The organism is Thermolongibacillus altinsuensis, assembly GCF_004341205.1.
Taxonomy (GTDB): domain Bacteria; phylum Bacillota; class Bacilli; order Bacillales; family Anoxybacillaceae; genus Thermolongibacillus; species Thermolongibacillus altinsuensis.
In genome coordinates, this window is record NZ_SLUL01000005.1 from 113,700 (window position 1) to 170,750 (window position 57,051).

At 41.5% G+C, this 57,051-nt stretch carries 66 protein-coding genes (2 of these 66 running past the window's edge); 65 read left to right on the plus strand and 1 reads right to left on the minus strand.

The features are described from left to right. From rsmB to spoVM, 8 genes are all read left to right on the plus strand, one after another. Positions 1 to 723, plus strand: the 3' portion of a protein-coding gene (gene rsmB / locus EDD69_RS06200; protein ID WP_132948093.1) for a 16S rRNA (cytosine(967)-C(5))-methyltransferase RsmB. It extends 621 nt beyond the left edge of the window; the window shows 723 of its 1,344 coding nt (coding positions 622-1,344); its start codon lies off the left edge, out of view; its stop codon occupies positions 721 to 723. 1 nt (position 724) lies between these two features. Next, complete coding sequence (rlmN, locus tag EDD69_RS06205) at positions 725 to 1,771, plus strand: dual-specificity RNA methyltransferase RlmN (RefSeq protein WP_132948094.1); 1,047 nt, start codon at positions 725 to 727, stop codon at positions 1,769 to 1,771. 4 nt (positions 1,772 to 1,775) lie between these two features. Beyond that, entirely contained in the window at positions 1,776 to 2,525 is a 750-nt protein-coding gene (locus EDD69_RS06210; protein WP_132948095.1) for a Stp1/IreP family PP2C-type Ser/Thr phosphatase, read from the plus strand. 6 nt (positions 2,526 to 2,531) lie between these two features. Then, the gene (gene pknB / locus EDD69_RS06215) at positions 2,532 to 4,451 is read left to right on the plus strand and encodes a Stk1 family PASTA domain-containing Ser/Thr kinase (protein ID WP_132948096.1); all 1,920 of its coding nucleotides are present in this window, start codon (positions 2,532 to 2,534) and stop codon (positions 4,449 to 4,451) included. A gap of 32 nt (positions 4,452 to 4,483) precedes the next feature. Then, positions 4,484 to 5,365, plus strand: a complete 882-nt coding sequence (gene rsgA / locus EDD69_RS06220) for a ribosome small subunit-dependent GTPase A (RefSeq protein ID WP_132948097.1) — start codon at positions 4,484 to 4,486, stop codon at positions 5,363 to 5,365. A 3-nt stretch (positions 5,366 to 5,368) separates the two neighbouring features. Beyond that, entirely contained in the window at positions 5,369 to 6,028 is a 660-nt protein-coding gene (gene rpe, locus EDD69_RS06225; RefSeq protein ID WP_132948098.1) for a ribulose-phosphate 3-epimerase, read from the plus strand. 50 nt (positions 6,029 to 6,078) lie between these two features. Continuing rightward, positions 6,079 to 6,726 carry a thiamine diphosphokinase gene (locus tag EDD69_RS06230; RefSeq protein WP_132948099.1) on the plus strand — a complete coding sequence of 216 codons (648 nt, stop codon included), beginning with the start codon at positions 6,079 to 6,081 and terminating at the stop codon, positions 6,724 to 6,726. A gap of 66 nt (positions 6,727 to 6,792) precedes the next feature. Beyond that, positions 6,793 to 6,873 carry a stage V sporulation protein SpoVM gene (spoVM, locus tag EDD69_RS06235; protein ID WP_003394991.1) on the plus strand — a complete coding sequence of 27 codons (81 nt, stop codon included), beginning with the start codon at positions 6,793 to 6,795 and terminating at the stop codon, positions 6,871 to 6,873. A 30-nt stretch (positions 6,874 to 6,903) separates the two neighbouring features. On the opposite strand, the gene rpmB is transcribed toward spoVM, so the two are convergent. Then, entirely contained in the window at positions 6,904 to 7,089 is a 186-nt protein-coding gene (gene rpmB / locus EDD69_RS06240; protein ID WP_132948100.1) for a 50S ribosomal protein L28, read from the minus strand. 229 nt (positions 7,090 to 7,318) lie between these two features. On the opposite strand from rpmB, the gene EDD69_RS06245 reads away from it, so the two are divergent. The 57 genes from EDD69_RS06245 to fliR all read left to right on the plus strand — a co-directional run. Then, positions 7,319 to 7,681 (plus strand): Asp23/Gls24 family envelope stress response protein, encoded by a 363-nt coding sequence (locus EDD69_RS06245; protein ID WP_132948101.1) that lies wholly within the window; start codon positions 7,319 to 7,321, stop codon positions 7,679 to 7,681. Positions 7,682 to 7,698: 17 nt separating this feature from the next. Continuing rightward, complete coding sequence (locus EDD69_RS06250; protein WP_132948102.1) at positions 7,699 to 9,363, plus strand: DAK2 domain-containing protein; 1,665 nt, start codon at positions 7,699 to 7,701, stop codon at positions 9,361 to 9,363. Between the two features lie 74 nt (positions 9,364 to 9,437). After that, positions 9,438 to 10,100 carry an L-serine ammonia-lyase, iron-sulfur-dependent subunit beta gene (gene sdaAB, locus EDD69_RS06255; protein WP_132948103.1) on the plus strand — a complete coding sequence of 221 codons (663 nt, stop codon included), beginning with the start codon at positions 9,438 to 9,440 and terminating at the stop codon, positions 10,098 to 10,100. A gap of 35 nt (positions 10,101 to 10,135) precedes the next feature. Then, on the plus strand, positions 10,136 to 11,023 hold the full coding sequence (sdaAA, locus tag EDD69_RS06260) for an L-serine ammonia-lyase, iron-sulfur-dependent, subunit alpha (RefSeq protein ID WP_132948104.1): 888 nt from the start codon (positions 10,136 to 10,138) through the stop codon (positions 11,021 to 11,023). After that, positions 11,016 to 13,064 (plus strand): ATP-dependent DNA helicase RecG, encoded by a 2,049-nt coding sequence (recG, locus tag EDD69_RS06265; RefSeq protein WP_132948105.1) that lies wholly within the window; start codon positions 11,016 to 11,018, stop codon positions 13,062 to 13,064. The genes sdaAA and recG overlap by 8 nt, the downstream gene beginning before the upstream one ends. 84 nt (positions 13,065 to 13,148) lie before the next feature. Further along, on the plus strand, positions 13,149 to 13,745 hold the full coding sequence (gene fapR, locus EDD69_RS06270; protein ID WP_132948106.1) for a transcription factor FapR: 597 nt from the start codon (positions 13,149 to 13,151) through the stop codon (positions 13,743 to 13,745). Then, positions 13,729 to 14,721: a phosphate acyltransferase PlsX gene (plsX, locus tag EDD69_RS06275; RefSeq protein WP_132948107.1), complete on the plus strand. Its 993-nt coding sequence runs from the start codon at positions 13,729 to 13,731 to the stop codon at positions 14,719 to 14,721. Before fapR ends, plsX begins: the two co-directional genes overlap by 17 nt. 14 nt (positions 14,722 to 14,735) lie before the next feature. Continuing rightward, positions 14,736 to 15,677 carry an ACP S-malonyltransferase gene (gene fabD / locus EDD69_RS06280; RefSeq protein WP_132948108.1) on the plus strand — a complete coding sequence of 314 codons (942 nt, stop codon included), beginning with the start codon at positions 14,736 to 14,738 and terminating at the stop codon, positions 15,675 to 15,677. A gap of 2 nt (positions 15,678 to 15,679) precedes the next feature. Then, positions 15,680 to 16,417: a 3-oxoacyl-[acyl-carrier-protein] reductase gene (gene fabG / locus EDD69_RS06285; protein ID WP_132948109.1), complete on the plus strand. Its 738-nt coding sequence runs from the start codon at positions 15,680 to 15,682 to the stop codon at positions 16,415 to 16,417. 58 nt (positions 16,418 to 16,475) lie between these two features. After that, positions 16,476 to 16,712 (plus strand): acyl carrier protein, encoded by a 237-nt coding sequence (acpP, locus tag EDD69_RS06290; protein WP_003394967.1) that lies wholly within the window; start codon positions 16,476 to 16,478, stop codon positions 16,710 to 16,712. Positions 16,713 to 16,785: 73 nt separating this feature from the next. Then, a complete protein-coding gene (rnc, locus tag EDD69_RS06295) occupies positions 16,786 to 17,517 on the plus strand; it encodes a ribonuclease III (RefSeq protein WP_132948110.1) in 732 nt (243 codons plus the stop codon). Positions 17,518 to 17,783: 266 nt separating this feature from the next. Continuing rightward, positions 17,784 to 21,353, plus strand: coding sequence for a chromosome segregation protein SMC (gene smc, locus EDD69_RS06300; protein WP_132948111.1), 3,570 nt, complete (start codon positions 17,784 to 17,786; stop codon positions 21,351 to 21,353). Beyond that, positions 21,350 to 22,342: a signal recognition particle-docking protein FtsY gene (gene ftsY, locus EDD69_RS06305; RefSeq protein WP_132948112.1), complete on the plus strand. Its 993-nt coding sequence runs from the start codon at positions 21,350 to 21,352 to the stop codon at positions 22,340 to 22,342. Before smc ends, ftsY begins: the two co-directional genes overlap by 4 nt. A gap of 86 nt (positions 22,343 to 22,428) precedes the next feature. After that, on the plus strand, positions 22,429 to 22,761 hold the full coding sequence (locus EDD69_RS06310; protein ID WP_132948113.1) for a putative DNA-binding protein: 333 nt from the start codon (positions 22,429 to 22,431) through the stop codon (positions 22,759 to 22,761). A gap of 13 nt (positions 22,762 to 22,774) precedes the next feature. Then, the gene (gene ffh, locus EDD69_RS06315) at positions 22,775 to 24,115 is read left to right on the plus strand and encodes a signal recognition particle protein (RefSeq protein WP_132948114.1); all 1,341 of its coding nucleotides are present in this window, start codon (positions 22,775 to 22,777) and stop codon (positions 24,113 to 24,115) included. 102 nt (positions 24,116 to 24,217) lie between these two features. Next, positions 24,218 to 24,490 carry a 30S ribosomal protein S16 gene (gene rpsP / locus EDD69_RS06320; RefSeq protein WP_132948115.1) on the plus strand — a complete coding sequence of 91 codons (273 nt, stop codon included), beginning with the start codon at positions 24,218 to 24,220 and terminating at the stop codon, positions 24,488 to 24,490. 13 nt (positions 24,491 to 24,503) lie between these two features. Beyond that, positions 24,504 to 24,731, plus strand: a complete 228-nt coding sequence (locus EDD69_RS06325) for a KH domain-containing protein (RefSeq protein WP_132948116.1) — start codon at positions 24,504 to 24,506, stop codon at positions 24,729 to 24,731. A gap of 48 nt (positions 24,732 to 24,779) precedes the next feature. Next, positions 24,780 to 25,157 (plus strand): YlqD family protein, encoded by a 378-nt coding sequence (locus tag EDD69_RS06330; RefSeq protein ID WP_132948117.1) that lies wholly within the window; start codon positions 24,780 to 24,782, stop codon positions 25,155 to 25,157. 15 nt (positions 25,158 to 25,172) lie between these two features. Continuing rightward, positions 25,173 to 25,691, plus strand: coding sequence for a ribosome maturation factor RimM (rimM, locus tag EDD69_RS06335; RefSeq protein ID WP_132948118.1), 519 nt, complete (start codon positions 25,173 to 25,175; stop codon positions 25,689 to 25,691). Next, positions 25,691 to 26,428 (plus strand): tRNA (guanosine(37)-N1)-methyltransferase TrmD, encoded by a 738-nt coding sequence (trmD, locus tag EDD69_RS06340; protein WP_132948119.1) that lies wholly within the window; start codon positions 25,691 to 25,693, stop codon positions 26,426 to 26,428. The genes rimM and trmD overlap by 1 nt, the downstream gene beginning before the upstream one ends. A gap of 136 nt (positions 26,429 to 26,564) precedes the next feature. Continuing rightward, complete coding sequence (gene rplS, locus EDD69_RS06345; protein WP_132948120.1) at positions 26,565 to 26,909, plus strand: 50S ribosomal protein L19; 345 nt, start codon at positions 26,565 to 26,567, stop codon at positions 26,907 to 26,909. Positions 26,910 to 27,026: 117 nt separating this feature from the next. Further along, complete coding sequence (lepB, locus tag EDD69_RS06350) at positions 27,027 to 27,581, plus strand: signal peptidase I (RefSeq protein WP_132948121.1); 555 nt, start codon at positions 27,027 to 27,029, stop codon at positions 27,579 to 27,581. Between the two features lie 13 nt (positions 27,582 to 27,594). Then, complete coding sequence (gene ylqF, locus EDD69_RS06355) at positions 27,595 to 28,449, plus strand: ribosome biogenesis GTPase YlqF (RefSeq protein ID WP_207893257.1); 855 nt, start codon at positions 27,595 to 27,597, stop codon at positions 28,447 to 28,449. Between the two features lie 77 nt (positions 28,450 to 28,526). After that, complete coding sequence (locus EDD69_RS06360) at positions 28,527 to 29,294, plus strand: ribonuclease HII (protein ID WP_132948123.1); 768 nt, start codon at positions 28,527 to 28,529, stop codon at positions 29,292 to 29,294. 20 nt (positions 29,295 to 29,314) lie between these two features. After that, positions 29,315 to 30,562, plus strand: a complete 1,248-nt coding sequence (locus EDD69_RS06365) for a hypothetical protein (protein ID WP_132948124.1) — start codon at positions 29,315 to 29,317, stop codon at positions 30,560 to 30,562. Then, positions 30,559 to 30,825 (plus strand): EscU/YscU/HrcU family type III secretion system export apparatus switch protein, encoded by a 267-nt coding sequence (locus EDD69_RS06370; RefSeq protein WP_132948125.1) that lies wholly within the window; start codon positions 30,559 to 30,561, stop codon positions 30,823 to 30,825. The genes EDD69_RS06365 and EDD69_RS06370 overlap by 4 nt, the downstream gene beginning before the upstream one ends. Before the next feature lie 116 nt (positions 30,826 to 30,941). Next, positions 30,942 to 32,102 (plus strand): ADP-forming succinate--CoA ligase subunit beta, encoded by a 1,161-nt coding sequence (gene sucC / locus EDD69_RS06375; protein WP_132948126.1) that lies wholly within the window; start codon positions 30,942 to 30,944, stop codon positions 32,100 to 32,102. Positions 32,103 to 32,121: 19 nt separating this feature from the next. Continuing rightward, positions 32,122 to 33,024: a succinate--CoA ligase subunit alpha gene (sucD, locus tag EDD69_RS06380; protein ID WP_132948127.1), complete on the plus strand. Its 903-nt coding sequence runs from the start codon at positions 32,122 to 32,124 to the stop codon at positions 33,022 to 33,024. Positions 33,025 to 33,087: 63 nt separating this feature from the next. Further along, complete coding sequence (dprA, locus tag EDD69_RS06385) at positions 33,088 to 33,975, plus strand: DNA-processing protein DprA (RefSeq protein ID WP_132948128.1); 888 nt, start codon at positions 33,088 to 33,090, stop codon at positions 33,973 to 33,975. Between the two features lie 104 nt (positions 33,976 to 34,079). Continuing rightward, complete coding sequence (gene topA, locus EDD69_RS06390) at positions 34,080 to 36,152, plus strand: type I DNA topoisomerase (RefSeq protein ID WP_132948129.1); 2,073 nt, start codon at positions 34,080 to 34,082, stop codon at positions 36,150 to 36,152. A gap of 47 nt (positions 36,153 to 36,199) precedes the next feature. Continuing rightward, positions 36,200 to 37,501 (plus strand): FADH(2)-oxidizing methylenetetrahydrofolate--tRNA-(uracil(54)-C(5))-methyltransferase TrmFO, encoded by a 1,302-nt coding sequence (gene trmFO / locus EDD69_RS06395; protein WP_132948130.1) that lies wholly within the window; start codon positions 36,200 to 36,202, stop codon positions 37,499 to 37,501. A gap of 61 nt (positions 37,502 to 37,562) precedes the next feature. Next, complete coding sequence (xerC, locus tag EDD69_RS06400) at positions 37,563 to 38,465, plus strand: tyrosine recombinase XerC (protein ID WP_132948131.1); 903 nt, start codon at positions 37,563 to 37,565, stop codon at positions 38,463 to 38,465. A gap of 37 nt (positions 38,466 to 38,502) precedes the next feature. After that, positions 38,503 to 39,045 (plus strand): ATP-dependent protease subunit HslV, encoded by a 543-nt coding sequence (gene hslV, locus EDD69_RS06405; protein WP_132948132.1) that lies wholly within the window; start codon positions 38,503 to 38,505, stop codon positions 39,043 to 39,045. A gap of 16 nt (positions 39,046 to 39,061) precedes the next feature. After that, complete coding sequence (gene hslU / locus EDD69_RS06410) at positions 39,062 to 40,447, plus strand: HslU--HslV peptidase ATPase subunit (RefSeq protein ID WP_132948133.1); 1,386 nt, start codon at positions 39,062 to 39,064, stop codon at positions 40,445 to 40,447. 11 nt (positions 40,448 to 40,458) lie between these two features. After that, complete coding sequence (gene codY, locus EDD69_RS06415; protein WP_132948134.1) at positions 40,459 to 41,238, plus strand: GTP-sensing pleiotropic transcriptional regulator CodY; 780 nt, start codon at positions 40,459 to 40,461, stop codon at positions 41,236 to 41,238. Between the two features lie 234 nt (positions 41,239 to 41,472). After that, positions 41,473 to 41,853 carry a flagellar basal body rod protein FlgB gene (gene flgB, locus EDD69_RS06420; protein WP_132948135.1) on the plus strand — a complete coding sequence of 127 codons (381 nt, stop codon included), beginning with the start codon at positions 41,473 to 41,475 and terminating at the stop codon, positions 41,851 to 41,853. 3 nt (positions 41,854 to 41,856) lie between these two features. Beyond that, a complete protein-coding gene (gene flgC, locus EDD69_RS06425) occupies positions 41,857 to 42,303 on the plus strand; it encodes a flagellar basal body rod protein FlgC (RefSeq protein WP_132948136.1) in 447 nt (148 codons plus the stop codon). Between the two features lie 14 nt (positions 42,304 to 42,317). Beyond that, positions 42,318 to 42,611 (plus strand): flagellar hook-basal body complex protein FliE, encoded by a 294-nt coding sequence (gene fliE / locus EDD69_RS06430; protein ID WP_132948137.1) that lies wholly within the window; start codon positions 42,318 to 42,320, stop codon positions 42,609 to 42,611. 73 nt (positions 42,612 to 42,684) lie between these two features. Continuing rightward, positions 42,685 to 44,280 carry a flagellar basal-body MS-ring/collar protein FliF gene (gene fliF / locus EDD69_RS06435; protein ID WP_132948138.1) on the plus strand — a complete coding sequence of 532 codons (1,596 nt, stop codon included), beginning with the start codon at positions 42,685 to 42,687 and terminating at the stop codon, positions 44,278 to 44,280. 12 nt (positions 44,281 to 44,292) lie between these two features. Continuing rightward, on the plus strand, positions 44,293 to 45,303 hold the full coding sequence (gene fliG, locus EDD69_RS06440; protein WP_132948139.1) for a flagellar motor switch protein FliG: 1,011 nt from the start codon (positions 44,293 to 44,295) through the stop codon (positions 45,301 to 45,303). Further along, positions 45,287 to 46,060, plus strand: a complete 774-nt coding sequence (fliH, locus tag EDD69_RS06445) for a flagellar assembly protein FliH (protein ID WP_132948140.1) — start codon at positions 45,287 to 45,289, stop codon at positions 46,058 to 46,060. Before fliG ends, fliH begins: the two co-directional genes overlap by 17 nt. A 1-nt stretch (position 46,061) precedes the next feature. Beyond that, positions 46,062 to 47,375 carry a flagellar protein export ATPase FliI gene (gene fliI / locus EDD69_RS06450; RefSeq protein ID WP_132948141.1) on the plus strand — a complete coding sequence of 438 codons (1,314 nt, stop codon included), beginning with the start codon at positions 46,062 to 46,064 and terminating at the stop codon, positions 47,373 to 47,375. A 7-nt stretch (positions 47,376 to 47,382) separates the two neighbouring features. Further along, on the plus strand, positions 47,383 to 47,829 hold the full coding sequence (gene fliJ / locus EDD69_RS06455; RefSeq protein WP_132948142.1) for a flagellar export protein FliJ: 447 nt from the start codon (positions 47,383 to 47,385) through the stop codon (positions 47,827 to 47,829). A gap of 5 nt (positions 47,830 to 47,834) precedes the next feature. Then, positions 47,835 to 48,500: a MotE family protein gene (locus EDD69_RS06460; RefSeq protein WP_132948143.1), complete on the plus strand. Its 666-nt coding sequence runs from the start codon at positions 47,835 to 47,837 to the stop codon at positions 48,498 to 48,500. A 14-nt stretch (positions 48,501 to 48,514) separates the two neighbouring features. Then, positions 48,515 to 49,765 carry a flagellar hook-length control protein FliK gene (locus EDD69_RS06465; protein ID WP_132948144.1) on the plus strand — a complete coding sequence of 417 codons (1,251 nt, stop codon included), beginning with the start codon at positions 48,515 to 48,517 and terminating at the stop codon, positions 49,763 to 49,765. A gap of 12 nt (positions 49,766 to 49,777) precedes the next feature. After that, entirely contained in the window at positions 49,778 to 50,242 is a 465-nt protein-coding gene (gene flgD, locus EDD69_RS06470) for a flagellar hook assembly protein FlgD (protein ID WP_132948145.1), read from the plus strand. 5 nt (positions 50,243 to 50,247) lie between these two features. Then, complete coding sequence (locus EDD69_RS06475; protein ID WP_243643050.1) at positions 50,248 to 50,622, plus strand: TIGR02530 family flagellar biosynthesis protein; 375 nt, start codon at positions 50,248 to 50,250, stop codon at positions 50,620 to 50,622. 79 nt (positions 50,623 to 50,701) lie between these two features. Beyond that, positions 50,702 to 51,718, plus strand: coding sequence for a flagellar basal-body rod protein FlgG (locus EDD69_RS06480; RefSeq protein ID WP_132948146.1), 1,017 nt, complete (start codon positions 50,702 to 50,704; stop codon positions 51,716 to 51,718). 52 nt (positions 51,719 to 51,770) lie between these two features. Continuing rightward, positions 51,771 to 51,995 (plus strand): flagellar FlbD family protein, encoded by a 225-nt coding sequence (locus EDD69_RS06485; RefSeq protein ID WP_132948147.1) that lies wholly within the window; start codon positions 51,771 to 51,773, stop codon positions 51,993 to 51,995. Between the two features lie 4 nt (positions 51,996 to 51,999). Continuing rightward, a complete protein-coding gene (gene fliL, locus EDD69_RS06490; RefSeq protein ID WP_132948208.1) occupies positions 52,000 to 52,413 on the plus strand; it encodes a flagellar basal body-associated protein FliL in 414 nt (137 codons plus the stop codon). 33 nt (positions 52,414 to 52,446) lie between these two features. Beyond that, complete coding sequence (gene fliM / locus EDD69_RS06495; protein ID WP_132948148.1) at positions 52,447 to 53,445, plus strand: flagellar motor switch protein FliM; 999 nt, start codon at positions 52,447 to 52,449, stop codon at positions 53,443 to 53,445. Further along, on the plus strand, positions 53,435 to 54,706 hold the full coding sequence (fliY, locus tag EDD69_RS06500) for a flagellar motor switch phosphatase FliY (RefSeq protein ID WP_132948149.1): 1,272 nt from the start codon (positions 53,435 to 53,437) through the stop codon (positions 54,704 to 54,706). The genes fliM and fliY overlap by 11 nt, the downstream gene beginning before the upstream one ends. Positions 54,707 to 54,731: 25 nt before the next feature. Further along, complete coding sequence (locus EDD69_RS06505; RefSeq protein WP_132948150.1) at positions 54,732 to 55,091, plus strand: response regulator; 360 nt, start codon at positions 54,732 to 54,734, stop codon at positions 55,089 to 55,091. 22 nt (positions 55,092 to 55,113) lie between these two features. Next, on the plus strand, positions 55,114 to 55,779 hold the full coding sequence (gene fliZ, locus EDD69_RS06510) for a flagella biosynthesis regulatory protein FliZ (protein ID WP_243643051.1): 666 nt from the start codon (positions 55,114 to 55,116) through the stop codon (positions 55,777 to 55,779). Continuing rightward, positions 55,772 to 56,437 (plus strand): flagellar type III secretion system pore protein FliP, encoded by a 666-nt coding sequence (fliP, locus tag EDD69_RS06515; RefSeq protein WP_132948152.1) that lies wholly within the window; start codon positions 55,772 to 55,774, stop codon positions 56,435 to 56,437. Before fliZ ends, fliP begins: the two co-directional genes overlap by 8 nt. A gap of 15 nt (positions 56,438 to 56,452) precedes the next feature. After that, complete coding sequence (fliQ, locus tag EDD69_RS06520; protein ID WP_132948153.1) at positions 56,453 to 56,722, plus strand: flagellar biosynthesis protein FliQ; 270 nt, start codon at positions 56,453 to 56,455, stop codon at positions 56,720 to 56,722. Positions 56,723 to 56,726: 4 nt separating this feature from the next. Beyond that, positions 56,727 to 57,051 carry the start of a flagellar biosynthetic protein FliR gene (fliR, locus tag EDD69_RS06525; protein WP_132948154.1) on the plus strand. Its footprint extends 452 nt past the window's final position, so the window shows 325 of its 777 coding nt (coding positions 1-325); its start codon is at positions 56,727 to 56,729; the stop codon falls past the right edge of the window.

A 57,051-nucleotide genomic window follows, 5' to 3' on the forward strand; every position in this document is an offset into this window, starting at 1 on the left:
AACGTGGTCGATGCGGGAATTAAGATTTTAAAAGGGAATGCGGCACGGACAAAAGCATTTCGTGAAGGATTGCTCACCATTCAAGATGAAAGCTCGATGCTTGTTGGGTATGCGCTAGGCGTTCATGAAGGAGATCGCGTTCTAGATAGCTGTGCGGCTCCAGGCGGAAAGACGACGCATATTGCCGAATTGTTGCGAAATACAGGGCAAGTGATTGCCCTTGATCTTCACGAACATAAAGTCAAACTGATCAAAGAGCAAGCGGAGCGCTTAAATCTTTCCAATGTGGAAGCGATGCAAATGGATAGTCGCGACGTTGGCGCTCGTTTTTCTGAAGAAAGTTTTGATAAAATTTTAGTGGATGCTCCTTGTTCTGGATTGGGTGTGATCCGCCGCAAGCCGGAAATTAAATATAATAAAAAAGAAGAAGATATTGAGCAGCTCGCGTCCATTCAACTTGACATTTTAAGCGCGGTTGCGCCGCTGTTGAAAAAAGGCGGCACATTAGTATATAGCACATGTACGATTGACCGCGCTGAAAATGAACGTGTGATCGCGCAATTTTTAGCCACTCATCCGCAGTTTGAACTCGATCCTACGCTCGAAAGCCGCTTGCCAGCGCCTGTCCAGCGCTACGTTCATAATGGACAATTGCAGTTGTTGCCGCATTATTTTTATTCTGACGGATTTTTTATTGCATCATTGCGAAAGAAAGGTGAATAACATGAAACGATCGATTTATTCGATGCGCTTTGAAGATTTGCAGGCATGGTTACAAGAACAAGGAGAAAAGCCGTTTCGCGCTACACAAATTTTTGAATGGCTGTACAAAAAAAGGGTCACATCGTTTGCGGACATGACGAACTTGCCCAAATCATTGCGCGAACGACTTGAAGAAACATTTGTCATCACAACATTAAAGACACTTGTGCAACAAACATCAAAAGATGGGACGATGAAGTTTCTATTTGAACTTCACGATGGTTATTCAATCGAAACGGTATTAATGAGACATAATTATGGAAATTCGATTTGTGTAACGACACAAGTTGGTTGCCGAATCGGCTGTACGTTTTGCGCATCGACACTCGGAGGATTAAAACGAAATTTAGAGGCTGGAGAAATTGTCGCTCAAGTCGTTAAAGTGCAAAAGGCGCTTGATGAAGTCGGTGAACGAGTGAGCAGCATTGTCGTCATGGGAATTGGCGAACCGTTCGATAATTATGATGAGCTTATAAAATTCCTTAAAATTGTCAACCATCCAAAAGGATTACAGATCGGCGCCCGTCATATTACGGTTTCAACGAGCGGAATTATTCCTAAAATTTATCAGTTTGCTGATGAAAATATGCAAATTAACTTTGCGATTTCGCTTCATGCCCCAACGACAGAACTGCGCACAAAACTAATGCCAATCAATCGTGCATATAAACTTCCAGATTTAATGGAAGCCGTTCGCTACTACATTGAAAAGACAGGGCGACGCGTTACGTTTGAATATGGTTTATTCGGCGGTGTAAATGATCAAATTGAGCATGCAGAGCAATTGGCACAGTTAATTAAAGGATTAAAGTGCCATGTCAACTTAATTCCTGTTAACTATGTGCCTGAGCGCAATTATGTTCGCACGCCGCGCGATCAAATTTTTGCCTTTGAACGAGCATTGAAAAAACATGGAATTAACGTAACCATTCGCCGCGAACAAGGTCATGATATTGATGCAGCATGCGGTCAACTGCGTGCAAAGGAGCGCAAAGAAGAGATGAGGTGAAAAAATGAAAGCGGTATTTCAAACCGATGTTGGAAAGCTTCGACCTCATAATGAAGACAACGGTGGGGTTTTTGTTAATCAAGATGGGGATTATTTGGCAATCGTTGCTGATGGAATGGGAGGGCATCTTGCAGGAGATGTAGCGAGCGAGATGACCATTACACAATTAAAGGAATTTTGGGAGAAAACGTCGAGCATTTCTTCGCCTGAAGTGGCGGAAAAATGGCTGAAAGAACATGTAATGAAAGTAAATGAATTGTTGTTTCAACATTCACTAGCCAACGATGAGTGTCAAGGAATGGGAACAACGTTGGTTACGGCCATTTGCACAAAACAATTCGCAACGATTGGCCACATCGGAGACAGCCGTTGCTATTTGTTAAATGCCAACGGTTTTCAGCAAATGACCGAAGATCATTCTCTCGTCAATGAACTTGTTAAAACAGGACAAATTTCGAAGAAAGATGCGGAACACCACCCGCGTAAAAACGTTTTGCTGCGAGCGCTTGGCACGGAGCAAACGATTCAATTAGACGTAAAAACCGTGACGGTAGAAGAAGGCGATGTATTGCTTCTTTGCTCAGATGGATTGTCGAATAAAGTTTCTGAGCAAACCATGGTCGATGTTTTAACTTCAGAGCAACCGCTAGAAGCGAAAGCGCAAACGCTCATTGATTTAGCTAATGAATATGGGGGAGAAGACAATATTACGTTAGCGATCGTGCAATTTTCATTTGAATGTGAAAGTGGGTGATCGTTCGTGCTCATCGGCAAACGATTAAACGGCCGCTACAAAATTTTGCAGCTCATCGGCGGCGGAGGAATGGCCAACGTATATTTAGCAAATGACATGATTTTAGAGCGAGATGTCGCCATTAAAGTGCTGCGTTTAGATTTTGTAAATGACGAACAGTTTATTAAACGATTTCGTCGCGAAGCACAGGCGGCAACGAGCCTCAATCACGAAAACATCGTCAGCATTTACGATGTCGGTGAAGACGAAGGAATCTATTATATCGTTATGGAATATGTGCGCGGTTGCACGTTAAAGCAATACATTCAACAACACGCTCCTTTAACTGTTTCAGAAGTGTTGCGCATTATGGAACAATTAACAGGAGCGATCGCCCATGCCCATCAAAATCGAATTGTTCATCGCGATATAAAGCCGCAAAATATTTTAATTAATGAAGACGGAACGGTAAAAGTGACCGATTTTGGGATTGCGGTTGCTTTAAGTTCTACGACGATTACACAAACGAATTCAGTTCTTGGCTCCGTTCATTATTTATCCCCTGAGCAAGCAAGAGGGGGAATCGCAACAGAAAAAACGGATATTTACTCGCTTGGAATTGTCATGTTCGAACTTTTGACTGGTCGATTGCCTTTTTCTGGCGAATCGGCTGTATCTATTGTGCTAAAACATTTGCAGGCGGATACCCCATCGTTGCGACAATGGAATCCAAACATTCCACAAAGTGTTGAAAACATTGTGTTAAGAGCGACAGCTAAAAATCCGCTTCATCGCTATGAAAGCGTTTCGGAAATGCAAGAAGATATTCGTACGGCCCTGTTACCTGAACGGCTTCATGAAGAAAAATTTGTCATTCCTAGCGAAGATGACGAAGAAACAAAAATTGTACCGATTATTAAACAAGAAAAAGTGCAGTCACAGCCGCAAGAGGCTGTTCCTGTCAAAAAAGAACGGCGTCAAAAAAAATGGATTCGATGGCTGATTGGAGTATCGATTCTTTTTGCCGTTGCTGGCATCAGCGCAGTCACTTGGATTCCAGCGCTCTTCTTCCCAAAAGATGTTGCTGTTCCAGATGTAACGAATCAAGATTACGACGAAGCTGTTACCAATTTAGCTTCGTTAGGATTTGAAATTAAAGATACGATGAATTTAGAAAATAATGAAATCCCTGAGGGGAAAGTGATTCGCACAAAGCCTGAAGCGGGAGAAATGGTAAAAAAGGGAACAGCGATTACGATTTACAAAAGCATCGGGAAGAAAAAAGTATCATTTGATAACTACATCGGCCAAAACATTCACGATGTAGAATCGGTATTGCAAAAACAAAATTATTTACTGATCGATAAAAAAGAAATCTACAGCGACGAACCACCTGGAACGATTATTGATCAAATTCCATCCCCGGGTGAAATGGTCGTTCCAGAAGAAACAGAAGTGTTGTTTACCGTAAGCATGGGACCTGAAAAAATTATTTTAAAGGATTTAACAGGCTACACAGAAAAAAGTGTTAGAGATTATGCGGCAGATCAGCAGTTGTATGTCATTGTTAAGCAACAATATTCCGATACGGTTGAAAAAGGGTTAGTTATTTCACAAACGCCGCAAGCGAATGCGAGATTGGACAAAGGTTCAACGATCACAGTTGTCATTTCTCTTGGAAAGGAACCGGTTTCGACGAAAAAAGTGGTTCAAGAAATCGATATTCCTTACGAGCCGACAGTGGAAGGGGAACCGTTGACAGCGGAATTGTATATTGAAGATGAAAATCATGATTTCGCAACTCCTTATAAAACGTATCGGCTTACGAGCAGTGTAAAAGAGCGAGTAGAATTTATAATCAAGCAAGGAAATAAAGGGCGTTACCGCGTTGTTGTGAACGGAACGGTTGTTCGTGAAGGAATTGTTCCTTATCCAACTACACCTTAATGATACTATAATAACGATAAAGGAGTGAGGCTATGACAGAAGGAAAAATTATTAAAGCTTTAAGCGGTTTTTATTATGTATTAAGCGACGGTAAAGTATTCCAATGTCGCGGTCGAGGATTATTTCGTAAACAAAAAGTAACCCCTCTTGTCGGTGATTACGTGTCTTTCGAAGCGCAAAATGAACGAGAGGGCTATATTTTGGAAGTGTTTGAACGAAAAAATGAATTGATTCGTCCGCCGATTGCCAATGTTGATCAAGCGATTCTTGTTTTTTCGGCGGTCGAACCTGATTTTAGCTCGGTTCTTTTAGATCGTTTTCTCGTTTTAATTGAATCAAAAAATATTCGTCCAGTGATTGTGATTAGCAAAATGGATTTAATCGATGATGAGACAAAGCCGATCATTGAACGTTACATTTCTGATTATCGCCGCATTGGCTATGATGTGATTGAAACATCGATCACAACGAAACAGGGAATTGATCAATTGCTTCCGTACTTAAAAGGAAAAACGTCCGTTTTTGCTGGACAGTCAGGCGTAGGAAAATCTTCTTTATTGAATGCGCTACGACCTGATTTACATCTGAAAACAGGGGATATTTCCACCCATTTAGGGCGAGGAAAACATACAACAAGACATGTTGAGTTAATTGAAATTGGTGGCGGATTAGTGGCGGATACGCCAGGGTTTAGTTCGTTAGAATTTATCGACTTAGAAGCGGAAGATTTGCCGCTTTGTTTCCCTGAATTTCGCGCGCTTAGTGACGAGTGCAAATTTCGGGGATGTATGCATATGGCTGAGCCGAAATGTGCGGTCAAAGCGGCTCTCGAAAACAACGAAATTCCTTCTTATCGCTACAAACATTATGTAAGTTTTATGGAAGAAATTAAAGAGAGAAAGCCGAGGTATTAAAACATGGTTAAAATTGCGCCTTCGATTTTATCAGCCAATTTTGCGAAGCTTGGTGAAGAAATTTTAGATGTGGAACGCGGGGGAGCGGATTACATTCATGTCGACGTAATGGATGGACATTTTGTCCCAAATATTACAATCGGTCCGCTCATTGTTGAAGCGATTCGTCCGCTTACCTCGTTGCCGCTCGATGTTCACTTAATGATTGAGGAGCCGGATCGTTACATCCCGGTATTTGCGAAAGCGGGTGCCGACTATTTATCTGTACATGTTGAGGCGTGCCCGCATTTACATCGGACGATTCATCTTATTAAAGAACATGGTGTTAAGGCAGGAGTCGTGTTAAATCCGCATACACCGGTTTCCATGATTGAACATATTATTGAAGATGTTGATTTAGTGCTTTTAATGACGGTGAACCCGGGATTTGGAGGACAAGCATTCATTCCTGCTGTGTTGCCAAAAATTCGGCAAGTGGCACAACTTGTCAAAGAAAAAAATGTGCCTGTCGAAATTGAAGTCGATGGCGGAATTAATCGTGAAACGGCAAGGCTTTGTGTAGAGGCAGGAGCGAATGTTCTTGTGGCGGGTTCAGCGATTTATAACGAAGCCGATCGAGCAAAAGCGATTCAATTGATTCGTGAGGGTGTTCCAAAAGTTTAACTTTTGGGACATCCTTCTTTTCATATTAAAGGAAGATGGGGAGTGAAAAGATGATCGTTCATATTTTAGCTGGGGGACCGAGTGAATTTGTTCCTAATTTGCTTGCCTATCATCATGAAGGCGTCTGTTGGGTTGGGGTTGATCGCGGCGTCGTTGAATTGTTGAAAGCAGGAATTGTGCCAAAAAGGGCATTTGGCGATTTTGATTCCATTAGTGAAAAAGAGCTGCAATGGTTAAAAGAGCGAGTGCCGCATTTGGACGTTTGGCCGTCAGAAAAAGATCAAACCGATACAGATATTGCGATCGATTGGGCGTTGGCGCAAAAACCAGAAAAAATTCGCCTATTTGGCGCGACAGGAGGACGGCTTGATCATTTGTTTGGCAATATTCAAACAATCATGAAAGGAAGCGATGGAGCGATTGAATTAATTGATCGGCAAAATATCGTGACCATTCATCGCAAAGGGGAGCATGTCATTGAACAAAGCGATTCATATACATATGTATCGTTTATTCCGATTACCCCTATTAAAGAATTAACGCTCGAAGGATTTAAATACCCATTAACGAGAAAAGACGTTCCCCTTGGTTCCACATTATGCATTAGTAATGAACTCATCCATTCTTTTGGTACTTTTTCTTTTTCTGAAGGCATATTAATGATGATAAGAAGCAAGGATGAAAAGCAGGGCTTCTAGGCACGATTTGCGTGGAGATGAATATATTTATAAAAACCATTGTTATGCATTAGGGGAGGGAATGATGTGAAATTTTATACAATTAAGTTGCCAAAGTTTTTAGGTGGCATTGTTCGTGCGATGTTAAATTCGTTCAAGAAGGGATAAAAAAAGCACCAACGACTGGTGCTTTTTTTATTAGACGCGTTGAACTTTTCCAGATTTAAGTGCACGAGCAGAAACCCAAACGCGCTTTGGTTTTCCGTCTACTAAAATGCGAACTTTTTGAAGGTTTGCTTTCCATGTACGGCGGCTAGCGTTCATTGCGTGTGAACGAGCGTTTCCGAATGATTTTTTCTTACCAGTTACAAAGCATTTTGCCATTTTTGTTTCCCTCCTCACTTGCCAAACTACGTGCTAAAAACACTACTATAATTTATCATACATAAAAAAGGATTGCAATACTTCAAATCAAAGCTTTCAAGAAAATAACCTTGACATTCATTTTTTATTTCGGCTAAATAATACTATGGATGGGGGAATGGCTTTTAAAAATGAACGGAGTATAGTACAATGGCGTTAGCCAACGTGAATAAGAAAGGGGAACTGAACTATGTCCATTGAATTGCAAACGAAATATGGACGCGTCGAAATCAGCAATGATGTGATTGCTACAATTGCTGGTGGAGCAGCGGTCGATTGTTACGGAATCGTCGGAATGGCATCGAAAAATCAATTAAAAGACGGCATCGCTGAAATTTTAAGACGTGAAAACTTTTCAAAAGGGGTCGTTGTTCGTCAAGAAAATGATGAAGTACATATTGATATGTACGTCATCGTTAGTTACGGTACAAAAATTTCTGAAGTCGCACACAATGTGCAAACAAAAGTGAAATATACGCTAGATAAAACACTAGGATTATCTGTTCAATCGATCAACATCTATGTTCAAGGGGTTCGCGTTACGAACCCATAGTGAGGAGGAAACTGTCTGTGGCAATTAAAACGTTAGATGGGAAACGCTTTGCAAACATGGTTTTGCAAGGTGCTGCGCATTTAGCTAACAATGCAAAAGTGGTCGATGCGCTTAACGTCTTCCCTGTGCCGGATGGAGATACAGGGACCAATATGAATTTATCGATGACGTCAGGTGCGAAAGAAGTCAAAAATAACGTCTCTGAACATATCGGGAAAGTCGGAAGCGCCCTTGCAAAAGGATTATTAATGGGTGCACGCGGAAACTCTGGGGTTATTTTGTCACAATTATTTCGCGGTTTTGCGAAAGCCGTTGAACAAAAAAGCGAAATTGACAGTAAAGAGTTTGCTGCTGCATTAGAGGCAGGAGTGCAGACGGCATACAAAGCGGTCATGAAGCCGGTAGAAGGGACGATTTTGACAGTTGCAAAAGACGCGGCGAAGCGTGCGGTTGCGGTAGCGAAAAAAGAAGAGGATATCGTCGTTGTCATGGAAGAGGTTGTGAAAGAGGCAAAAGCTTCTTTGCAACGGACACCACAATTACTTCCTGTTTTAAAAGAAGTAGGGGTTGTCGATAGCGGTGGACAAGGATTGGTTTTTGTTTATGAAGGATTCCTTGCTGGGTTAAAAGGTGAAACCGTTTCTGATGTCCAGACGCCATCGATGGAAGAATTAGTGCGTACGGAACACCATCGCAGCGCACAAAGCCATATTGATACAGAAGATATCGAATTTGGATATTGCACGGAATTCATGGTGAAGTTTGAACAAGAAAAATTAGCGAAACATCCGTTTCATGAAGAGAAGTTTCGTCAAGATTTAAGTCAATTCGGCGACTCTCTTCTTGTCATTGCCGATGAAAACTTAGTTAAAGTCCATATTCATGCAGAACATCCAGGAGAAGTGTTAACGTACGGTCAACGTTACGGAAGTTTAATTAACATTAAAATCGAAAACATGCGCGAGCAGCATGCGAACATTGTTCACGAATCAACCGCTCCTGCTCCAAAAAAAGAAAAGAGAAAGGAACGTTATGGCATTGTAACCGTCGCAATGGGCGAGGGTGTCGCGCGGTTATTTAAAAGCATCGGAGCTCACGCTGTCATTGAAGGCGGCCAAACGATGAATCCGAGCACGGAAGATATCGTCAAAGCGATTGAAGAAGTGAACGCGGAAACAGTTTTCGTTTTGCCAAACAACAAAAATATTATCATGGCCGCGCAACAAGCAGCGTCAGTTGCTGAATGCGAGGTTGTCGTGATTCCTTCGAAAACTGTTCCACAAGGCATGACCGCTTTATTAGCGTTCAACCCGTCCGCTTCGCGCGAAGAAAACGAACAAGCGATGACGGAAGCTCTTCTTCATGTTAAAACAGGCCAAGTGACATTCGCTGTGCGTGATACGAACATCGATGGAGTCGAAATTACAAAAGATGACTATATGGGCATTGCAGACGGAAAAATTATTGTATCCGAAAAAGACTTATTGGCTGTCGTGCAAACATTGTTGTCCCATATGATTGAGGAAGAAGATGAAATTTTAACGATTATTTATGGAGAAGGAGCAACCGACGAAGACGTAACAAAAGCTGTTCAATTTGTTGAATCTCAGTTCCCGCATATCGAGGTAGAAACGCATTTTGGTGGACAGCCGCTTTATCCATTTATTTTTGCAATTGAATAACGAAAGTAGATTGGTAGAAGGGGAATTTCCCCTTCTATTTTAATGAATAAAGGCAATAAAGGGGAGAATAGGAAATGAAATATCGAAGCGTTTTTGACATTATCGGCCCCATTATGATCGGTCCATCTAGCTCGCACACAGGAGGAGCCGCACGCATCGGCAAAGTGGCGCGAAGCTTATTTGGCCGCAAACCAAAGTGGGCGCACATTTCTTTTTACGGATCGTTTGCTAAAACGTATAAAGGACATGGAACAGATGTGGCGATCGTTGGCGGTTTGCTTAATTTTGATACGTTTGATGAACGAATTAAAACATCATTGCAAATCGCAAAAGAAGAAGGGATTGACATTACTTTCCAAGAGGAAGAAGCGATTCCGAATCATCCAAATACGGCGCGCATTCGCCTTGGCGATGAAAAAGGAGAACTCGAACTGGTCGGCATTTCGATTGGCGGCGGAAAAATTGAAATTACCGAATTAAATGGGTTTGAACTAAAACTTTCAGGGCATCATCCAGCGCTTTTAGTTGTTCATAATGATCGGTACGGAGCGATTGCATCGGTTGCGAATGTGCTAGCAAAATATGCGATTAACATAGGCCATATGGAAGTATCTCGCAAAGAAAAAGGGAAACAAGCGCTAATGACGATTGAAGTGGATCAAAACATTGATTCATCGATTATTGATGAGTTGAAAACGTTACCTCACATTATTGAAGTAACGAAAATTATGGATTAATGCTGGCGTGCGGACCAACAAAGGGGGCAATGAACATGTTTCGAAATGTTGCACAATTAGTAGAAATAGCGGAAAAGGAAAACATTAAAATTGCTGAAGTCATGATTCGTCAAGAAATGGAAGTAACGGAACGAAGCCGTGCTGACGTGATGAAACAAATGGATCGTAACTTGCAAGTAATGGAACAAGCCGTTGCGAGAGGATTAGAAGGCGTATATTCCCACTCGGGGTTAACAGGGGGAGATGCCTTTCGTTTACAAGCATACATTCAAAAAGGAGCGTTTTTATCGGGTGAGACGATTTTAGATGCCGTGAGTAAAGCAATGGCGACAAATGAAGTAAACGCTGCGATGGGAACGATTTGCGCAACACCGACAGCCGGTTCGGCAGGAGTTGTACCCGGAACGTTATTTGCTGTAAAAGAAAAGTTAAACCCGACAAGAGAGCAAATGATTGAGTTTTTGTTTACAGCAGGAGCGTTTGGGCTTGTCGTCGCCAACAATGCTTCTATTTCTGGAGCGGCAGGAGGATGCCAAGCAGAGGTCGGATCGGCGGCTGGGATGGCAGCGGCTGCCCTTGTCGAATTGGCAGGAGGAACGCCGAGTCAAGCGGCCGAAGCGATGGCGATCGCGTTAAAAAATATGCTAGGATTAGTATGTGATCCAGTGGCGGGGCTTGTTGAAGTTCCGTGTGTGAAACGAAATGCCATTGGTGCGGCAAATGCGATGATCGCAGCGGATATGGCGCTTGCTGGAATTAAAAGCCGCATTCCTTGCGATGAAGTGATTGAAACGATGTTTCGTATTGGACAAACGATGCCAGTTGCATTAAAAGAAACCGCACAAGGAGGGTTAGCGGCGACGCCGACCGCTCGCCGACTAGAAGCGAGCATTTTCGGCAAGCCATTAAACAAAGGTGAGTAACGTTTTGCAACAATCGGTCATAGCGATTAAAGGAATTGGGGAAGAAACAGCTGAAGCGTTACGGGAGATGGGGATCGTTACGATTGAAGATTTATTGAACCATTTTCCGTTTCGCTACGAAGATTATCGTGTGTGCAACTTGGAAGAGGCCAAGCACGATGAGAAAATAACCGTAACAGGTAAAATTTATAGCGAGCCTTCCCTTACGTACTATAGCCGCAAGAAATCGCGGCTGGTGTTTCGCGTGTTGGTTGATCGCTATTTAATTACGGCTGTTTGCTTTAATCGACCTTATTTAAAGAATAAACTTTCTTTGCACGATACGATCACGATTACTGGGAAGTGGGATCAACATCGTCAAACGATCACCGTCCAAGAGTTAAAAATCGGGACGATGATCGCAAAAAAAGAAATCGAACCTGTTTATTCGACGCGCGGCGAAATAACGGTGAAAGGAATGAGAAGGTTTATTTCGCTGGCGTTGCAGCAATACAGCGATTCCATTGTTGATCCGCTTCCTTTATCGATTCGGCAAAAATATCGGTTGTTGTCGAAAAAAGAAGCGCTCCGTGCCATTCACTTGCCGCTTTCGCATGAACAACTCAAACAGGCGCGACGGCGGCTTGTTTATGAAGAATTTTTGCTATTTCAACTGAAAATGCAAGCATTGCGCAAATTTCAGCGAGAGCACTCAGCAGGTATTTCCCATTCTTTTTCGACAGAAAAGCTGCAAGCGTTTATTGATTCATTACCGTTTCCGTTAACGAATGCCCAAAAGCGGGTCGTGCATGAAATTCTTGAAGATATGAAATCTCCTTATCGAATGAACCGCCTTTTGCAGGGCGATGTCGGTTCGGGAAAAACGGTTGTTGCTGCTATTGTCCTTTATGCTGCTTATTTGTCAGGCTACCAAGGGGCATTGATGGTGCCGACCGAAATTTTAGCCGAGCAACACGCGCAATCATTAAAACAATTGCTGCAACCAATGAACGTGTCGGTAGAATTGTTAACAAGCTCGGTGAAAGGAAAAAAAAGAAAAGAACTGTTAGAACAGCTTGCTTCTGGATCTGTTGATATCGTCATTGGCACGCATGCGCTTATTCAAGACGATGTGAATTTTCACAAGCTTGGTCTCGTGATTACCGATGAACAACATCGGTTTGGCGTAGAACAGCGCCGGATTTTGCGGGAAAAAGGGCAATCGCCGGATGTGCTGTTTATGACGGCAACACCCATTCCGCGGACGTTGGCGATTACCGTATTTGGAGAAATGGACGTTTCGATCATCGATGAGATGCCAAAAGGACGCAAAAAAATTGAAACATATTGGGTTAAACATGATATGCTTGAACGCGTGCTTAACTTCATCGCCAAAGAAGTGGAAAAGGGAAGACAAGCATACGTCATCTGTCCGCTTATTGAAGAATCAGAAAAGTTAGACGTCCAAAACGCCATTGATGTTCATAGCATGTTGACTCATTATTACAAAGGAAAGTATCGAATTGGTCTTATGCACGGACGTCTTTCCGCAGAAGAGAAGGAACGAGTGATGAGGGCGTTCAGTGCGAATGAAATCCAAATTTTAGTATCGACCACGGTCGTTGAAGTTGGAGTGAATGTGCCGAATGCAACCGTGATGGTCATTTATGATGCGGATCGCTTTGGATTGGCGCAGCTTCACCAGCTGCGCGGCCGGGTCGGACGCGGAAGTGAGCAATCCTACTGTATTTTAGTAGCGGATCCAAAGTCCGAAACAGGAAAAGAGCGAATGCGAATTATGACGGAAACGAATGATGGATTTGTGTTGTCTGAAAAAGATTTGCAGCTGCGAGGTCCAGGAGACTTTTTCGGAACAAAACAAAGCGGAATGCCTGAATTCCGTCTTGGTGATGTTGTCCATGATTATCGCATTTTAGAAGTGGCGCGTGATGATGCAGCCAAGCTCATTCAATCGACTGCTTTTTGGCGGGATGATGAATATGCGCTATTGCGCAGTTATCTAGAGCAATCAGGCGTTTTGCATGGAGAAAAATTAGATTAAAGAAGAATTTTATCTTGAAATCTAGCTTTTATAATTATATACTACTATTAGTACCTAGTAATAAAACTGGATGGTGGATCGATAATGAGACGAAACAAACGTGAACGGCAAAGATTGTTGCAAGAGACCATTGAAGAAAATCCATTCATTACAGATGAAGAGCTAGCGGAAAAGTTTTCTGTCAGCATTCAAACGATCCGCCTTGATCGCCTTGAATTATCGATACCAGAACTTCGCGAACGAATTAAAAACGTCGCGAAGCAAACGTTCGCTGATAAGGTCAAATCTTTGCCGATTGAAGAAGTGATTGGAGAAATTATTGACATTCAACCCGATGATAGCGCAATTTCGATTTTTGATGTTAAAAAAGAACATGTGTTTAAACGCAATCAAATTGCGCGTGGTCATCATTTGTTTGCACAAGCCAACTCGCTAGCGGTTGCTGTGATCAATGATGAGTTAGCGCTAACAGCGAAAGCGAACATTCGCTTTATGCGCCCTGTAAAAGAAGGAGAAAGGGTCGTAGCAAAAGCGAAAGTGAAAAAACTGAATGAAAATGGTCGAACGATTGTTGAAGTAAACAGTTATGTCGGACAAGAACTTGTCTTTTTCGGAGAATTCCATATGTATCGTTCAAACGTAGCAAAAAAGGGTGAAGGCAACGATGAAAATAGCAATTGATGCCATGGGAGGAGATCACGCACCAAAAGAGGTTGTGATCGGAGCACAAAAAGCGATCGAACAATTTCCTGATATCGAAATTACACTCATTGGTCATGAACAACAAATTCGCTCATTTTTAACAAAAGATGAGCGAATCAACATTGTACATACAGAAGAAGTCATTGAAGCAACAGACGAACCTGTTCGCGCAGTGCGCCGAAAAAAAAATTCGTCCATGGTTTTAATGGCAAAAGAAGTGAGTGAAGGACGAGCTGATGCTTGTATTTCTGCAGGAAATACAGGAGCTTTAATGGCCGCAGGGCTTTTCATCGTCGGCAGAATTGAAGGGATTGACCGTCCAGCCTTAGCTCCAACATTGCCAACGGTGGGAGGAGAAGGATTTTTATTGTTAGATGTCGGTGCGAATGTCGATGCGCGTCCTGAACATTTGTTGCAATACGCGCTCATGGGAGCTGTTTATGCTGAGCGTGTTCGCCATATTTCCAATCCGCGCGTGGCCCTTTTAAATGTTGGGACAGAAGATCAAAAAGGGAATGAATTAGCAAAAAAAGCGTTCCAATTAATCAAATCGTCCTCTCTCAATTTTATCGGCAATGTTGAAGCGCGTGATTTGTTAGAAGGAGTTGCCGATGTCGTTGTGACGGATGGTTTTACAGGAAACGTTGCTTTAAAAACGATTGAAGGAACAGCGATTTCGCTTTTTGCGATGTTAAAGTCCGCGCTTACGAGCCGTTGGACGAGCAAAATCGCTGCCTCCATGTTAAAGCCGCAATTAATCGAGTTGAAGAAAAAAATGGACTACTCTGAATACGGGGGAGCGGCTCTTTTTGGATTAAAGGCTCCTGTCATTAAAGCGCACGGCTCTTCCGATGCTCATGCTATTTTTCATGCGGTTCGTCAAGCAAGAGAAATGGTGGCGAAAGATGTGGCCTTGACGATTAAACAATCGTTAGAACGGATGGCGAATGAATAAAAAGAGGTGAAATGATGGGGAAAACGGCATTTATTTTTCCAGGACAAGGTTCGCAAACGGTCGGAATGGGAAAAGAATTTGCACAGAAAGATGAAAAAGTGGCTTCATTTTTCAAAAAAGCAGATGAGCGATTAGGGTTTTCGCTATCAACGATTATTTTTGAAGGGCCGCAAGAAACATTAACGAGAACAGAAAATGCTCAACCAGCGCTATTGACCATGAGTATCGCTTTGTTTGAAAAAGTAAAAGAAGCTGGCTTCGTCCCTGATTATGTCGCCGGGCATAGCTTAGGTGAATATAGCGCATTGGTTGCAGCTTCCGTACTTTCGTTTGAAGATGCCGTTTATGTCGTACGAAAGCGCGGTGAATTGATGGAAGAAGCGGTTCCTGCAGGGGAAGGAACGATGGCGGCAGTGCTCGGAATGGATGAACCACTTCTTGCTTCGATCGTTGCAAAAGCAGCAAAGGAAGTGGCGCCTGTGCAGCTTGCAAATTTAAATTGTCCAGGACAAATTGTCATTTCTGGTGCGAAACAAGGGGTTGAGTATGCTGCAAAGCTCGCAAAGGAGCAGGGAGCAAAGCGCGTCATTCCGCTTGAAGTAAGCGGGCCTTTTCATTCGAGCTTAATGAAGCCAGCAGCGGATCGCTTAGCGCAAGTGCTTAATGAAGTTCGCATGCATGATAGCAGCATCCCAATCATTTCAAACGTAACAGCCCAACCGATGATCAAAAAAGAAGAAATAAAAGAAAAGCTGATTGAACAATTATTTTCTCCTGTTCGTTGGGAGCAATCCGTGCAAACGATGATCGAACTTGGTGTTGATACATTCGTGGAAATCGGTCCTGGAAAAGTATTGAGCGGTCTTGTCAAAAAAATAAACCGCAACGTTCGCGTCTATGCCATCCATGACGAGGTCTCACTTGCGACAACGATTGCGGCTTTAAAGGAGGAGTAAAAATGGAAGGGAAAGTAGCGATTGTGACAGGGGCGTCGCGCGGGATTGGGCGTGCGATTGCGCTGGAGTTAGCGCGTCGTGGAGCCAAGGTAGCGGTCAATTATGCAGGAAGTGAAGCGAAGGCAAATGAAGTGGTCGCTGAAATTATCGAAAACGGCGGCGAAGCGTTTGCGATTCAGGCAGATGTTTCAAAAAGCGATGCGGTGGAAAACATGGTAAAAGAAGTATTGGAACGTTACGGCCGCATCGACATTTTAGTGAACAATGCGGGAATTACGCGCGACAACTTGTTAATGCGCATGAAGGAAGAAGAATGGGATGAAGTGTTAAACATTAATTTAAAAGGGGTTTTTAACTGCACAAAAGCGGTTGCGCGCCCGATGATGAAACAACGTTACGGCCGCATCGTCAACATCGCTTCGATTGTCGGGGTAAGCGGCAATGCTGGACAAGCAAACTACGTTGCGGCGAAGGCGGGTGTGATCGGTTTAACGAAAACGGCTGCAAAGGAATTGGCAAGCCGAAATATTACGGTGAACGCCGTTGCCCCTGGGTTTATTACAACGGATATGACCGATCAGCTAAGTGAGGAAGTGCGCACGGAGATGTTAAAACATATTCCGCTTGCTCGCTTCGGAAAGCCTGAAGATATTGCCCATGTCGTTGCTTTCCTTGTCTCCGACGGCGCAAGTTACATGACAGGGCAAACCATCCATGTGGATGGCGGCATGGTGATGTAAAAATCCGTTTTATTTTCCACTAGAATTCAGTATAATGTCTTGAGGGGAGGTGAGCAAAATGGCAGATGTATTAGAGCGCGTAACGAAAATTATCGTTGACCGCTTAGGCGTTGAAGAGTCACAAGTGACGCTTGAATCTTCATTTAAAGAAGATTTAGGTGCAGACTCTTTAGATGTTGTTGAGCTTGTTATGGAATTGGAAGACGAGTTTGATATGGAAATTTCAGACGAAGAGGCGGAGAAAATTGTAACAGTTGGTGATGCAGTCAACTACATAAAAAGCCGCCTATCATAAATAATAGAAAAGTCCCGTTCGTTAGCGGGGCTTTCTATGCTTTTTTATGTTGACAGTGGAGGGTTTTTTATTTATGTCGAAGCAACGACCAATTGGAAACATCAATACAAAATTCAAACAATTTCAAGAAAAAATCGGCATTACATTTCGAAATGAAAAATTGCTGATCCAGGCTTTTACCCATTCATCATATGTGAATGAGCATCGTAAAAGACCGCATGAAGATAATGAACGGCTCGAGTTTTTGGGAGATGCCGTGTTGGAACTCACGATTTCACAATATTTGTTTGAAAAATTTCCGCAGATGAGTGAAGGAGAATTAACAAAGTTGCGCGCTGCCATTGTTTGTGAACCTTCCCTTGTCACGTTTGCTCACTCCCTTTCCTTTGGAGAACTTGTATTGCTCGGTAAAGGTGAAGAAATGACAGGCGGACGAATGCGTCCTTCTCTTCTAGCTGATGTGTTCGAGGCGTTTGTTGGTGCCCTTTATTTAGATCAAGGGATGGATGCGGTTGTAAAATTTTTGGAAAAAACGATTTTTCCAAAAATTAATGAAGGTGCTTTTTCTCATGTGATGGATTACAAAAGCCAATTACAAGAATTGGTTCAACGCGACGGAAGCGGGGTTTTGGAATATAAAATTTTACAAGAAAAAGGTCCTGCTCATAATAAAGAGTTTGTCTCCCGCGTATCGTTAAACGGTCAAGAGCTCGGAATTGGGGTTGGCAAATCGAAAAAAGAAGCAGAACAACGTGCGGCGCAAATGGCATTAGAAAAATTAAAAACCGTTAACAGCGGCGACTGAGATCATTTTCTGCCAAATTTTTCGGCAGACTGTGGCAAAAAATCAGAGGAGAAAGAATCTCCCACAAAAACTTGACACAAACGATAGAGGCTGGCTCCTTGAGTCAGCCCTCTATTATGTTACAATTATCTTATCTTTCCATAGGCGGCAAGTGAAAAGCCGCGTCATGACTCAAGAGGCTGATTCCGAATATGAAACGCATTTTTTCTGATTTTATTTTCGCGCAGTACATAGTTGAAAACTTTTAAGTATAAAGGGGGATATATGTGTTCCTCAAACGATTAGATATCATTGGTTTTAAATCATTTGCCGATCGCGTTTCGATCGATTTTGTCCCTGGAGTGACGGCAGTCGTCGGGCCGAACGGAAGCGGAAAAAGCAATATTACCGATGCGATTCGTTGGGTGTTAGGAGAACAATCAGCGAAATCGCTACGCGGTACCAAAATGGAAGACATTATTTTTTCTGGCAGTGACTCGCGCAAACCGTTGAATGTAGCGGAAGTAACGCTTACGCTTGACAACGAAGACCAATTTTTGCCGCTCGAATACCAAGAAATTAGCATTACGCGACGTGTTTATCGTTCAGGCGAAAGCGAATTTTTTATTAATAAACAGCCATGCCGGTTAAAAGATATTGTTGATCTATTTATGGACTCAGGGCTCGGTCGTGAAGCCTTTTCGATCATTAGCCAAGGGAAAGTAGAAGAAATTCTTAGCAGCAAAGCAGAAGACCGCCGAACGATTTTTGAAGAAGCGGCAGGCGTTTTAAAATATAAAGTGCGCAAAAAGAAGGCTGAACATAAATTAAGCGAAACGGAAGATAATTTGCAGCGTGTAAACGACATTTTGCATGAATTAGAACAGCAGCTAGAGCCATTAAAAATACAAGCTTCGATCGCGAAAGATTATCTTGAGAAGCGAGAAGAATTAGAGAAATATGAAGTGGCTTTAATCGTGCATGAAATTGAACAATTACATAAACAATGGGAAGCCTTAAAGGAACAATTTGCGCAACATAAACAACAAGAAATGCAACTTTCGACACATCTTCAAAAAGAAGAGGCGAAAATTGAACAATTGCGCAATGAAATTGCTGCGCTAGATGAATCGATTGATGGTTTGCAACAAGTGCTATTGATTGCAAGTGAAGAACTGGAAAAGCTAGAAGGAAAGAAAGAAGTATTTAAAGAGCGCAAAAAAAATGCAGCGAAGCAACAAGAACAAATGAACCAAAAAATTCAACAGTTGCTTGAGCGAGAAAAAACATTGAAAGCAGCCGAGCAAAAAGAACAAAACATGCTCGAGCAACTAAAAAAAGAAATTGCATCGCTACAAGCAGCGCTCAAGGAAAAAAATACAGCGCTTTCTTTATATGGTTTGCAGCTTGATGAACAAATTGAACAATTAAAAAGTGAATACATTGAGCTTGTTCATCAGCAAGCCTCTTTAAAAAACGAACGAACTCATTTACAGGCGCAGCTTGCTAAGCTCGAAACAAGAAAGAAAGAACTAGCTGTTACAAATCAAAAACAGATTGATGAACGCGAGCGGATCCAAGCACAAAATCAAGAGAAGAAAAGGATCATTGAACAACTTGAACGAGAGATAGAACAAAACGAGAAGGCGCTTCGTAAGCAGGAGGAGAAGCTAGAGCAGCGCAAAGAGCATTATCGCCAAAAAGAAGCGATGCTTTATGAGGCTTATCAATATCTTCAACAAACAAAATCGCGCAAAGAAATGCTTGAAGCGATGCAACAAGACTATTCTGGCTTTTTTCAAGGGGTTAAAGAAGTATTAAAAGCCAAGGATCGCCTCAAAGGAATTAAAGGAGCTGTTGTTGAGCTCATTCAAGCTCCGAAAGAGTTGGAAACCGCGATTGAGGTAGCGCTTGGAAGCGCCGCTCAGCACGTAGTTGTTGCGGACGAAGAAAGCGCTCGAGAAGCGATTCGATATTTAAAGCAGCACGCTTACGGGAGAGCGACATTTTTACCATTGACCGTTATGCAGCCGAAACGAATTCCATCAGAACATCTCTCTTTATTAGAGCGCCATCCCGCTTACGTTGGAATCGCTGCCAATTTAATTTCGTATGATGCCGCATACGAAAATATTATGATGAATGTACTCGGAACGGTCATCATTACAAAAGATTTAAAAAGCGCAAATGAATTAGCCCGTTTATCGCAATATCGCTATCGTTTTGTTACTCTTGAAGGAGATGTAGTCAATCCAGGTGGAGCGATGACGGGGGGAGCGATCACGAAACAAGCAAGCTCCTTGCTTAGCAGAGCGCGCGAACTTGAAAAGGTGACCGAAAAATGGCGCCAGATGGAAGAGAAAACAAATCAACTGGAACGATATTTACAAAACGAAAAACAAGCGATTTATGACGAAGAGAAGGCGCTTCTCTCTCAGCGTGAACAACTCGATGAGCTGCGTTTTACGTTGCAAGAGCGAAAAAGCGAGTTAAGAGAAATTGAGCTGCATGAACAAAATATTAATGAACGATTGGCTGTGTATGATCACGAAAAAGAAGCGCTCGAGCAGGAGATGAAAGAAATCCAGACACGTTTAAAAGAAGTGGACGAAAAAATTTCTGCTTTACAAAATCAATTAACAGAAATTGATGAACAAGTGCAAAAGTGGACGGAACAAAAAAATGTTGAACAAGTGTCAAAAGAGCGAATTCAAGAAGAAATCACCGCTTTGAAAGTGTCTCTAGCCGAAAAACAAGAACAGTTGAGAAACCAACAGGAACAAATCGAGCGGATGGCAAAGGAATATGCTGAAACAAAACGAGAGCGAATGAACATCCAACATGAGCTTGAACGGTTAATGAGCGAAATGAGCGAACATGATCGAGATGAAGAACAACTAGAACAGTTGCGGCAACAAAGGCTGCAAGATAAAAATGAAACGGTTCAACTGATCGCAAGCAGACGTGAGCAACGATTCGATTATCAAGCGAAATTGGAGCATCTCGAAAAAGAAACGAAAGAGTTAAAGAGACAATATAAACAATTAATCGATGCTCTCAAAGATGAAGAGGTGCGATTAACTCGTACAGATGTGGAACTCGATCATTTATTATCCCGACTTCGAGAAGAATATGCGCTTTCGTTTGAAGCGGCGAAAGAAAAGTTTCCACTTTCTGTTTCTGTTGATGAAGCAAGAAAAAAAGTAAAGCTTATTAAATTAGCGATCGAGGATCTGGGGACGGTAAACTTAGGAGCGATTGAAGAGTACGAACGCATTTCTGAACGACATCGCTTTTTAACGGAGCAAAAAAGCGATTTGCAGCAGGCGAAAGAAACGCTTTATCAAGTGATCGATGAAATGGATGAAGAAATGAAAAAACGCTTTGCGACCACCTTCCAGCAAATTCGCAAACAATTTGCTTCCGTTTTTACAGAGTTATTCGGTGGCGGAAAAGCCGATTTACAATTGACCAATCCAAACGATTTATTAAATACGGGTGTCGATATCGTGGCACAGCCTCCGGGAAAAAAATTGCAACATTTAAGCTTGCTGTCCGGCGGAGAGCGGGCGTTAACAGCCATTGCCCTTCTTTTTGCCATTTTAAAAGTGAGACCCGTTCCGTTTTGTGTGCTCGACGAAGTGGAAGCGGCGCTTGATGAAGCGAACGTCCAGCGATATGCGAAGTATTTAAAAAGCTTCAGCGCCCAGACGCAGTTTATCGTTATTACGCATCGAAAAGGAACGATGGAGGAAGCGGATGTCCTTTATGGAGTGACGATGCAAGAATCAGGGGTTTCCAAACTTGTTTCCGTTCGCTTAGAAGAAGCAATAAAAAGAAAGGAAGGATCACGATGAGCTTTTTTAAAAAGTTGAAAGAAAAAATCACCAAACAGGCCGATACGGTAACAGAAAAGTTTAAACGAGGATTGGAGAAAACGCGAAATTCATTTTCGGAAAAAGTAAATGACTTAATAGCTCGTTACCGGAAAGTGGACGAGGAATTTTTCGAGGAGTTGGAAGAGATTTTAATTAGCGCTGATGTCGGTGTTGCTACGGTGATGGAGCTGATTGATGAATTGAAAATGGAAGTGAAGCGGCGCAACATTCAAGATCCGCAGCAAATGTATAGCGTGATTTCAGAAAAGCTTGTTGATATTTATCGTGGTGGCGATGAACAGCCGACAGCGCTTAACATTCAACCGAATGGATTGACGGTTATTTTATTTGTTGGTGTAAACGGTGTCGGAAAAACAACAACGATTGGGAAGTTAGCGTATAAATTAAAAAATGAAGGCAAAACGGTTATGCTTGCGGCTGGAGATACGTTCCGTGCGGGAGCGATCGAGCAATTGGAAGTGTGGGGAGAACGAGTCGGCGTTGAAGTGATTAAACAATCAGCCGGATCGGATCCTGCTGCGGTGATGTATGATGCCATTCAAGCAGCAAAAGCGCGCAACATTGATGTGCTGTTATGCGACACAGCTGGACGATTGCAAAATAAAGTAAACTTAATGAAAGAATTGGAGAAAGTAAAGCGGGTCATTGAACGCGAAATTCCTGGCGCGCCGCATGAAGTGTTGCTCGTCTTGGATGCAACTACAGGACAAAACGCCATGAGTCAGGCGAAAACGTTTAAAGAAGTGACAAACGTGACCGGAATTGTATTAACAAAGCTGGATGGAACGGCAAAAGGCGGCATCGTCCTCGCCATTCGGAACGAGCTAAACATTCCTGTCAAACTCGTCGGTTTAGGAGAAAAAATGGATGATTTAGAAGAATTTAATCCAGAGCAATATGTTTATGGATTGTTTGCTTCATTTGTTGAGAGAGAGGAATCAATGTAAGGAGAAAAAACTTGACAGTCTAAGAGAAAAAAGATAGACTGGAAACATGTAAAGGCGTTTCACTTAACAACGTTGGAGGGAGTTCGATGCTGGAAAAAACAACGAGAATGAACTATTTATATGATTTTTATCAATCGTTGTTAACACCGAAACAACGTAATTATATGTCCCTTTACTATTTAGACGATTACTCCCTCGGTGAAATCGCCGAAGAGTATGACGTAAGCCGCCAAGCGGTTTATGATAACATTAAGCGAACGGAAGCGATGTTGGAAGATTACGAACAAAAATTATTGTTGTTTGATAAATTTCAAAAACGACAAAAATTATTGCAAAAGTTAAAAGAGCGCATTGAACAATGTTGTGGAAAAGACGAGGAGCTTTTCATGCTTATTGAGGAGCTCGAGAAATTAGAGTAGGGAGCGGTAGAGCATGGCATTTGAAGGATTGGCCGACCGTCTGCAACATGTCATGAATAAAATTCGTGGCAAAGGCAAAGTCACGGAAGCTGATGTAAAAGAAATGATGCGTGAAGTCCGTCTAGCGCTTTTAGAGGCGGATGTCAATTTTAAAGTCGTGAAAGATTTCGTTAAGCGAGTAAGTGAACGCGCTGTTGGGCAAGAAGTGATGAAAAGTTTAACGCCTGGACAGCAAGTTATTAAAGTGGTAAAAGAAGAGTTAACCGCCCTCATGGGTGGAGAACAAAGCAAGATCGCTGTATCCAACCGCCCGCCGACCGTCGTGATGATGGTTGGATTACAAGGGGCCGGGAAAACGACGACGACGGGGAAGCTAGCGAATCTTCTTCGCAAAAAATATAATCGCAAGCCGCTGTTAGTGGCGGCAGATATTTATCGTCCAGCGGCGATCAAGCAGTTAGAAACGTTAGGAAAACAACTAAACATGCCTGTTTTTTCATTGGGTGATCAAGTAAGTCCTGTCGAAATTGCAAAGCAAGCGCTTGAGAAAGCGAAAGAAGAGCATTATGACTATGTCCTCATCGATACAGCAGGCCGGCTTCATATCGATGAAGCATTGATGGACGAACTAAAGCAAATAAAAGAAGTGACAAAACCGGATGAAATTTTTCTCGTTGTCGATGCGATGACAGGACAAGATGCCGTCAATGTCGCTCAAAGCTTTAATGAGCAACTCGGCTTAACCGGAGTCATTTTAACAAAACTAGACGGTGATACGCGCGGAGGCGCGGCATTATCGATTAAAGCGGTCACCAATACTCCAATTAAGTTCGTCGGAATGGGTGAAAAGCTCGATGCGCTTGAACCGTTCCATCCTGAACGAATGGCATCGCGTATTTTAGGCATGGGCGATGTGCTCACGCTTATTGAAAAAGCCCAAGCTGCTGTAGATGAGGAAAAAGCGAAAGAGCTTGAACAAAAAATGCGGACGATGTCGTTTACGCTTGACGATTTTTTAGAACAGCTTGGTCAAGTGCGAAAAATGGGTCCGCTCGATGAATTGCTTAAAATGCTTCCAGGCGCCAATAAAATTAAAGGATTAAATAATATCCAAATAGATGAAAAGCAAATTGGTCGTGTTGAAGCGATCATTCGCTCCATGACGAAAGAAGAAAAAATGAATCCAGAAATTATTAACGCAAGCCGAAAAAAGAGGATTGCGAAAGGGAGCGGTACATCCGTTCAAGAGGTTAATCGCTTATTGAAACAGTTTGAAGAAATGAAAAAAATGATGAAAATGATGACGACGATGACAAAAGGAAAGAAACGGGGCTTTCGCTTCCCGTTTATGTAAATAAAATAAAAATGTAAGGTGTTAAGAAAAAACACTTTACAAACAAAATGATTATTGTTAATATACTATCTTGTGTGAAATATTTTCGGAGGTGCTTAAACAATGGCAGTAAGAATTCGTTTAAAACGTATGGGTGCAAAGAAATCCCCATTCTATCGTATCGTTGTTGCAGACTCTCGTTCTCCACGTGACGGTCGTTTCATTGAAACAATCGGTACGTACAATCCGTTAACAGAGCCAGCAGAAATCAACATTAACGAAGAGCTCGCATTAAAATGGTTGCAAAATGGTGCAAAACCATCTGACACAGTGCGCAACCTCTTCTCTAAACAAGGAATTTTAGAGAAATTCCATAACTTAAAATACGGAAAGTAATAGTTGAACATCCATGAAAGCGTTAATTGAAACGATTGTCCGGTCGCTTGTCGATCGTCCAGAATGCGTCGTTGTTCGTGAAGTGACGGAAGGAAAAACGCTGACGTACATTCTTTCTGTTCACCACGAGGATATGGGCAAAGTGATTGGAAAGAATGGACGAATTATTCATGCGATTCGCGCAGTTGCTCAAGCAGCTGCCAAACAATCCAAGCGCGTCGAAGTGCGCGTTGAAGAGTAAGGGCGAGGGAGAACCTCCCCTTTTTTTCATTCGAAGGGCGGTGGGGGCATGAAAATCATTCAAACCGTTGAAGTCAAACAGAAATTGACCGCAAAAAGTAAAGAAAAGCTACTCCAGAAGTTTTCCGCAGAAAAACAACAGCTACAGCGAGAGTGTGAACAGCTTCTTTTTGAGTTGAAACGGCTAGAAAAAACGAAAAAATTTTCTCCTTTACGTTTAAAAGAACATTTCGATAAGGAAATCGAGCAGCGACGTCAAAAAATCAAACTGCTTGATTTTCAAATCGAACAATTGCACATATTACCGTTAGGAAGCGAATTAAAAGAACAAGAAGTTCAAGCGATTATTGAAGTGAAAGAAGGGGATCGTTGGGAATTGGCAAGAGCCATCATCATTGAAGATGGAATTGTCAAAGAAATTCGTTGAAAAGGGGTGATCGTCATGACTAAATGGTTTAACGTCGGAAAAATTGTCAATACGCACGGAATTCGCGGTGAAGTTCGCGTCATTTCGCGTACCGATTTTGCGAATGAACGCTATAAAGTCGGCAATACTCTTTATATTTTCATGGAAAATGCCGATGCTCCGATTGAAGTAAAAGTGGCGAGACATCGTGTTCACAAATCGTTTGATTTGCTCACGTTTGAAGGATACGACAATATTAATTTAGTTGAGAAGTTTAAAGGAGCGATGATTAAAATTCCGGAAAGCCAACTGCAGCCTTTAAATGAGGGAGAATATTACTTTCATGAAATTATCGGTTGCACCGTTATCACGGAAGAAGGAGAAATCATCGGTCAAGTAAAAGAAATTTTAACGCCTGGTGCAAACGATGTATGGGTCGTCAAAAGAAAAAATGGAAAAGATGTCCTCATTCCGTATATTGATGACATTGTAAAAGCTGTCGATGTCCCAGAAAAAAAGATTACGATTCATCCGATGGAAGGATTGCTTGAATGATGAAAATTGACGTCCTTACTTTATTTCCTAACATGTTTAGCGGCGTGCTCAATGAATCGATTTTAAAAAAAGCGCAAGAGAAACAAGCTGTCACCTTTAACATCGTAAATTTCCGACAATTTGCTGATAATAAGCATCAAACGGTCGATGATTATCCGTACGGTGGCGGAGCCGGGATGGTTTTAAAGCCGCAACCGATTTTTGATGCAGTAGCTCATTTAACGAAAGAATGCGAACATCAGCCGCGAATCATTTTACTTTGCCCGCAAGGAGAACGATATACGCAAAAAAAGGCGGAAGAATTAGCGAAAGAAAATCACCTTATTTTCATTTGTGGGCATTATGAAGGATATGATGAACGCATTCGCGAACATTTAGTGACAGACGAAATATCGATCGGCGATTACGTTTTAACAGGCGGTGAACTGGCGGCAATGGTTGTGATCGACAGCGTTGTTCGCCTGTTGCCAGGAGTGCTTGGAAACGAAGCTTCTCCTGTACTTGACTCATTCAGTTCCGGCTTGCTGGAACATCCTCATTATACACGGCCAGCCGATTTTCGCGGCTTAAAAGTACCTGATGTTCTTTTGTCGGGAAATCACCGTTTAATTGAAGAATGGCGCCAAAAAGAATCGCTGAGACGAACGTTTTTGCGCCGCCCGGATCTTCTTGAGAATTACGAGCTCACGGATCAACAAAAAAAATGGCTAGAAGAATTCAAAAAAAACGAACGGTAACTATTGCATACGGTACATCTTTATGTTAGTATAATCTTTGTGACTTAGGTCGTGTGCTTAAGTCTTTTAAAACGATGTTCCGCTGCTATGGCTAACAAACATAGGCATGAGCATCTGTTGGAAGGAGATGAATACGATGCATCACTTGATTCAGGAGATTACAAAAGAACAATTAAGAACAGATCTTCCTGATTTCCGCCCTGGCGACACGGTTCGCGTACACGTTAAAGTTGTTGAAGGTAACCGTGAACGTATCCAGGTGTTTGAGGGAGTCGTCATTAAGCGTCGTGGTGCTGGAATTAGCGAAACATTTACAGTTCGTAAAGTATCTTACGGCGTAGGTGTTGAGCGTACATTCCCAGTACACACGCCAAAAATTGCGAAGTTAGAAGTAGTACGTCGCGGTAAAGTTCGTCGTGCAAAACTTTACTACTTGCGTCAACTTCGCGGTAAAGCAGCACGCATCAAAGAAGTTCGCTAAAGAAAAGAAAGGTGTAAGCGCAAAGCTTACACCCGTGTATAGCAACCAACGAGGGAGCTTGGCAACCAAGCTCCTTTTTCATAAGTCATGATAAGAAAATGTATAGGTGGGAGTAGGATGGCAAAACAAAAAAATGAAGCGCTAGAGTGGTTGAAAGCGATTTTAATTGCCATTGCTTTAGCTGGTGGCATTCGTTATTTCATTTTCGCGCCGATCATTGTTGAAGGGATGTCCATGATGCCGACCCTTCATGACCAAGATCGCATGATCGTCAATAAACTAGCCTACAAAATTGGTGAACCGAAACGATTTGATATTGTTGTTTTTCATGCTGAAGAAGGGAAAGACTATATTAAACGCGTGATCGGTTTACCTGGAGATCGGATTGAATATAAAAACGATACGCTTTACATAAATGGAAAGGCCTATGAAGAGCCTTATTTGGAAGAATATAAAAAACAAGTGATTGACGGTCCGCTCACGGAGCCGTTTACTCTTGAAGAAATTACGGGCGGGCAAGCAACGGTTCCAAAAGGCCATTTGTTTGTAATGGGAGATAATCGCCGTTACAGCAAAGATAGTCGACATATCGGTTTTATTCCGATGGAGAAAGTCGTAGGAAAGACAAGTATTGTATATTGGCCGCTTTCTGATGCCCGCATCGTAAAATAAAAGGATCAAGTAGGTGGCAATGATGACAATTCAATGGTTTCCTGGTCATATGGCGAAAGCGAAGCGGGAAGTGACCGAAAAGCTAAAATTAATTGATATCGTTTTTGAGTTAGTCGATGCTCGCATTCCGATCTCATCACGAAACCCGCTCATCGATGAAATTGTTGCCAATAAGCCGCGAATCATTCTCTTAAATAAAGCGGATATGGCTGATCCGGATATTACGAAACAATGGGTTGCTTTTTTTGAAAAACAAAATGTATTGGCGCTTGCCATTGATTCGCAAACAGGTACAGGTGTCAAACAAATCGTGACATTGACGAAAGAGTTATTGCGTCCAAAGTTTGAAAAAATGATTGCAAAAGGAATTAAAAAACCACGAGCGATGCGCGCGCTCATTATCGGCATTCCGAACGTTGGAAAATCAACGCTTATCAATCGTCTAGCAGGAAAACATATCGCCAAAACAGGGGATATTCCTGGCGTTACGAAAGCGCAACAATGGATTAAAGTTGGGAAAGAGTTAGAGTTGTTAGATACACCAGGTATTTTATGGCCGAAATTTGAAGATGAAGAAGTCGGTTTAAAACTAGCGACAACGGGAGCCATTAAAGATACGATTTTAAATTTACAAGATGTTGCCGTTTATGCTCTTAAATTTTTGGCAACTTATTATCCTGAACGGTTAAAAGAACGCTATTCGCTCGTAGAAATTCCAGAAGATATCGTTGCTTTGTTCGACGAAATTGGCAAAAAACGGGGCTGTTTAGCTTCTGGCGGTCTCATTGATTACGATAAAGTAGCAGAGCTCGTTTTGCGCGATATACGTACAGAAAAGCTAGGTCGTCTTAGCTTTGAACGACCATAAGAAAAAAGGTTCGCTAGTGAATGCGAACCTTTATTATTTTTTAAAATCGGTCGATATATAAAGTAAGGAGTGGGAAGATGAAACGAACGGTCGAAGAAGTGAAACACTTATTGCAAATCATCGATGATGAAAATGACGAGCGATTTCAAGAAATCATGAAAGATGAACGAAAAAGCGTCCAACAGCTTGTGCAGCGTTGGTATAAGCAAAAAGAAAAAGAGAAACGAGAACAGCAGCGGTTTAGCGAGATGTTACGCCATGAAAAAAGCTTATATGCACAAGGAATTCGTTACATTGCAGGCGTTGATGAAGTCGGCCGAGGTCCTTTAGCCGGCCCTGTCGTTGCGGCGGCAGTTATTTTGCCTTCTGACGTTTATTTGCCGGGATTAAACGATTCAAAAAAACTATCTGAGTCAAAGCGAGAGGAGCTTTTTGAACAAATTCAGGACGTCGCTTTGGCCATTGGCGTTGGCGTCGTTAGCGCAAAAGAAATTGATGAAATCAATATTTATGAAGCGACGAAAAAAGCGATGATGAAGGCAGTAAACAAACTGGCGATTCAACCGGATCATTTGCTTATCGATGCGATGCAACTCCCCCTTTTGATTCCCCAAACGTCGATCATTAAAGGGGATGCGAATAGCGTTTCTATTGCCGCAAGTTCAATCATCGCGAAAGTGACTCGTGATCGAATGATGAAAAAGCTCGGTGAACAATATCCGAATTACGGTTTTGAAAAACATATGGGATATGGGACGAAAGAACATCTTCAGGCGATTGAAACATATGGAGTTACTCCGGAACATCGCAAGTCGTTTGCCCCGGTTCGCGAAATGATCAAATAAGGGGAAAGGTTGAGAAATCGATGAATGTTCAACTTTTGCAAACATTATTAGAGCAGCTTCCGCCCTCCCTAAAAAAAGAATGGTCGCTTCGAAACGGTCAAACGGTTTATGGGAAGGTAGAAAAATTGTTTCCAAACGATATGGCGCTCGTCCAAATTGGCGGCCGCTCGCTTGTTGCTGAGTTAAAAGCTCCTGTAACAAGTGGAGAGCACTACTGGTTTCAAGTGGTTGCAACAGGAGAAAACATTCAATTAAAAATGATCGAGCGCTCCTTCAACGCAAATCAACCGCTAGATGAAACAAAGCTCATTGAACAGCTGCGTTTGCCAAATTCTAAACATGTGCGGGAACTGTTGAAATTTTTAATAAAGGAATCGCTTCCGATTGTGAAAGAGGACGTGCTTAAGGCGGCGGAATGGTTAAAAACAGCGGATTTGAAAACAGGGCTACAAGCCATTCGGTGGATGTATACAAACAATCTTCCATTTACGAACGATGTGTTTCAAGCGATGATCGCTTTTCAAAACGAAAAGCCCTTTCATGAGCAATTAAATCAGCTTCAATCTTCTCTTGCAAAAGCGATCGCGAACATGCCTGAAAAAGAAGGGGCGTTATTCCAATTGCATTCTTTTTTGCGTGATTGGCCATCGGTTTCTGATTTTTCTCCTTCCGAGCTGGCAAAGATGTTCAAAAAAATGATTCAATGGCTTGGATTGCAACATGAGGCGAAAAGCGAGCCATTAACAGATGAGACTAAGGAGCAGCTAAAATCGCTTTTAATCAAGGCATTGCAGGAATGTCCTGAACAAGAGACAAAGAAAGAAATGGCAAACGTACTGCATCGCTTAACGGCACAGCAACTGTTTTCACATGACCAAGGACCGATCCAACAAATTTTTACGCAATTTCCGCTTTTGCTTGGAAAACATTGGACGGATGTTACGATTCAATGGCGTGGAAAAAAAGAAAAAAACGGAAAACTAGACACGGATTATTGCCGCATTCTTTTTTATTTAACATTAGAAACGTTAAAAGAAACGGTGATCGATGTTCAAATTCAACAAAGAATCGTGCAAATTTCAATCGTGAATGATACGCCAAACTTGCAACAAGCCATTTCTTCTTTTCAACCGTTGTTGAAAAAAAATTTAGCGGATCACCACTATACTCTGTCATCTATTAAGGTGATTCCGACAGCCAAAAAACAAAACGAGCGTTTAGCACCGATAGAGCCATCCTCTTACAAAGGAGTCGATTATCGCGTATGAAACGAAAACGTGCCGTTGCGCTGACGTATAATCAACTTGAACATGCCGCTCCCATTGTTGTGGCAAAAGGAGAAGGACATGTTGCTGACAAAATCATTGAAAAAGCGAAACAACATCAAGTGCCGATTTATGAAGATCCAACGTTAGCCGAGATGCTCGGTCAATTAGAATTGAATGAAATGATTCCTGAGGAATTATATCAAGTTGTCGCGGAAGTATTTGCGTTTATTTATCAACTCGAAAAGCAAATCGAGAAGCAATAAATTACTCTCTTTTCTTTTTTCATTGAATTTTCTGTCTAAATGGTAGACAACTTGCAAAGTATCATTATACAATGAAAGCGCTAGTATTTTTATTTTTATACATAGGAGGATGGGATATGAATATTCATGAGTATCAAGGGAAAGAAATCCTCAGAAGTTACGGAGTTAGCGTGCCGAACGGCCGCGTTGCTTTTACGGTTGAAGAAGCGGTCGAAGCAGCAAAGGAACTTGGCAGCAACGTCTGCGTTGTGAAAGCACAAATTCACGCAGGTGGCCGCGGTAAAGCGGGAGGAGTAAAAGTTGCCAAGAGCTTAGAGGAAGTTCGTACATACGCAAGCGAGCTATTAGGGAAAAAGCTTGTCACTCACCAAACTGGCCCTGAAGGAAAAGAAGTAAAACGCCTTCTCATCGAAGAAGGATGCGATATTAAAAAAGAATACTATATTGGTTTAGTCGTAGACCGCGCTACTTCTCGCGTTGTGTTAATGGGTTCTGAAGAAGGCGGCACGGAAATTGAAGAAGTGGCAGCGAAAACGCCTGAAAAAATTTTTAAAGAATACATCGATCCTGCTGTTGGCTTACAAGCGTTCCAAGCTCGCCGCATGGCGTTTAACATCAATATTCCAAAAGAGCTTGTGAACCAAGCGGTTAAATTTATGATGGGATTATATCAAGTGTTTGTTGACAAAGATTGCTCCATCGCTGAGATTAACCCGCTTGTTGTTACAGGAGACGGAAAAGTGATGGCGTTAGATGCGAAGTTAAACTTTGATTCGAACGCATTGTATCGCCATAAAGAATTGCTTGAATATCGCGATTTAGATGAGGAAGATCCAAAAGAAATCGAAGCTTCTAAATATGATTTAAACTATATTTCGCTTGATGGCAATATCGGCTGCATGGTGAACGGCGCCGGTCTTGCGATGGCGACCATGGATATTATTAAATACTATGGCGGTGAACCAGCAAACTTCTTAGACGTCGGCGGCGGCGCGACGACAGAAAAAGTAACAGAAGCGTTTAAAATTATCCTTTCTGATCCGAAAGTAAAAGGAATTTTCGTCAACATTTTCGGTGGAATTATGAAATGTGATGTCATTGCAACAGGAATTGTTGAAGCGACAAAACAAGTTGGATTAAATCTTCCGCTTGTTGTTCGCCTTGAAGGAACAAATGTAGAATTAGGCAAAAAAATTCTTGAAGAATCTGGATTAAATATTACAGCAGCTGAATCGATGGCCGATGGCGCCCAAAAAATTGTTTCTTTAGTAAGCTAATGGAAGGGATGGGAGAAACGTGAGCGTTTTCGTTAATAAAGACACAAAAGTGATTGTTCAAGGAATTACAGGATCACAAGGACTATTCCACACAAAGCAAATGTTAGAATACGGCACAAAAATTGTTGGCGGTGTGACTCCAGGAAAAGGCGGTACAGAAGTAGAGGGAGTACCTGTATTTGATACGGTTTCTGAAGCGGTAGAAAAAACGGGAGCCAATGCGTCTGTCATTTATGTTCCGCCTGCATTTGCGGCTGATGCGATCATGGAAGCGGTCGATGCAGAGTTAGAGTTGGTTGTTTGTATTACAGAAGGCATCCCTGTTTTAGATATGGTAAAAGTAAAACGTTACATGGAAGGAAAGAAAACGCGCTTAATTGGTCCAAACTGCCCAGGTATCATTACGCCAGAAGAATGTAAAATCGGAATTATGCCTGGTTACATTCATAAAAAAGGCCATGTCGGAATCGTTTCGCGCTCTGGTACGTTAACATATGAAGCCGTTCATCAGCTAACGCAAGCAGGCATTGGCCAATCGACAGCGGTTGGAATTGGAGGCGACCCTGTCAACGGCACGAACTTCATCGATGTTTTAAAAGCGTTTAATGAAGATGAAGAAACGTATGCGGTGATTATGATCGGCGAAATTGGCGGAACAGCAGAAGAAGAGGCGGCTGAATGGGTAAAAGCGAATATGACGAAACCAGTCGTCGGCTTCATCGGCGGACAAACAGCACCTCCTGGAAAGCGCATGGGTCATGCTGGCGCGATCATTTCAGGCGGCAAAGGCACAGCAGCAGAAAAAATCAAAAAAATGAATGAATGCGGCATTAAAGTAGCCGAAACGCCAGCGGTAATCGGCGAAACGCTCATCTCCGTGTTAAAAGAGCGCGGACTTTACGAAAAATGCAAAACGCATTAATCTTTTATATTCGTCCCAAGGAAATCCACGCCTTGGGACCATTTTTATAGAAAGGAGAATCGTATGTATCCAACATTTCGAGAACGCCTTATTCATCTGCATCATTGCCGAGGCATTGGCTGGAAAAGCATCTCGCTTCTTCTTCGTTCGGATCCTTCCCTTTCCTCAATCTTTCACCTCTCCTATGACACTTTTTGTCGTCTTCTCCCTCTTCCAAAACAAAAAATCGCATCATTTTTCCAAGATTTGCATTCCATCGAATTGAAAAGTATGATAAAAACATATGATGAGCAAAAGGTTCATATCGTTACGATTATTGACAAACACTATCCTTATTGGCTAAAACATATATACGACCCGCCTTGGGTGTTATATGCGAAAGGAAAAATGGAGCATTTGCAAAATCTAAAAATGATTAGCGTGGTCGGGACGAGGATGCCAACAGAAGAAGGCATCGTTTCTTTACGCAAATTGCTTCTTCCTCTTCTCGAGAACGAATGGGTGATCGTCAGCGGATTAGCAAAAGGAATCGATACAGAAGCGCATCGGCTTTGTTTGCAACATAACGGAAATACAATTGCCGTTATTGCGGGAGGTTTTCAGCATATTTATCCGCGCGAAAATCATTTTTTATCTCGACAATTAATGACAAATCAATTGATCATTTCTGAATTTCCGCCGTATGTACGGCCGCAAAAGTGGCACTTTCCGCTGCGAAACCGCATCATTAGCGGTTTATCGGTTGGAACGGTCGTTGTTCAAGCAAGGGAACGCAGCGGTTCATTAATTACAGCAGACTTAGCTTTACAACAAGGAAGGGAAGTATTTGCTGTTCCTAGTTCGATTGTGACCAATCACTCTGTCGGTACGAATCGCCTCATTCAACAAGGAGCGAAATTAGTGATCACGAGCGAGGACATTGAGGAGGAATTTCGACATATTTTTTCATGATTGAGAGAAAAAATCGAAAAATCTCGTTTGACAAACCGGACAATAATCATTAATAATAGTGAAGATTTTAATTTACGAATTACCTCTTAAGGGAGGATTAATGAATGTCAGACTACTTAGTCATTGTAGAATCACCAGCAAAAGCAAAAACGATTGAACGATATTTAGGAAAAAAGTATAAAGTAAAAGCTTCCATGGGACATGTTCGTGATTTACCGAAGAGTCAAATGGGCGTTGACATAGAAAATGGCTATGAGCCAAAATATATAACGATTCGCGGTAAAGGCCCTGTCATTAAAGAATTAAAGGCGGCTGCCAAAAAAGCGAAAAAAGTTTTTCTCGCTGCCGACCCTGATCGTGAAGGGGAAGCCATTGCTTGGCATTTAGCGCATTTGCTTGAGTTAGATATTCACTCCGATTGCCGTGTGGTATTCAATGAAATTACGAAAGAAGCGGTAAAACAGTCGTTTCAACATCCACGAGCAATCAATATGAATTTAGTCAATGCTCAACAAGCACGAAGAGTTCTTGATCGACTTGTCGGTTATAACATCAGCCCGCTTCTTTGGAAAAAGGTGAAAAAAGGGTTAAGTGCAGGGCGCGTGCAATCTGTTGCGCTTCGTCTTATAATTGATCGTGAAAAAGAAATTCAGTCGTTTCAGCCTGAGGAATATTGGACGATTCAAGGAAGCTTTCTGAAAGGAACAGAAACGTTTGAGGCGCAATTTTATGGGGTTGAAGGAAAGAAAATTGAACTAAAAAGCGAACAAGATGTCCAAGATATATTAAAGCGAATAAAGGGAAATGAATTTGTTGTAACGTCGGTTACGAAAAAGGAACGAAAACGAAGTCCGGTCTTGCCATTTACCACTTCATCACTTCAGCAAGAAGCGGCAAGAAAATTAAACTTCCGCACGAAAAAGACGATGATGCTTGCGCAGCAGCTTTATGAAGGAATTGATCTTGGAAGCGAAGGAACAGTGGGTTTAATTACATACATGCGAACAGATTCAACCCGCGTTTCGGAAACGGCTCAGCAAGAGGCGCTTGCGTACATTGAGCAAACGTTTGGGAAAGAGTATGTAGCAACTGAAAAAAGAAAAGAGAAAAAAAGCGCCAATACCCAGGATGCTCACGAAGCCATTCGTCCTACATCTGTTTGGCGTGAACCAAACGCGATTAAGCCATATTTAAGCCGAGATCAATATCGCCTTTATAAGTTGATTTGGGAGCGTTTTATCGCTAGTCAAATGGCTCCAGCTGTTTTGGATACCATGAGTGTTGAATTAGCGAATGAAGACGTAACTTTTCGTGCGACGGGTTCAAAAATTAAATTTCCTGGGTTTATGAAAGTATATGTGGAAGGAAGCGACGATCAAAAAGACGAACAAGATCGTCTTCTTCCAGATTTGGTTGAAGGGGAGCGCGTGTGGAGCAAAGACATCGAACCGAGACAGCACTTTACGCAACCGCCGCCTCGCTATACGGAAGCTCGGCTTGTAAAAACGCTTGAGGAGTTAGGAATCGGGCGGCCATCAACGTATGCTCCAACGCTCGATACGATTCAAAAACGCAATTATGTGACATTAGAAAATAAACGTTTTGTTCCAACTGAATTAGGTGAAATTGTCCTAGAGCTCATATTAGAGTTTTTCCCAGAAATTTTAGATGTCGAATTCACCGCAAAAATGGAAAAAAGTTTAGATGAAATCGAAGAAGGCAAAGTGGAATGGGTCAAGATTATTGATGAATTTTATCGCGAATTTGAAAAACGTTTAAAAATTGCCGAAAAGGAAATGAAAGAGGTAGAAATTGAAGACGAACCAGCGGACGTACAGTGCGATTTATGCGGCAGCCCGATGGTGTATAAAATGGGGCGTTTCGGGAAATTTATCGCATGCTCGAAGTTTCCAGAGTGTCGAAACACAAAGCCGATTGTGAAAGAAGTTGGCGTAAAATGTCCGCGATGCCACGAAGGCAATATTATCGAAAGAAACAGCAAGAAAAAGAGGGTATTTTACGGGTGCGACCGTTTCCCAACGTGTGATTTTGTTTCATGGGATAAGCCGCTTGCTCGGCCTTGTCCGAAATGCGGCGGAATGCTCGTTGAGAAAAAATTGAAAAAAGATGTGCAAGTGCAATGTGTGCAATGTGAGTATAAAGAAGACCAACAATAAGGTGAGCCTTATGCGCTCACTACTTTTATGCATAAGGAGGAATTTAGGTGGAGTTTGTGAATGTGATCGGTGCAGGTCTTGCAGGAAGCGAGGCGGCATGGCAAATCGCTAAGCGCGGCCTTCGCGTTCGCCTTTATGAAATGAGACCGGTGAAACAAACACCTGCTCATCATACAGACAAATTTGCTGAATTAGTCTGCAGCAATTCGCTTCGTGCCAATGCATTGACGAATGCCGTTGGCGTGCTGAAAGAAGAAATGCGTCGTCTCGATTCAGTCATTATGAAAGCGGCAGATTCTTGCTCTGTCCCTGCGGGTAGTGCGCTTGCTGTCGATCGACATGAATTTGCTGCCAAAGTGACGGAAATGGTAACCAATCATCCAAATGTGACCGTCATTCGCGAAGAAGTAACGGAGATTCCATCGGGACCGACTGTCATTGCAACGGGGCCTTTGACTTCTGAAGCGTTATCGAAAAAACTAAAAGAACTGACAGGAGAAGAATATTTATACTTTTACGATGCGGCTGCTCCCATTGTTGAAAAAGAAAGCATTAATATGGAAAAAGTATATTTAAAATCTCGCTATGATAAGGGAGAAGCGGCTTATTTGAATTGTCCGATGACAGAAGAAGAATTTAATCGCTTTTATGATGCGCTTATTTCCGCGGAAACGGTGCCGTTGAAGGAATTTGAGAAAGAAATTTACTTTGAAGGATGCATGCCTATTGAAGTAATGGCGCGCCGCGGTAAAAAAACGTTGTTGTTCGGACCGATGAAACCAGTTGGACTTGAGGATCCACGAACAGGAAAAAGACCGTTTGCTGTTGTTCAGCTTCGCCAAGACGACGCGGCAGGAACGCTTTACAATATCGTTGGATTCCAAACGCATTTAAAATGGGGAGCGCAAAAAGAAGTCATTCGTCTGATTCCAGGACTTGAAAACGCCGAAATTGTTCGCTACGGTGTCATGCATCGCAATACGTTTATTAATTCGCCGAAATTGTTAAAGCCAACGTATCAATATAAAGGTCGTGCCGATCTTTTCTTTGCAGGACAAATGACAGGGGTCGAAGGATATGTAGAGTCGGCAGCCTCAGGACTTGTGGCGGGAATCAATGCTGCTCATCTTGTTTTAGGAAAAGAGTTGGTGGTGTTTCCTCAAGAAACAGCGATCGGCAGCATGGCGCATTATATTACATCGGCCAATCCAAAACATTTTCAACCGATGAATGCAAATTTCGGTTTGTTCGCTCCATTGCAAGAAACGATTAAAGATAAAAAACAAAAAAATGAGAAGTATGCACAACGGGCATTAGAAATAATTCAGAATTTTTTAAAGAAATTATGAAATCCATTGCAAGGGCTACTAAATTGTGTTACTATTTAGTAGCCCTTGTGAGGTGTTTAGAGTGGAAAATGTGAATTTTACGTTAAATTTGTTCATTGAATATTTACAAATAGAAAAAAATTATTCAGAATATACAATTGCGTGTTACAAGCGCGATATTGGTGAATTTTTTGAATTTATGCAGCGCGAGAAAATCGAGAAGCTTGAAGATGTGACTTATAGTGATGTTCGCCTTTTTTTGACGGAGTTACATACGAAAAAGCAAGCGAGCCGCTCGATTGCTCGGAAAATTTCTAGTTTGCGAAGCTTTTATAAGTTTTTGTTGCGTGAAAAGATAGTTCAAGAAAATCCGTTCGCTCTTGCATCGTTGCCGAAAAGGGAACAGAAAATTCCGCAATTTTTGTATAAAGAGGAATTAGAAAGCTTGTTTCTTGTCAATGATTTAAATACGGCGATCGGCCAGCGGAATCAAGCGCTGATTGAGCTGTTGTATGCGACGGGAATACGGGTAAGCGAATGTTGCAACATTCAGCTTTCGGATATTGATTTTTCTCTGTCGACTATTCTTATTCATGGGAAAGGAAACAAGCAACGCTACGTTCCTTTTGGAAGTTATGCAAAAGAAGCGCTAGAGCGGTATATAAGCGATGGACGGAAGCAATTGCTGAAAAAGGCGAAAGTACCTAATCATTATCTGTTTTTAAATTTTCGTGGCAACCCTTTAACGCCAAGAGGGGTGCGCAATATTTTAGACGAAATGGTTGAAAAAGCCTCTCTTTCCTTAAAAATTAGTCCGCATGTATTGCGACATACGTTTGCGACCCATTTGTTGAATGAAGGGGCAGATTTGCGATCCGTTCAAGAATTGCTCGGTCATGCGCATCTTTCATCGACACAAGTATATACACATGTAACGAAAGAACATTTGCGCAACATTTATTTGCATTCCCATCCGCGCGCATAACATATTGCGCTTTAAAAAAGGAGGTTCGTCCATTTCGATGAATCAGTTTCATGCGACGACGATTTTTGCCATTCGCCATAATGGAAAAGGGGCGATGGCTGGAGATGGTCAAGTCACATTCGGCAATGCTGTTGTGATGAAGCACACGGCCAAAAAAATTAGAAGACTGTTTCACGGCAAAGTGTTAGCTGGGTTTGCTGGTGCGGTTGCTGATGCTTTTACTTTGTTTGAGATGTTTGAAGGAAAGCTTGAGGAATATAACGGGAATTTACAACGCGCAGCTGTTGAATTGGCAAAAGAGTGGCGAAGCGATAAAGTTTTGCGCAGGCTAGAAGCGATGTTAATTGTGATGGATGAAACAAATTTGTTGCTTATTTCAGGAACTGGAGAAGTCATTGAGCCTGATGATGGGATATTGGCAATCGGATCTGGTGGCAACTATGCGCTTGCAGCTGGAAGGGCGCTGAAAAATTATGCAGGTGAGCATTTAAGCGCGAAACAAATTGCAGAAGCGGCTTTAAAAATTGCCAGCGATATTTGTGTATATACGAATGAACATATCATCGTTGAAGAATTATAGAAAGGAGGGAAATGGGATGTTAACACCAAAACAAATCGTTGAAAAGCTCGATCAATTTATTGTTGGTCAAAAAGAGGCGAAAAAAGCGGTAGCGATCGCGCTTCGAAATCGTTATCGTCGCAGCCTTTTAGATGAAAAACTACGCGATGAAGTTGTTCCGAAAAATATTTTAATGATCGGACCGACAGGAGTTGGTAAAACGGAGATTGCACGAAGATTGGCAAAATTAGTCGGCGCTCCTTTTATCAAAGTAGAAGCAACGAAGTTTACGGAAGTTGGATATGTCGGCCGCGATGTTGAATCGATGGTTCGAGATCTTGTTGAAACAGCCGTGCGGATGGTTAAAGAGAAAAAGATGAACGAAGTGAAGGATCGAGCGCAAGAGTTAGCCAACAAGCGTCTTGTTGAGTTGCTTGTTCCAGGGAAATCGAAACAAGCGGTAAAAAATCCATTTGAGTTGTTGTTTGGTTCGACAACGGAGCCGCAAGCGGAAACATATACAACAGAGGAACAACAAATCGCTGAAAAAAGAAGACAAGTCGCTTGGAAGTTGGCGAACGGCGAGTTAGAAGATGAGTTTGTCACCATTGAAATTGAAGAACAACCAGCGATGATGTTTGATTTCCTGCAAGGAACAGGAATTGAGCAGATGGGCGTCAACATGCAAGATATGCTAAGCAGCTTTATGCCGAAAAAGCGAAAAAAGCGGAAGTTAAAAGTGCGCGATGCGCGCAAAGTGCTTACAAATGAAGAAGCGCAAAAATTAATCGATATGGATGAAGTGACGCAAGAAGCGATTCATCTTGCGGAGCAATCTGGCATTATCTTTATTGACGAGATTGATAAAATTGCGCGAAAAGGCCAAAGCGCTTCATCGGCCGATGTGTCACGTGAAGGGGTTCAACGAGATATTTTGCCGATTGTTGAAGGTTCAACCGTGATGACGAAATATGGCCCTGTAAAAACAGATCATATTTTATTCATTGCTGCTGGTGCCTTTCATATGGCGAAACCGTCCGATTTAATTCCAGAGTTGCAAGGACGTTTTCCGATTCGTGTTGAATTATCGAAGTTAACGGTCGATGATTTTGTTAAAATATTGATTGAACCGAATAATGCGTTAATTAAACAATACACAGCATTGTTAGCAACAGAAGGTATACAACTTGAATTTTCAGACGATGCTATTCGTAAAATTGCTGAAGTGGCATTTGAAGTCAATCAAAATACGGAAAATATTGGCGCTCGTCGTCTCCATACGATCATGGAGAAGTTGTTAGAAGATTTATTGTTTGAGGCGCCAGATATTAGTCTTGAAAAAGTGGTAATCACTCCACAATATGTGGAGCAAAAACTTGGGAATATTGTTAAAAATAAAGATTTGAGCCAATTTATTTTATGAGGAGGATGTATATGAACTTACTTGAGAAAACAAGAAAAATTAATGCGATGCTGCAAAATGCGGCAGGAAAACCGGTAAACTTCAAAGAAATGGCGGAAACGCTTTGCGAAGTGATACAGGCAAACGTTTTTGTTGTCAGCCGCCGCGGTAAATTGTTAGGATTTGCAATTAAACAAACGATTGAAAATGAACGAATGAAAAAAATGTTAGAAGACCGTCAATTCCCTGAAGAGTATACGAAAAGTTTGTTTAACATTACGGAAACGTCTCCAAACCTTGATATTAACAGTGAGTATACCGCATTTCCGGTTGAAAATAAAGACTTATTTAAAACAGGTTTAACAACGATTGTGCCGATTATCGGTGGCGGAGAACGTCTCGGTACGCTTATTTTATCAAGATTGGATAATGAATTTAATGATGATGATCTCATTTTAGCGGAGTATGGTGCCACCGTTGTCGGAATGGAGATTTTGCGTGAAAAAGCGGAGGAAATCGAAGAAGAAGCACGAAGCAAAGCGGTCGTGCAAATGGCAATCAGCTCTTTATCATACAGTGAGTTAGAAGCCATTGAACATATTTTTGAAGAATTAAATGGTACAGAAGGCTTGCTTGTTGCAAGTAAGATCGCTGACCGTGTTGGAATTACACGTTCTGTCATCGTCAATGCCCTTCGTAAACTCGAAAGCGCGGGTGTTATTGAATCTCGTTCACTTGGAATGAAGGGAACCTACATTAAAGTATTAAATGATAAGTTTTTAACTGAATTAGAAAAATTAAAACATCATTAATGGAAGGCGTGTTTGAACAGAAAGATGTTCTCGTCTTCTGCCTATTTAGTAGAGCATCTTATCGTGACATAAGATGCTCTTTTTTTTAAGTTTTTATGTAAATGTATGTGAAAAATAGTACTATCTTCCCGGTGTACATTATTTTAATAATTTTTTAAAATAAAGTTGGTTTTGTCGGAGTGTGTCAAATAAAGTTAATTTTGTCGGAGTGTGTCAAAATAAGGGGGATTTTCATTGAAACTATTTTCAAACAGCTTTCAAACGCTTGAACAAGCTTTAGATTACGCTGCTTTAAAGCAAAAAGTGATTGCTCATAATATCGCAAATGTCGACACACCGAATTTTAAAGCGAAAGAAGTTCAGTTTCGAAGCCAATTTCAACAAGCGCTGGAAGCATATCGAACAGATCCGCGTCATTTTGAATTTAAAGCAAATATTAGCAAATTTTTAGTGACAACCAAAAACGATCTCGTTTACAATCATAATAAGAATAATGTCGATATAGATAAAGAAATGTCGGATTTGGCCGCCAATCAAATTTATTATCATGCGCTTATTGAACGCTTAAATGGCAAATTCAATTCCCTTAAAACGGTCATTAAAGGGGGGAAATAATGAATGTCGATTTTTCAAAGTCTTAATACGACGGCTTCAGCGCTTACAGCACAACGTCTTCGGATGGACGTTATCTCTGCAAACATGGCGAATGTTGATACGACGCGCGCTAAAATTGTGGATGGAAAGTGGGAACCGTATCGACGCAAAATGGTCGTTATGGAGCCGAAAGAAACGTTTTCTTCGTTTTTAAACGTAGCAATGAATCGCCAACAAATAGGAAATGGTGTGAGGGTGACGAAGATTATCGAAGATCGAACGCCTTTTAAACTTGTTTATGACCCTTCCCATCCTGATGCAAACGAGGAAGGATATGTTCAATTACCAAACGTTGATCCTTTGAAAGAGATGGTTGATTTAATTAGCGCAACGCGATCGTATGAAGCGAACGTGACCGTCTTTAATGCAACAAAAGGAATGCTGATGAAAGCATTAGAAATCGGTAAATAAAGGAGAAATGAGCAATGATTAACCGCGTTCAGGGAACGCTGTTTCCAACGAATGTTTCGTCTTCACAAACGAAACCGGCGGAAGCGCAACAAGCGTTTTCCGACTTTTTAAAGAAAGCGATTAATCAACTAAATGAGGAACAAATTTCCTCAGATATGTTGACGTCAAAATTGGCAAAAGGTGAAAATATTGATCTTCATCAAGTCATGATCGCTTCGCAAAAAGCGAGCATCTCTTTGCAATTAGCTGTTGAAGTAAGAAACAAAGTGATTGAAGCGTATCAAGAAATAATGAGAATGCAAGTATAGAAGGTTCGTAATAACCAAAAACGGTTATTAAATTCTAGCAATCTTTTTACCTCATGATAACCGGAGGAAGCTTATGAACGAACGACTTAAACAAGCCATTGATCGATTAAAAACCTTTTGGATGGAAAGAACGAAAGCACAGAAAGCGATGATTTTTGGCATCGCTGGATTATTTATTTTTGTTGTGGCGATTACGGCGTTTTTAGCGACACGGACAAATTTTGTACCGTTGTATAGCAATTTATCGCCACAAGAAGCAGGACAAATTAAAGCAACGCTCGACCAGCGTGGAATTAAATCGGAAATTACAGATAACGGAACAACGATTAAAGTTCCTGAAGAAATGGTCGATACGCTCAAAGTTGAGCTAGCGGCCGAAGGAATTCCGGATAGCGGGAATATTGATTATTCTTTCTTTGGGAAAAACTCCGGTTTTGGAATGACAGATAACGAATTTAACGTATTGAAGATCGAAGCGATGCAAACGGAATTAGCTAATTTGATTAAAAGCATCGACGGGGTAGAAGATGCGAAGGTGATGATTAATCTACCTCAGCCGACGATTTTTGTTGGCGATCAGCAAGAAGAAGCATCGGCTTCGATCGTGCTAAAAACAAAACCGGGGTATAAGTTTAACGAACAACAAATTAAATCGCTATACCACCTTGTTTCAAAAAGTGTGCCAAACCTTCCTACTGAAAATATCGTCATTATGAATCAATATTTTGAGTACTTTGACTTAAAAAATGATGACAAATTTTCAACGGGCAACACATTTGCAGAACAACATGAGATTAAACAAGAAATTGAACGTGATATTCAGCGCCGTGTTCAACAAATGCTAGGAACGATGATCGGACAAGATAAGGTTGTCGTTTCTGTTACGGCTGATGTCGATTTTACGCAAGAGAAACGCAAAGAAAACTTAGTCACTCCAGTTGATGAAGAAAATATGGAAGGAATTGCGATTAGCGTACAACGCATTACTGAAACGTTTTCTGGGGCAGGCGCTCCACCAGGCGGTACAGCTGGAACTGGTGAGGATGCAGTAGCTGGATATCAAGGTCAAGGAGCAAATGGCGAGACAAACGGGGATTATGAACGCATTGAAGAAACCATCAATAATGAGGTCAATCGAATCAAGAAAGAAATTGTTACAAGTCCTTACAAAATTCGCGATTTAGGCATTCAAGTCATGGTGGAACCACCAGATCCGAAAGATCCAAACTCATTGCCGCAGCAGACAATTGACGACATTACAAAAATTTTAGGAACGATCGTTCGCACGTCCGTGGACAAAGAAGTAGCGGGGCAATTGACAGATCAAGATATTCAAAATCGTGTGGTCGTTTCTGTGCAACCGTTCAATGGAAAAATTGAATTTGATGAGCCAAAATCAACGATTCCAACATGGGCCTATATTGTTGGCGGTGTGGTATTAGCTCTATTGATTGGTTTCATTGTTTTCCTATGGTTGCGGAAACGTAAGGAAGATGAAGAAATCGAATTACAACCGATGTTTGAATCCGTTGCTGAGCCAAATGTTCCGGATATCAATGAAGAGATTGAGACAGAAAGCACATTGCGGCGTAAGCAGCTTGAAAAGTTAGCGAAAGAAAAACCAGATGAATTTGCAAAGCTATTAAGAACTTGGCTTTCAGAAGATTAAGGAGGGGAGCATATGGCAAAGAAAAATGAATTAACAGGAAAAGAAAAAGCAGCCATTCTCCTCATTTCACTTGGTCCAGATGTATCAGCGTCCGTTTATAAACACTTATCAGAAGAAGAGATTGAAAAACTAACATTAGAAATTTCGAAGGTCCGCCAAGTCGATGCCGAAGAAAAAGAAAAGGTATTAGAAGAGTTTCATCAAATCGCTTTAGCTCAAGATTATATTTCCCAAGGCGGGATTGTTTATGCAAAAGAAGTGTTAGAAAAAGCGCTTGGTCCTGAGAAAGCGATGCATATTATTAATCGTTTGACATCCGCTTTGCAGGTGCGTCCGTTTGATTTTGCGCGCAAAGCGGATCCGGCGCAAATTTTAAACTTTATTCAAAATGAACATCCACAAACGATTGCGCTCGTCTTATCGTATTTAGAGCCGGCTCAAGCGGGGCAAATTCTTTCGGCTTTACCGCAGGAGATGCAAGCAGATATTGCGCGCAGAATTGCGCTAATGGACCGTACATCTCCAGAAATTATTAATGAAGTTGAACAAATTCTTGAGCGAAAATTGTCAACGACTTTTGTTCAAGATTACACGCAAACAGGTGGCATTGAAGCGGTTGTTGAGGTGTTAAATGGCGTCGATCGCAGCACGGAACGAACCATTTTAGATGCCCTAGAAATTCAAGATCCAGAGCTAGCGGAAGAAATTAAAAAGAGAATGTTTGTTTTCGAAGATATTGTTACGCTTGATAACCGTGCTATTCAACGCGTCATTCGCGAAGTGGACAACGAAGATTTGCTGCTTGCGCTTAAAGTGTCAAGCGACGAAGTGAAAGAAATTGTCTTCCGAAATATGTCGACGCGCATGGCGGAAACGTTTAAAGAAGAAATGGAGTTTATGGGACCTGTTCGCCTTCGAGATGTAGAAGAGGCGCAGTCACGAATTGTCGCTGTCATTCGTCGCCTTGAAGAAGCTGGTGAAATTGTGATTGCTCGCGGTGGAGGAGATGATATTATTGTCTAAAGTCATTAAAGCCCCGTTTGCTCATACATACAGTGACAACAAAAAAGTGATTCAAATCAAAAATCTTCTTTCTCCGCCTCATGAGCAACAAGAACAAACCGAACGACAGAGTGATGAGCAAGCGTTTCTTCTCGTTGAAGAAGCAAAACAACAAGCGCAGCACATTCGACACGAAGCTGAAGCGTATTATCAATCTGTGCAACAACAAATTTTACAAGAACAGCAAGCATGGGAACAAGAAAAACAACAATGGATCGAAAAGGCTCAACGCGAAGGATATGAAAGAGGATTGCAACAAGGAAAAGAAGAGGGGTTGCAGCAATATCAACAATTGCTGAACCAAGCGAAACGCGTCATTGATTCAGCGAATCAACAGTTTTATGACATGCTTCAATCGGCAGATGAAACCATTTTGTTAGTGGCGTTAAAGGTTGCTGAACGCATCATCGGTGAGCGTTTAAATGAAAACAAGGAGCATTTTTTATCCCTTGTTAAACAAGTCATTAAAGAGGTTCGGGAACATGAAGAAGTGAAAATTTACGTCCATCCTTCTTATTACGACTTGCTGATTCGCCAAAAAGATGAACTAAAAGCGTTATTTAGCCAAGAGGCTCACCTTTTTATTTATCCCGATCAAGATTTGCCTGAAACGGGCTGTGTCGTTGAATCGCCATTTGGTCGAATTGATGCAAGCGTCGATACCCAACTCGAGCAATTGAAAGCACAATTGCTCGAACGGATTGAGGGGGAATGTTGAGTTGAATTGGCAGGCGCTCCTTCACGAAATTGAAATGATGGACCCATATAAGCGCTTTGGGAAAGTGACGCGCGTCATCGGTTTAATGATTGAGTCAAAAGGACCAGAAAGTTCGATTGGAGATCTTTGCTATATTCATATTGGAAATAAAAAAAAGCAAAAGATTCAAGCGGAAGTCGTTGGCTTTCGTGATGAATATGTCTTATTGATGCCATATTCAACGATTCAAGATATTTCCCCCGGATGTATTGTCGAGGCGACAGGAAAGCCGCTCGAAGTGAAAGTGGGCACTGCATTGATTGGCAGAGTGATTGATGCGTTAGGGGAGCCGCTTGACAATCAACCGTTACCAAAAGGGTTAACGTCTGTTCCAATTGACCAAGCTCCGCCTAATCCGATGACAAGGCCTCCGATTACAGAGCCGATTGAAGTCGGTGTCAAAATAATCGACAGTTTGCTTACCGTTGGAAAAGGACAACGCGTTGGAATTTTTGCTGGTTCAGGTGTTGGAAAAAGTACGTTAATGGGCATGATTGCCCGGAATACAAATGCTGATTTAAACGTCATTGCCTTGATTGGTGAGCGCGGACGTGAAGTGAGAGAGTTTATTGAGCGCGATCTTGGCGAAAAAGGACTGCAACGTTCCATTGTTGTTGTCGCCACTTCGGATCAACCAGCGTTGATGAGAATTAAAGGAGCTTATACAGCAACGGCGATTGCTGAATATTTTCGCAATAAAGGCTTAAATGTCATGTTAATGATGGATTCCGTGACGCGAGTGGCCATGGCGCAGAGAGAAGTTGGTTTAGCGATCGGCGAACCGCCGACAACGAAAGGGTATACCCCATCTGTTTTCGCTCTCTTACCGAAGCTGTTAGAACGGACAGGCACGAATGAGTTTGGAACGATTACGGCTTTTTATACCGTTTTAGTTGACGGAGACGATATGAATGAACCGATTGCCGATACGGTGCGCGGAATTTTAGACGGACACCTTGTTTTAGAGAGAGCGCTTGCGAACAAAGGACAGTATCCTGCCATTAACGTGCTCAAAAGCGTAAGCCGTGTCATGAACCATATTGTCACAAAAGAACACCGTGCAGCGGCAGAAAAACTGCGAGAACTTCTATCCACTTATATTAATTCGGAAGACTTAATCAATATAGGGGCGTACAAAAGAGGTTCATCGCGAGAAATTGATGAGGCGATTCGGTACTACCCAAAAATTATTTCTTTTTTAAAACAAGATATTCATGAACATTATTCGATTGACGAGAGCATTCAATTGTTATTTCAACTCATTCAACAAGGGTGAATAAATGATGGTCCGTCCATTTAAGTTTGCTAAAATTTTATCGATTAAAGAAAGCGAAAAGGAAAAAGCGCTCAGCGAATATTATGAAGCTCGCAAACGGTTTGAAGAAGTAGCAGAAAAATTATATCACTCTTTAAAACAAAAAGAAGATTATGAAGAACTTCATAAACGCAAGCTTCAGACAGGCTTATCCGTTCAAGACATTCGCTATTTTCAACAGTTTATGAAAAATTTAGAGCGCATCATTGATCATTATCAACAACTTGTCATTCAAGCAAGACATCAAATGGAGTTGAAGCAACTGAAACTAGCTGAGCTGAACATTGAAGTAAAAAAATATGAAAAGATGAAAGAAAATCACTGGAAATCCGTCTTGAACTTGCTTCGTGAAGAAGAGCGAAAACAAATGGATGAAATTTCAATTCAACAATATTGCAAACGGGAAATTAGGTGAGCATCATGAACGATTTAGAGAGAAGCGAAGGAACAGAAAAAAAGAATAGCAAAATTCTGTGGTTTTTGTTCGTCGTTTTCATTCCTCTTTTGTTTGCCATTTCAGTAGCTTTGCTTATTTTAACGTTTTCAGGTGTGAACGTATTTGAAGAAGGAAAAAAATACGGCCAAAAAATTCCGTTCGTTTCGCAATTTATTCCTGGAACAGAAGCAAATACGATGAAGCAATTGCAAGAAGAAATTGTTCAATTAAAAGCAACGATTGTAGAAAAAGATAAAGAGATCGAACAAGTAAACCAATCATTAGAAGAGAAACAAAAAGAAATTGATGCGCTTAAACAAGAAATTGCTCGCTTAAATGCAGAAAAAGAGCAACTAGGAAATGAAAGCGGAACGCAATCAGAAACAACGCAACAAACAGAAACGAAACAAGCAGAAATGAAACAAACAGAAACGCCACAGCAAACCATGCGCGACATTATTAAAATGTATGAAACGATGTCACCGCGCAAAGCAGCCGAAATCATTTCACAAATGTCTGAGCAAGAAGCCGTTAATCTTTTATCGCGTTTAAAAAGCGATAAAGTGGCAGCGATTTTAGAAAAAATGGATGCGGCAAGTGCCGCGAAATATACGAGTTTACTAGCGAAAAAAGCCGCGAACACACCGTGAAAGGAGGTGAAAGTATGAAAGTCGGTATGCTTTATCAACCGATGAATCTCCCCATTCAAAGTCAGAAGAGAGTTGAAAATCGAGAGCCGAACAGCAATGTAGAGAATTTCTTTCAGCAGCTTTTATTACAAGCGCAAGAGAAAACTTCGGATCGTTTAGTCGTGAATCAAGATGAAAGTACAAACGCATTAGAACAGCTTTTGTCTGTGCTGAATGAAGCTGATGAAGCGGACAAAGATCATTTATTTAACCCTGAATTATTTCCATTCATAATGGAGAACTTACCAAAAAATTTAATCGAAAAAATAGCTGAACAACTGCCATTAGGACAAACGTTTTCTCCGAAATCAGAGATTTCGGAGCAGAAACAAGCAATCCTTACGTTATTGACTCTTTTTCAACAAGGACAAGCTTCCGTAGGTGAAATGGATGAACAGACTACAACCAAAGTAAAACAACAATTGGAAGCTGTGATCCAGAGGCATTCATCTATGGAAGAGCCGAATGCAATGGAACTCATTCGTGAGTTTCTTGTAAAGTTAAAGAACAATAAAGATCACCATTTTAGTGAACTCCTATTTGCGGAGAGAGTAGTACTTAGCAAAGGAACAAAAGGATCAGCAGAAACATTAAGAAATTTATTGCATGCGAACAGCTATGCCGTTCAGCATCAGTTCAAGAATGTAATCAATCAATCCAAAACAAATTTGTTAGAAAATGCTTCGCTAAAAAATGAAACCAATGGTCAAATGTTGACAGACTACGGGATGTTAACAAATTTTGCTCAATCAGAAAAAGCGCCTGCTATTTCTTTAAATGAATCAGCTCCAAAAACTGTGATGAGTCAGCAATTTGTTCAGCAATTCATGCAGATTATGCAAACAAGTAAATTTACTCGATTAGGAAATGGACAATCACAACTTATCGTCCGTCTGCACCCGGAGCATTTGGGTTCGTTAACGATTAAACTTGTTGAAGAAAAAGGCGAATTAACGGCAAAAATCATTGCTTCAACAGCGTCGGCCAAAGAGTTAATAGAAGCGAACATCCAGCAAATTCGCCATGTAATTCCAACTCAAAATATAATCATAGAAAAGTTTGATGTGTTTACGCAACAGCCGTTTGAGCAAACATTTTATAACCAGCAGCAGGAGCGACGAGAACAAAGACAGGCTCATGATCACCAAAAAGATCGCTCCAACAAAGAAAATGACCGTACATTTACGATTGACTTTGAAGAAGAACTATTAAATTTAAAAGCGTAGGGGAGTTTAGATATGTCAAATACGATTGATCCAAGCTTACTGTTATCCAATTACAAGCCACCTGAAAGAAAAACAGGCAGTCAAATTTTAGGGAAAGATGATTTTTTGAAAATTTTATTGGTTCAACTGCAAAATCAGGATCCTTTGAATCCTTTAGAGGACAAGGAGTTTATTGCCCAGATGGCAAATTTCTCTACGCTTGAGCAAATGGTAAACATGACAACCATGTTAGAAAAGTTTATTCAATCACAAAATAGAAACTTAGTTTTACAATATAGCGAATTAATAGGCAAGGAAGTTCAATGGGAGAAGACAGAAGTGGACGAAAGTGGGCAAGAAGTGACTACAACGATGAGCGGCATTGTCAAATCGGTTTTACAAAAAAATAATGAGATTGTTCTTGAACTTGAAGATGGAACTACCGTTTCAAGCAATCTAATCACAAAAGTATCTGTACCGACAGCAGAGGAGGCGTAAGTCTAATGAATAATGGCGTAATGAAAATCGGTCGCCATTTCCAGACACAAGCAGCCTTCTCAAATAAACCGTCGACTCATTTGACCACATCCTTTAAGGATGTGCTTGTACAGGAACAAAACCGTCCTCTAAAAATTAGCAAACATGCCCAGCAACGATTGGCGGAAAGAAATATTCATATTGATACAGAGCAATGGATGCAAATTCAAAAGCGCGTGTGGGAGGCAAAGCAAAAAGGAATTAACGAGTCGCTTGTGTTAACAAATGAAGCGGCGCTCATCGTAAGCGCTAAAAACAACACCGTGATCACAGCCATGAATCGCGAAGAGGCCAAGTCGCAAATTTTTACAAATATTAGTGGAACGATTTTACTCGACTAACAAGCTGGACCACATTTGTGGAGGCTTACATGCTGCCGACTGACCGACGCAGCAAAAAATGGAAAGGGAGAGGAATGCTATGCTACGCTCAATGTATTCTGGTATTGGCGGAATGAAAAACTTCCAAGTGAAGTTGGATGTAATCGGCAATAACATTGCGAACGTGAACACGTATGGGTTTAAGAAAGGTCGTGTGATATTTCAAGATTTATTTAACCAAACGATTTCTGGAGCAAGTGCACCAAGTCAGGGACGTGGAGGAACGAATCCACGCCAAGTTGGTTTAGGCTCGCAATTAGCGGCAATTGACACGATTCATACTCAGGGAAGTTTACAAACAACAGGTCGAATCTTGGATTTATCAATTTCTGGGGATGGTTTCTTCCAAGTTGCTGAATCCAATAATCCTGCTTCACCATTTACTACTCAACCATTTTTTACACGGGCAGGAAACTTCTATCTAGATAAAGACGGGTATTTAGTAACGAGTGAAGGTTATTATGTTGTTGGATTTGCTGCGTATGCTCAAGGTAATTATGATCCGGACGGTGGCGGTGCAATTCAACAAATTAATAATGTTACGTTAAGCCCAATGCCATCAGACATTGATCCAAATAAATTTAATTTTACTACTAATCCTCCGACATATACGGGGGGGACTGCAAATATTAGTAATCCAACTGGTGCAACATTTTCTGTGGCGAATGCAAATGTTCAATACAAACCAATTAAAATTCCGACTGATGCCAAAAGCATGAGCATCGGTCAAGACGGAACCATCACATACGTAGACCAATTCGGAACACTTAGATGGGCTGGACAGCTTGTGTTAGCTAAGTTTGCTAATAATGGCGGATTAGAAAAAGCAGGGGCAAACTTGTATAAAGATACACCAAACTCTGGTGCACCAACTTTAAACTTTGCTGGTGCGTCAGGTCTTGGTACGATCCAATCTGGTGCTCTTGAAATGTCCAATGTCGATTTAGCAGAAGAATTTACCGAAATGATTGTCGCACAACGCGGTTTCCAGGCGAATACGCGCATCATTACAACATCTGATGAGATTTTACAAGAGCTTGTAAACTTGAAGAAATAACGGATAAAGGAGGGAAGGGTACTAGATTCCGTCTAGTACCCATACATACATAATGATTACATTAACGCGTTTAAACGGCAAAACATTTGCATTGAATGCGATTTACATAGAACAAGTAGAAGCATTTCCAGATACGACGATTACGTTGACGAATGGTAAAAAGTTTGTCGTTCGCGAGTCGGTCGAAGAGGTTATGGCATTAGTGAGGGAGTTCTATCGAAGCATTTCTGTTTTCGGAGTAAATCAGGACGCGGAGGGAGCCGACGTTGAAAGATAATAAATTGTTAAAAATGATGCTGATTATCATGATTGTGATTACACTTGTCAGCGTTGTTGCGCTCGTTGTTATCATGAATTTTAAGGGGAAAGAAGATTCGGGCGAGCCGACGGCCGACGAAATTGTTGCGAGTTCGTTCGACATTCCTGAAATGACGACGAATTTAATGGACGACCATTTCGTGAAAATCGCCTTTAAAATTCAAACCGACAGCGAAAAAGCAAGAGAAGAAGCAGAAAAGCGCGATTTTCAAATTAAAAGCATTATCATCGAAGAATTGTCTGAAATGAAATCGGAAGAGTTTAAAGGAAAACAAGGAAAACTTCTACTTGAAAAAAAATTGCAAGAGCGAATTAACCAGTTGATGCAAGAAGGAAAAGTTGAAAAAATTTATATAACCTCCTTTATTCTCCAATAAGTAATGGAGTAAACGGAGTAGGAGGTGAGAAATTTGTCGGGAGAAGTATTGTCACAAAGCGAAATAGATGCTTTATTAGCGGCGCTGTCAACTGGAGAAATGAGCGCTGATGAGCTGAAAAAAGAAGAAGCAACGAAAAAGGTGAAAGTATACGATTTTAAACGGGCGCTGCGCTTCTCAAAAGATCAAATTCGCAGTTTAACGCGTATTCATGAAAATTTCGCGCGGTTATTAACGACGTTTTTTTCAGCGCAATTGCGCACGTATGTGCAAATTTCTGTTGCTTCTGCTGATCAATTGCCATATGAAGAATTTATTCGTTCGATTCCGAAAATGACCATTTTAAACGTGTTTGAGGTGCCGCCGCTCGATGGACGGATTTTATTGGAGGTTAACCCGAACATCGCTTATGCGATGCTCGACCGCATGTTAGGCGGGAGGGGGACGAGCATTAATAAAGTTGACAATTTAACGGAAATTGAAACGAAAATCATGACCAATTTGTTTGAAAAGGCATTTAGCCATTTGCGTGACGCTTGGGAATCCATTGCGGAAATCGATCCAATTTTAACGGATTTTGAAGTGAATCCGCAGTTTTTGCAGATGGTTTCGCCGAATGATACAGTCGTTGTCATTTCGTTAAACACGCAAATTGCGGATAGCAGCGGAATGATTAATATTTGTATTCCGTATGTTGTTCTAGAGCCAATTATTCCAAGGCTTTCCGTGCATTATTGGATGCAAACGCAAAAAAAAGAGCGTGAACCGCAAGAAGTACAAGCGTTAGAAAAACGATTAAAACGAGCGCACGTTCCTGTTATTGCTGAACTCGGAACTGCAACCATTACCATTCAAGAATTTTTACAGCTGGGAGTTGGAGATGTGATTCAACTAGATCAAACGATTCATGAACCGTTAGTAGTGAAAATCGGGGAAGTGCCGAAGTTTACTGGGCAACCTGGTAAAATGCATAAGCGCTTGGCGGTGCAAATTTTAGATACTATAAAGGGGGGAGAAGACGATGATGAGTGATGATATGTTATCACAAGATGAAATTGATGCATTGTTGCGTGGAATTGATGAAGAACCTGTTCCGTCTAGCACATTAGCAATTGATGAAGTATTAACGCCAATTGAGCAAGATGCTATTGGCGAGATCGGGAATATTTCGTTTGGTAGTTCAGCGACGGCGTTGTCGATGCTATTAAATCAAAAAGTCGAAATTACGACGCCAAGCGTATCACTCATCGAACGTGATCGTGTTGTTGAAGAATTTCCGCATCCGTATGTCGCCGTTCAAGTCAATTATACAGAAGGTTTTTTAGGAACAAATTTACTTGTTATTAAGCAAGAAGACGCATCGATTATTGCCGATTTAATGTTGGGCGGGGACGGAAAAAATCCTTCTGACGTTCTGGGAGAAATTCAGTTGAGCGCTGTTCAAGAAGCGATGAATCAAATGATGGGCTCAGCGGCGACATCGATGTCGACGGTCTTTAATAAAAAAGTCGATATTTCGCCACCGACGCTGCACTTGCTGGATTTAAAAGAAGGGGAAGGATTAGAGCATTTACCGACGGAAGATGTGCTAGTGAAAGTATCGTTTCGTTTAAAGATTGGCGAATTAATCGACTCAAGCATTATGCAACTGTTGCCGGTTGATTTTGCGAAAGAATTAGTCCAAAATTTGCTTAATCCGCCTAGTACAAATGAATCAACATCGGCTACAATGAATATGAGCAATCATACACAATCGGAACAGCGTTCATCTTCGAATGAGTCACCGCAATCGATGGGTTCAACGCATTCAGCCGGTTATGAGCAACCGAGCACTCAATCAACGAACACTCAATCAACGAACACTCAATCAACGAACACTCAATCAACGAACACTCAATCAACGAATACTCAATCAACGAGCACTCAACAAGGTCCGCATCATTTTGGCATGGGTGCGGCAACCAATCAGCCGGTGAACATTCAACCAGCGGCTTTTGCAAGTTTTGAGCCGATGCCTTTACAGGAAACAGAAGCAAGAAATTTGAACATGCTTTTAGACATTCCGCTGCAAGTGACAGTGGAACTTGGACGAACGAAGCGGTCTGTGCAAGAGATTTTAAATCTATCTGCTGGCTCGATTATTGAACTTGATAAGCTAGCTGGTGAACCGGTCGACATTTTAGTCAATAATAAGCTCATTGCCAAAGGTGAGGTCGTTGTTATTGATGAAAACTTTGGGGTTCGTGTCACGAACATTATTAGCCCAAGCGATCGTTTGAACAAATTAAGATAGATAGATTTTTTGGGAGGTTTGGAGAATGGCGAGAATTTTAGTGGTGGATGATGCCGCATTTATGAGAATGATGATTAAAGATATTTTAACAAAAAATGGTCACGAAGTTGTTGCTGAGGCGGCGGACGGATTGCAAGCGATTGAATATTATAAAGAATTTCGCCCTGACTTAGTCACAATGGATATTACCATGCCGGAAATGGATGGAATTACGGCGCTAAAGGAAATCAAAAAAATCGATAGCAATGCAAAAGTCATTATGTGCTCAGCGATGGGGCAACAAGCAATGGTGATCGATGCAATTCAAGCAGGTGCGAAAGATTTTATCGTCAAACCGTTTCAAGCGGATCGTGTCATTGAAGCCATTAATAAAACACTCGGATAACGAAATTAGAGGTGGAGCCATATTGCGTCGTTTGTGCATCATTTTTGTCTCTATTTTGATCTGCGCATTCGCTGTTCTGCAAGCAGGCATGCCTGCTTTTGCAGAACAGTCAAGAAGTGTAAAAGAATGTCTTGAACATCCTGAAAAATGTAAAAATGAAACACTTCCCGATCAAGAGAGAGGAGATTCACCTGTAGCGCAAGGTCAATCCCCTTTCTCTGTTTGGGATTTTTTTAAGATGATTTTGGCGACGATTTTTATTCTCTTTTTAATTTATACCCTTTTAAAGTGGATGAACAGCCGCAGTCGTTTTTATCAACAGCGGCGGGGATTGGTTGAGCATTTAGGCGGGACGAGTTTAGGAACGAATCGTTCCGTTCAGCTTATTAAGGTTGGAAATCGCATACTTGTGGTCGGTGTTGGAGAATCCATTCACCTTTTAAAAGAAATTGATGACGAAAATGAAGTGAAAGAGATTTTAGCAGAGTATAATGCACGGCTCGATCAATTAATCGAACCAAATCAATGGCTGCAAAAAATTGGGGTGTGGTTTAAGAAGGAACAGAGAAAGGAACAAAATGTTGAATCGTTCCGACAATTGTTAAGCCATCAACTGCAACAATTGTCGCAAGAGCGAAAAAAAGCATTAGCAGAGCTTGAAAAGAAAGGGACAACAACCGATGAATGAAGTGATGCAATTTTTCAATAACAGCGATCCAGAACATGTGTCAACTTCCGTTAAATTGTTGCTGTTATTGACCGTTTTATCGTTGGCACCGAGCATTTTAATTATGATGACATCATTTACAAGAATTGTTATTGTTCTTTCGTTTGTCAGAACTTCGCTCGGAACACAACAAATGCCACCAAACCAAGTGCTCATTGGTTTATCGCTTTTCTTAACGTTTTTCATCATGGCACCGACGTTTCAGCAAATTCATCAAGAAGCATTGCAGCCGTTGTTTGAGGAGAAAATTAATTTAGAAGAAGCCTACAAGCGTGCGGAAATTCCGCTGAAAGAATTTATGAGTAAACATACGCGGCAAAAAGATTTAGCGCTTTTTTTGAACTATGCTGGGGCTGAACAGCCGAAAACGGTTCAAGATATTCCGCTTACAACGCTTGTTCCTGCATTTGCGATTAGTGAATTAAAAACAGCGTTTCAAATTGGCTTTATGTTGTTTATTCCGTTTTTAGTCATCGATATGGTTGTGGCAAGCGTTTTGATGTCCATGGGAATGATGATGCTTCCGCCAGTCATGATTTCTTTGCCGTTCAAAATTTTGTTGTTTGTGCTTGTTGATGGCTGGTATTTAGTCGTTAAGTCGTTACTTGAGAGCTTTTAAAGTAGGTGGATGAAGATGAGTCCAGATTTTGTTATTCAAGTTGCTGAACGCGGTGTATATATGGTTCTCCTAATTTGTGGACCGTTGATGCTTCTGGCGCTCGCGGTTGGATTGATTATTAGTATTTTGCAGGCAACGACGCAAATTCAAGAGCAAACATTAGCGTTTGTTCCAAAAATTGTCGCAGTATTGATTGGGCTTGTTTTTTTCGGGCCATGGATGCTTTCACGCATGATTTCTTATACGTATGATATCTTTAGTAATTTAAGTAAGTTTATAGGATGATGCTATGGAAGTTTTGTATACGTATTTTCCTGCTTTTTTGTTAGTGTTTGCGCGCGTTGCCTCTTTTTTTGTGACGTTGCCGCTTTTTTCATATCGAAACATTCCAACAACCCATAAAATTGGTCTTGCGTTCTTTATTAGCTGGATTATGTTCTTTACCATTGAGAAAAAACCGTTGTCTATTGATGGCGTTTATTTTATGCTCATCATCAAAGAAGTGTTAGTCGGATTATTCATTGGATTGATTGCGTTTATGATTATGTCCGCCATTCAAATTGCTGGAGGGCTTATCGATTTCCAAATGGGATTCGCGATTGCCAATGTGATCG

Excerpts from the sequence above, each read along its gene's own strand:
- EDD69_RS06365 (WP_132948124.1), top strand. The coding sequence starts at position 29,315 with ATGAATGTTCAACTTTTGCAAACATTATTAGAGCAGCTTCCGCCCTCC.
- EDD69_RS06230 (WP_132948099.1), top strand. The coding sequence starts at position 6,079 with ATGATCGTTCATATTTTAGCTGGGGGACCGAGTGAATTTGTTCCTAAT.
- EDD69_RS06330 (WP_132948117.1), top strand. The coding sequence starts at position 24,780 with ATGAAAATCATTCAAACCGTTGAAGTCAAACAGAAATTGACCGCAAAA.
- EDD69_RS06360 (WP_132948123.1), top strand. The coding sequence starts at position 28,527 with ATGAAACGAACGGTCGAAGAAGTGAAACACTTATTGCAAATCATCGAT.
- EDD69_RS06480 (WP_132948146.1), top strand. The coding sequence starts at position 50,702 with ATGCTACGCTCAATGTATTCTGGTATTGGCGGAATGAAAAACTTCCAA.
- ffh (WP_132948114.1), top strand. The coding sequence starts at position 22,775 with ATGGCATTTGAAGGATTGGCCGACCGTCTGCAACATGTCATGAATAAA.
- hslU (WP_132948133.1), top strand. The coding sequence starts at position 39,062 with ATGTTAACACCAAAACAAATCGTTGAAAAGCTCGATCAATTTATTGTT.
- plsX (WP_132948107.1), top strand. The coding sequence starts at position 13,729 with ATGAAAATAGCAATTGATGCCATGGGAGGAGATCACGCACCAAAAGAG.
- lepB (WP_132948121.1), top strand. The coding sequence starts at position 27,027 with ATGGCAAAACAAAAAAATGAAGCGCTAGAGTGGTTGAAAGCGATTTTA.
- dprA (WP_132948128.1), top strand. The coding sequence starts at position 33,088 with ATGTATCCAACATTTCGAGAACGCCTTATTCATCTGCATCATTGCCGA.
- EDD69_RS06310 (WP_132948113.1), top strand. The coding sequence starts at position 22,429 with ATGCTGGAAAAAACAACGAGAATGAACTATTTATATGATTTTTATCAA.
- fliP (WP_132948152.1), top strand. The coding sequence starts at position 55,772 with ATGAATGAAGTGATGCAATTTTTCAATAACAGCGATCCAGAACATGTG.
- EDD69_RS06370 (WP_132948125.1), top strand. The coding sequence starts at position 30,559 with ATGAAACGAAAACGTGCCGTTGCGCTGACGTATAATCAACTTGAACAT.
- fliY (WP_132948149.1), top strand. The coding sequence starts at position 53,435 with ATGATGAGTGATGATATGTTATCACAAGATGAAATTGATGCATTGTTG.
- EDD69_RS06245 (WP_132948101.1), top strand. The coding sequence starts at position 7,319 with ATGTCCATTGAATTGCAAACGAAATATGGACGCGTCGAAATCAGCAAT.
- rsgA (WP_132948097.1), top strand. The coding sequence starts at position 4,484 with ATGACAGAAGGAAAAATTATTAAAGCTTTAAGCGGTTTTTATTATGTA.
- rpmB (WP_132948100.1), bottom strand. The coding sequence starts at position 7,089 with ATGGCAAAATGCTTTGTAACTGGTAAGAAAAAATCATTCGGAAACGCT.
- rpe (WP_132948098.1), top strand. The coding sequence starts at position 5,369 with ATGGTTAAAATTGCGCCTTCGATTTTATCAGCCAATTTTGCGAAGCTT.
- fabG (WP_132948109.1), top strand. The coding sequence starts at position 15,680 with ATGGAAGGGAAAGTAGCGATTGTGACAGGGGCGTCGCGCGGGATTGGG.
- fliJ (WP_132948142.1), top strand. The coding sequence starts at position 47,383 with ATGGTCCGTCCATTTAAGTTTGCTAAAATTTTATCGATTAAAGAAAGC.
- hslV (WP_132948132.1), top strand. The coding sequence starts at position 38,503 with ATGAATCAGTTTCATGCGACGACGATTTTTGCCATTCGCCATAATGGA.
- fabD (WP_132948108.1), top strand. The coding sequence starts at position 14,736 with ATGGGGAAAACGGCATTTATTTTTCCAGGACAAGGTTCGCAAACGGTC.
- EDD69_RS06465 (WP_132948144.1), top strand. The coding sequence starts at position 48,515 with ATGAAAGTCGGTATGCTTTATCAACCGATGAATCTCCCCATTCAAAGT.
- EDD69_RS06460 (WP_132948143.1), top strand. The coding sequence starts at position 47,835 with ATGAACGATTTAGAGAGAAGCGAAGGAACAGAAAAAAAGAATAGCAAA.
- codY (WP_132948134.1), top strand. The coding sequence starts at position 40,459 with ATGAACTTACTTGAGAAAACAAGAAAAATTAATGCGATGCTGCAAAAT.
- rlmN (WP_132948094.1), top strand. The coding sequence starts at position 725 with ATGAAACGATCGATTTATTCGATGCGCTTTGAAGATTTGCAGGCATGG.
- acpP (WP_003394967.1), top strand. The coding sequence starts at position 16,476 with ATGGCAGATGTATTAGAGCGCGTAACGAAAATTATCGTTGACCGCTTA.
- EDD69_RS06325 (WP_132948116.1), top strand. The coding sequence starts at position 24,504 with ATGAAAGCGTTAATTGAAACGATTGTCCGGTCGCTTGTCGATCGTCCA.
- fliF (WP_132948138.1), top strand. The coding sequence starts at position 42,685 with ATGAACGAACGACTTAAACAAGCCATTGATCGATTAAAAACCTTTTGG.
- trmD (WP_132948119.1), top strand. The coding sequence starts at position 25,691 with ATGAAAATTGACGTCCTTACTTTATTTCCTAACATGTTTAGCGGCGTG.
- fapR (WP_132948106.1), top strand. The coding sequence starts at position 13,149 with ATGAGACGAAACAAACGTGAACGGCAAAGATTGTTGCAAGAGACCATT.
- EDD69_RS06210 (WP_132948095.1), top strand. The coding sequence starts at position 1,776 with ATGAAAGCGGTATTTCAAACCGATGTTGGAAAGCTTCGACCTCATAAT.
- sucC (WP_132948126.1), top strand. The coding sequence starts at position 30,942 with ATGAATATTCATGAGTATCAAGGGAAAGAAATCCTCAGAAGTTACGGA.
- rnc (WP_132948110.1), top strand. The coding sequence starts at position 16,786 with ATGTCGAAGCAACGACCAATTGGAAACATCAATACAAAATTCAAACAA.
- sdaAB (WP_132948103.1), top strand. The coding sequence starts at position 9,438 with ATGAAATATCGAAGCGTTTTTGACATTATCGGCCCCATTATGATCGGT.
- fliE (WP_132948137.1), top strand. The coding sequence starts at position 42,318 with ATGATTAACCGCGTTCAGGGAACGCTGTTTCCAACGAATGTTTCGTCT.
- EDD69_RS06485 (WP_132948147.1), top strand. The coding sequence starts at position 51,771 with ATGATTACATTAACGCGTTTAAACGGCAAAACATTTGCATTGAATGCG.
- flgC (WP_132948136.1), top strand. The coding sequence starts at position 41,857 with ATGTCGATTTTTCAAAGTCTTAATACGACGGCTTCAGCGCTTACAGCA.
- rimM (WP_132948118.1), top strand. The coding sequence starts at position 25,173 with ATGACTAAATGGTTTAACGTCGGAAAAATTGTCAATACGCACGGAATT.
- fliQ (WP_132948153.1), top strand. The coding sequence starts at position 56,453 with ATGAGTCCAGATTTTGTTATTCAAGTTGCTGAACGCGGTGTATATATG.
- fliH (WP_132948140.1), top strand. The coding sequence starts at position 45,287 with ATGATATTATTGTCTAAAGTCATTAAAGCCCCGTTTGCTCATACATAC.
- rpsP (WP_132948115.1), top strand. The coding sequence starts at position 24,218 with ATGGCAGTAAGAATTCGTTTAAAACGTATGGGTGCAAAGAAATCCCCA.
- sdaAA (WP_132948104.1), top strand. The coding sequence starts at position 10,136 with ATGTTTCGAAATGTTGCACAATTAGTAGAAATAGCGGAAAAGGAAAAC.
- fliG (WP_132948139.1), top strand. The coding sequence starts at position 44,293 with ATGGCAAAGAAAAATGAATTAACAGGAAAAGAAAAAGCAGCCATTCTC.
- EDD69_RS06505 (WP_132948150.1), top strand. The coding sequence starts at position 54,732 with ATGGCGAGAATTTTAGTGGTGGATGATGCCGCATTTATGAGAATGATG.
- EDD69_RS06475 (WP_243643050.1), top strand. The coding sequence starts at position 50,248 with ATGAATAATGGCGTAATGAAAATCGGTCGCCATTTCCAGACACAAGCA.
- rplS (WP_132948120.1), top strand. The coding sequence starts at position 26,565 with ATGCATCACTTGATTCAGGAGATTACAAAAGAACAATTAAGAACAGAT.
- ftsY (WP_132948112.1), top strand. The coding sequence starts at position 21,350 with ATGAGCTTTTTTAAAAAGTTGAAAGAAAAAATCACCAAACAGGCCGAT.
- flgD (WP_132948145.1), top strand. The coding sequence starts at position 49,778 with ATGTCAAATACGATTGATCCAAGCTTACTGTTATCCAATTACAAGCCA.
- topA (WP_132948129.1), top strand. The coding sequence starts at position 34,080 with ATGTCAGACTACTTAGTCATTGTAGAATCACCAGCAAAAGCAAAAACG.